Annotated in this window: 43 protein-coding genes and 1 tRNA gene (2 of these 44 cut by a window edge); 17 read left to right on the top strand and 27 right to left on the bottom strand. The window is 68.4% G+C overall.

All coding sequences use genetic code 11. The annotated features are described in order from the left end of the window. The 4 genes in view from KRH_RS06285 to KRH_RS06270 are tightly spaced (at most 58 nt apart) and all read right to left on the bottom strand, a layout consistent with a single transcriptional unit that may run on beyond the window. Window positions 1-404 carry the start of a cytochrome bc1 complex cytochrome b subunit gene (locus KRH_RS06285; RefSeq protein ID WP_012398351.1) on the bottom strand. It extends 1264 nt beyond the left edge of the window, so 404 of the gene's 1668 nt are visible here — the first part of the coding sequence; it begins with the start codon at window positions 402-404; its stop codon lies off the left edge, out of view. Then, the gene (locus KRH_RS06280; protein ID WP_012398350.1) at window positions 404-1510 is read right to left on the bottom strand and encodes a cytochrome bc1 complex Rieske iron-sulfur subunit; all 1107 of its coding nucleotides are present in this window, start codon (window positions 1508-1510) and stop codon (window positions 404-406) included. Before KRH_RS06280 ends, KRH_RS06285 begins: the two co-directional genes overlap by 1 nt. A gap of 58 nt (window positions 1511-1568) precedes the next feature. Then, entirely contained in the window at window positions 1569-2360 is a 792-nt protein-coding gene (locus KRH_RS06275) for a cytochrome bc1 complex diheme cytochrome c subunit (RefSeq protein ID WP_012398349.1), read from the bottom strand. A gap of 58 nt (window positions 2361-2418) precedes the next feature. Beyond that, complete coding sequence (locus tag KRH_RS06270) at window positions 2419-3057, bottom strand: aa3-type cytochrome oxidase subunit III (protein ID WP_012398348.1); 639 nt, start codon at window positions 3055-3057, stop codon at window positions 2419-2421. 178 nt (window positions 3058-3235) lie between these two features. Between KRH_RS06270 and trpD the strand changes: the two genes are divergently transcribed. Beyond that, a complete protein-coding gene (trpD, locus tag KRH_RS06265) occupies window positions 3236-4291 on the top strand; it encodes an anthranilate phosphoribosyltransferase (RefSeq protein WP_012398347.1) in 1056 nt (351 codons plus the stop codon). Between the two features lie 288 nt (window positions 4292-4579). On the opposite strand, the gene KRH_RS06260 is transcribed toward trpD, so the two are convergent. From KRH_RS06260 to KRH_RS06245, 4 genes are all read right to left on the bottom strand, one after another. After that, entirely contained in the window at window positions 4580-4861 is a 282-nt protein-coding gene (locus KRH_RS06260; RefSeq protein WP_041297362.1) for an Lrp/AsnC family transcriptional regulator, read from the bottom strand. A 106-nt stretch (window positions 4862-4967) separates the two neighbouring features. Beyond that, window positions 4968-5429, bottom strand: a complete 462-nt coding sequence (locus KRH_RS06255; protein ID WP_081431598.1) for a DUF3054 domain-containing protein — start codon at window positions 5427-5429, stop codon at window positions 4968-4970. A gap of 121 nt (window positions 5430-5550) precedes the next feature. Beyond that, window positions 5551-5919 (bottom strand): YciI family protein, encoded by a 369-nt coding sequence (locus KRH_RS06250; RefSeq protein ID WP_012398344.1) that lies wholly within the window; start codon window positions 5917-5919, stop codon window positions 5551-5553. Between the two features lie 647 nt (window positions 5920-6566). Next, entirely contained in the window at window positions 6567-7694 is a 1128-nt protein-coding gene (locus KRH_RS06245) for an ABC transporter permease (protein WP_012398343.1), read from the bottom strand. 88 nt (window positions 7695-7782) lie between these two features. Here KRH_RS06245 and KRH_RS06240 point away from each other — a divergent pair, with 88 nt between their 5' ends. Further along, window positions 7783-8430 (top strand): TetR/AcrR family transcriptional regulator, encoded by a 648-nt coding sequence (locus KRH_RS06240; protein ID WP_226905939.1) that lies wholly within the window; start codon window positions 7783-7785, stop codon window positions 8428-8430. Window positions 8431-8610: 180 nt separating this feature from the next. Here the strand turns inward: KRH_RS06240 and glgA are convergent, their stop codons facing one another. Beyond that, window positions 8611-9804: a glycogen synthase gene (glgA, locus tag KRH_RS06235; RefSeq protein ID WP_012398341.1), complete on the bottom strand. Its 1194-nt coding sequence runs from the start codon at window positions 9802-9804 to the stop codon at window positions 8611-8613. A 340-nt stretch (window positions 9805-10144) separates the two neighbouring features. On the opposite strand from glgA, the gene glgC reads away from it, so the two are divergent. From glgC to KRH_RS06215, 4 genes are all read left to right on the top strand, one after another. Next, complete coding sequence (gene glgC / locus KRH_RS06230) at window positions 10145-11389, top strand: glucose-1-phosphate adenylyltransferase (RefSeq protein ID WP_012398340.1); 1245 nt, start codon at window positions 10145-10147, stop codon at window positions 11387-11389. Window positions 11390-11689: 300 nt separating this feature from the next. Beyond that, the gene (gene pepN / locus KRH_RS06225; RefSeq protein WP_012398339.1) at window positions 11690-14308 is read left to right on the top strand and encodes an aminopeptidase N; all 2619 of its coding nucleotides are present in this window, start codon (window positions 11690-11692) and stop codon (window positions 14306-14308) included. 114 nt (window positions 14309-14422) lie between these two features. Beyond that, window positions 14423-15664 carry a hypothetical protein gene (locus tag KRH_RS06220; RefSeq protein WP_012398338.1) on the top strand — a complete coding sequence of 414 codons (1242 nt, stop codon included), beginning with the start codon at window positions 14423-14425 and terminating at the stop codon, window positions 15662-15664. A gap of 17 nt (window positions 15665-15681) precedes the next feature. Further along, complete coding sequence (locus KRH_RS06215; protein WP_012398337.1) at window positions 15682-17379, top strand: ABC1 kinase family protein; 1698 nt, start codon at window positions 15682-15684, stop codon at window positions 17377-17379. 65 nt (window positions 17380-17444) lie between these two features. Here the strand turns inward: KRH_RS06215 and KRH_RS06210 are convergent, their stop codons facing one another. After that, complete coding sequence (locus KRH_RS06210) at window positions 17445-18212, bottom strand: hypothetical protein (protein WP_012398336.1); 768 nt, start codon at window positions 18210-18212, stop codon at window positions 17445-17447. A gap of 329 nt (window positions 18213-18541) precedes the next feature. Here KRH_RS06210 and wecB point away from each other — a divergent pair, with 329 nt between their 5' ends. From wecB to KRH_RS12260, 7 genes are all read left to right on the top strand, one after another. Continuing rightward, the gene (gene wecB, locus KRH_RS06205) at window positions 18542-19699 is read left to right on the top strand and encodes a non-hydrolyzing UDP-N-acetylglucosamine 2-epimerase (RefSeq protein WP_012398335.1); all 1158 of its coding nucleotides are present in this window, start codon (window positions 18542-18544) and stop codon (window positions 19697-19699) included. A gap of 29 nt (window positions 19700-19728) precedes the next feature. Next, window positions 19729-21078 carry a UDP-glucose dehydrogenase family protein gene (locus KRH_RS06200; RefSeq protein ID WP_012398334.1) on the top strand — a complete coding sequence of 450 codons (1350 nt, stop codon included), beginning with the start codon at window positions 19729-19731 and terminating at the stop codon, window positions 21076-21078. Window positions 21079-21182: 104 nt separating this feature from the next. After that, entirely contained in the window at window positions 21183-23168 is a 1986-nt protein-coding gene (locus KRH_RS06195) for a hypothetical protein (RefSeq protein ID WP_105590518.1), read from the top strand. Between the two features lie 94 nt (window positions 23169-23262). Continuing rightward, entirely contained in the window at window positions 23263-25734 is a 2472-nt protein-coding gene (locus tag KRH_RS06190; RefSeq protein ID WP_012398332.1) for a glycosyltransferase, read from the top strand. Beyond that, a complete protein-coding gene (locus tag KRH_RS06185) occupies window positions 25727-27157 on the top strand; it encodes a polysaccharide pyruvyl transferase family protein (RefSeq protein ID WP_012398331.1) in 1431 nt (476 codons plus the stop codon). Before KRH_RS06190 ends, KRH_RS06185 begins: the two co-directional genes overlap by 8 nt. A 509-nt stretch (window positions 27158-27666) precedes the next feature. After that, window positions 27667-29580 carry a hypothetical protein gene (locus tag KRH_RS06180; RefSeq protein ID WP_041297360.1) on the top strand — a complete coding sequence of 638 codons (1914 nt, stop codon included), beginning with the start codon at window positions 27667-27669 and terminating at the stop codon, window positions 29578-29580. An 82-nt stretch (window positions 29581-29662) separates the two neighbouring features. After that, window positions 29663-31039: a hypothetical protein gene (locus KRH_RS12260; RefSeq protein WP_012398329.1), complete on the top strand. Its 1377-nt coding sequence runs from the start codon at window positions 29663-29665 to the stop codon at window positions 31037-31039. Window positions 31040-31113: 74 nt separating this feature from the next. On the opposite strand, the gene KRH_RS06175 is transcribed toward KRH_RS12260, so the two are convergent. The 9 genes from KRH_RS06175 to KRH_RS06135 all read right to left on the bottom strand — a co-directional run bounded on the left by KRH_RS06175 (window position 31114) and on the right by KRH_RS06135 (window position 45141). Further along, a complete protein-coding gene (locus KRH_RS06175; RefSeq protein WP_226905875.1) occupies window positions 31114-33828 on the bottom strand; it encodes a glycosyltransferase in 2715 nt (904 codons plus the stop codon). 592 nt (window positions 33829-34420) lie between these two features. Beyond that, entirely contained in the window at window positions 34421-35668 is a 1248-nt protein-coding gene (gene wecC / locus KRH_RS06170; RefSeq protein WP_012398326.1) for a UDP-N-acetyl-D-mannosamine dehydrogenase, read from the bottom strand. Window positions 35669-35750: 82 nt separating this feature from the next. After that, the gene (locus tag KRH_RS06165; RefSeq protein ID WP_012398325.1) at window positions 35751-37667 is read right to left on the bottom strand and encodes a glycosyltransferase family protein; all 1917 of its coding nucleotides are present in this window, start codon (window positions 37665-37667) and stop codon (window positions 35751-35753) included. Further along, window positions 37664-38668: an ABC transporter ATP-binding protein gene (locus tag KRH_RS06160; RefSeq protein WP_226905876.1), complete on the bottom strand. Its 1005-nt coding sequence runs from the start codon at window positions 38666-38668 to the stop codon at window positions 37664-37666. The genes KRH_RS06165 and KRH_RS06160 overlap by 4 nt, the downstream gene beginning before the upstream one ends. After that, the gene (locus KRH_RS06155) at window positions 38658-39590 is read right to left on the bottom strand and encodes an ABC transporter permease (protein ID WP_070105251.1); all 933 of its coding nucleotides are present in this window, start codon (window positions 39588-39590) and stop codon (window positions 38658-38660) included. Before KRH_RS06155 ends, KRH_RS06160 begins: the two co-directional genes overlap by 11 nt. Window positions 39591-39641: 51 nt before the next feature. Further along, entirely contained in the window at window positions 39642-41432 is a 1791-nt protein-coding gene (locus tag KRH_RS12880) for a glycosyltransferase (protein ID WP_012398321.1), read from the bottom strand. Beyond that, window positions 41429-42760 (bottom strand): glycosyltransferase family 4 protein, encoded by a 1332-nt coding sequence (locus tag KRH_RS06145; protein WP_226905878.1) that lies wholly within the window; start codon window positions 42758-42760, stop codon window positions 41429-41431. Before KRH_RS06145 ends, KRH_RS12880 begins: the two co-directional genes overlap by 4 nt. A gap of 153 nt (window positions 42761-42913) precedes the next feature. After that, window positions 42914-43942 (bottom strand): LCP family protein, encoded by a 1029-nt coding sequence (locus KRH_RS06140; protein WP_041297359.1) that lies wholly within the window; start codon window positions 43940-43942, stop codon window positions 42914-42916. A gap of 134 nt (window positions 43943-44076) precedes the next feature. Further along, window positions 44077-45141: a lipoate--protein ligase family protein gene (locus tag KRH_RS06135; RefSeq protein WP_012398318.1), complete on the bottom strand. Its 1065-nt coding sequence runs from the start codon at window positions 45139-45141 to the stop codon at window positions 44077-44079. A 261-nt stretch (window positions 45142-45402) separates the two neighbouring features. Here KRH_RS06135 and KRH_RS06130 point away from each other — a divergent pair, with 261 nt between their 5' ends. Together KRH_RS06130 and KRH_RS06125 are read left to right on the top strand one after the other, a co-directional pair. Next, a complete protein-coding gene (locus KRH_RS06130) occupies window positions 45403-45660 on the top strand; it encodes a type B 50S ribosomal protein L31 (protein ID WP_012398317.1) in 258 nt (85 codons plus the stop codon). 284 nt (window positions 45661-45944) lie between these two features. Beyond that, window positions 45945-47981, top strand: coding sequence for a S8 family serine peptidase (locus KRH_RS06125; RefSeq protein ID WP_070105250.1), 2037 nt, complete (start codon window positions 45945-45947; stop codon window positions 47979-47981). A gap of 190 nt (window positions 47982-48171) precedes the next feature. Here KRH_RS06125 and KRH_RS06120 read toward each other — a convergent pair whose 3' ends face one another. The 5 genes from KRH_RS06120 to KRH_RS06100 form a co-directional block, all read right to left on the bottom strand. Then, the gene (locus KRH_RS06120) at window positions 48172-48999 is read right to left on the bottom strand and encodes a TrmH family RNA methyltransferase (RefSeq protein ID WP_012398315.1); all 828 of its coding nucleotides are present in this window, start codon (window positions 48997-48999) and stop codon (window positions 48172-48174) included. 151 nt (window positions 49000-49150) lie between these two features. After that, window positions 49151-50071: a sulfite exporter TauE/SafE family protein gene (locus KRH_RS06115; protein WP_012398314.1), complete on the bottom strand. Its 921-nt coding sequence runs from the start codon at window positions 50069-50071 to the stop codon at window positions 49151-49153. A 9-nt stretch (window positions 50072-50080) separates the two neighbouring features. Further along, window positions 50081-50863, bottom strand: coding sequence for an ABC transporter ATP-binding protein (locus tag KRH_RS06110; protein WP_012398313.1), 783 nt, complete (start codon window positions 50861-50863; stop codon window positions 50081-50083). 78 nt (window positions 50864-50941) lie between these two features. Next, entirely contained in the window at window positions 50942-51871 is a 930-nt protein-coding gene (gene serB / locus KRH_RS06105; protein ID WP_041297358.1) for a phosphoserine phosphatase SerB, read from the bottom strand. Between the two features lie 150 nt (window positions 51872-52021). After that, on the bottom strand, window positions 52022-54211 hold the full coding sequence (locus KRH_RS06100) for an MMPL family transporter (protein ID WP_012398311.1): 2190 nt from the start codon (window positions 54209-54211) through the stop codon (window positions 52022-52024). 415 nt (window positions 54212-54626) lie between these two features. Here KRH_RS06100 and KRH_RS06095 point away from each other — a divergent pair, with 415 nt between their 5' ends. Continuing rightward, the gene (locus KRH_RS06095; protein WP_041297357.1) at window positions 54627-55400 is read left to right on the top strand and encodes an Ltp family lipoprotein; all 774 of its coding nucleotides are present in this window, start codon (window positions 54627-54629) and stop codon (window positions 55398-55400) included. A gap of 76 nt (window positions 55401-55476) precedes the next feature. On the opposite strand, the gene KRH_RS06090 is transcribed toward KRH_RS06095, so the two are convergent. From KRH_RS06090 to fabG, 3 genes are all read right to left on the bottom strand, one after another. Then, window positions 55477-55562 (bottom strand) — tRNA-Leu (locus tag KRH_RS06090). A gap of 186 nt (window positions 55563-55748) precedes the next feature. Further along, entirely contained in the window at window positions 55749-56504 is a 756-nt protein-coding gene (locus KRH_RS06085; RefSeq protein ID WP_041297356.1) for an SDR family oxidoreductase, read from the bottom strand. A 41-nt stretch (window positions 56505-56545) separates the two neighbouring features. Further along, window positions 56546-57271 (bottom strand): 3-oxoacyl-ACP reductase FabG, encoded by a 726-nt coding sequence (fabG, locus tag KRH_RS06080; protein WP_012398308.1) that lies wholly within the window; start codon window positions 57269-57271, stop codon window positions 56546-56548. 253 nt (window positions 57272-57524) lie between these two features. Here fabG and KRH_RS06075 point away from each other — a divergent pair, with 253 nt between their 5' ends. Continuing rightward, a protein-coding gene (locus tag KRH_RS06075; RefSeq protein WP_226905880.1) for a DUF3099 domain-containing protein crosses the window boundary here: on the top strand, window positions 57525-57671 show its start. It continues 237 nt past the right edge of the window; the window shows 147 of its 384 coding nt (coding positions 1-147); it begins with the start codon at window positions 57525-57527; its stop codon lies off the right edge, out of view.

Raw genomic sequence — 57671 nt, 5'->3', positions numbered from 1 at the left:
AAGAACACGCGCAGCATGTGCACGGACAGCGCCATCACGAACAGCAGTGCGGACCAGTGGTGCAGCTGGCGCAGGAAGAGCCCGCCGCGGATGTCGAAGGAGATGTTCAGGGTGGACGCGTACGCGCCGGACATCTCCACGCCCTGCATGGGGACGTAGTTGCCCTGGTACTCCATGGAGGTCATGGTCGGGTCGAACCACAGCGCCAGGAACGTGCCGGAGAGAAGCAGGATGATGAAGCTGTAGAGCGCCACCTCACCGAACATGAAGGACCAGTGGTCCGGGAAGACCTTGCGGCCGAACTCCTTGACGATCGACGAGCCGCCCACGCGGGTGTCCACGAAGTTGGCGATGCGACCGGTGCGGGTGGTGGGTCGGTATTCGAAGTCAGCTGTGGTGGACATCAGTTCGCCTCGTCCTGCATGTCTTTGACGGCGAAGCCACGCTGCGAGTAGGTCGGTCCAACAGGCTCGTGGAAGTCGCTACGGGCAACGAGGTAACCGTCGGAATCAACGGAAATGGGCAGCTGCGGGAGGGGCCGGGAGGCCGGCCCGAAGATGACCTCACACTCGTTGGTGAGGTCGAACGTGGACTGGTGGCACGGGCACAGCAGGTGGTGCGTGTGCTGCTCGTACAGCGCGATGGGGCAGCCGACGTGGGTGCAGACCTTGGAGTAGGCGAAGATGCCGTCCACGTTCCAGTCTTTGCGCTCCTCGGACACGTTGACCTTGTCCGGGTCCAGACGCATGAGCAGCACCACGGCCTTGGCCTTCTCGTTGAGGTAGCCGTCCTCGTGACTGACGCTCGTGAGGTTCTCCGGGATCACGTGGAACGCGGAGCCCAGGGTGACGTCCGAGGCCTTGATGGGGGTACCCGAGGGGTCGCGCACCAGGCGCACGCCCTCGTCCCACATGGAGTGGCGCAGCACCTTGAGGTCGGTGGGGCCGAGGTCCTTGAGCAGTCCCACGAAGGGGAGGGGCATGAGGACGGCGGCACCGATGAGGGTGTTGCGCAGCAGCGGGCGGCGCTTCACACCGGACTCGTCGTAGATGGTGTTGAGGATGCTCTGCGCCTCGGCGCGCTCATCCTCGGTGCGCAGGTCGTGACGCATCTCCACGATCTCGTGGTCGGGCATCAGCGTGCGGGCCCAGTGGACCACACCCACGCCGATGCCGAACATGCCCAGGGCGATGCCGAGACCGAGCAGGAGGTTCTGCAGCCGCAGCTGGGCGGTAGGCTCCGTGTTGACCGCGTCGTACAGCGGGCCGTCCACGCGGATGCCGAAGTACGCCACGAAGAAGATCACGGATCCGACAACGGAGAGCAGGAACAGCAGGACCACCTGGTGTTCGGCTCGCCTGGCCGCCTTGGGGTCTACGTCCGTCACGCGGGGACGGTGCGGTGGAAGCCCCGGATTGGGGAAGTGATCCAGGTCCGCTCCGTCCGAGGTGACAACCGCCCCGCTCTTGTGGGGAGTGCCGTCACGATGGTCGCCCATGTGGTCCCTCATTCTTCTCTTGGTGCTGTGAATAGTGTCTAGGGTGCCGGCCGGGGGCCGGCGGGTGCTCTCAGGCGGAGCGGGAGGTCAGCCAGACGGTGAAGCCGATGACCACGACCAGGCCGATGGTCCAGATGAACAGGCCCTCCGACACGGGGCCCAGCGATCCGAGGCTGAAGCCACCGACGGTGGTGTTGTTGTCGAGGGTCTTCAGGTAGGTGATGACGTCCCGCTTCTCCTCGGGGGTGATGTTCGCGTCGTTGAACACCGGCATGTTCTGGGGGCCGGTCTGCATGGCCTCGTAGATGTGCTTCTCGCTGACGCCCATCAGGGACGGAGCGAACTTGCCGCGGGTCAGGGCGCCGCCCTGGCCGGCCGCGTTGTGGCACATGGCACAGTTGGCCAGGAAGATCTTGGCGCCGTTGGCGGAGTTGCCCTCGGCGATGTCGAGGTCCTGCTCCTCGGGAACGGTGGGCCCGGCGCCGAGCGAGGCCACGTAGGCCGCGAGCTGGTCCGTCTGCTCCTCGTTGAACTGCTGCGGCTTCACCTGCGCCTGGGGGCCCTGCATCTGCATGGGCATGCGGCCGGTGCCGACCTGGAAGTCCACGGAGGAGGCGCCCACGCCGATGAGCGAGGGGCCGCTGCTGGTGCCCTGCGCCTGCATGCCGTGGCACGTGGAGCAGTTGGCCTGGAAGAGCTTCTGCCCCTCCTCGATGTCCTGGGCCGAGTAGGTGGTGGTCTCGGCCTTGGCTTCATTGGTGGTTGTGGCAACTGCGTAGAGTCCACCGGTCAGAAGCAAAGCCATGACCAGCAGCGCGAGGGCTGCCAGAGGATGGCGGCGCTTTTGTGAGAGTGCCTTCACGTCAAACGTTCCTTTTGCTCGGGTCTAGAACTGGGAGGGGCGGAGGGTCCTGCGGAGGCTACTTGATGAAGTAGACCAGGAAGAACAGGACGATCCAGACCACGTCGACGAAGTGCCAGTAGTAGGACACCACGATGGCCGAGGTGGCCTCGTAGTGACCGAAGCGCTTGGCGACGAAGGCGCGGCCCATGATGAAGAGGAATGCGATGAGACCGCCGGTCACGTGCAGGGCGTGGAAGCCGGTGGTGATGTAAAAGGCGGACCCGTACGCGCTGGCGGCGATGGTCACACCCTCGGACACCAGGGAGGCGTATTCGTAGACCTGGACGGACACGAAGACGGCGCCCATGAGGAAGGTCAGGGCAAACCACTCGGTCAGGCCCCACTTGGAGACCTGGAACAGCCCGCCGGTGCGGCGTGGCTGGAGACGCTCGGCCGCGAACACGCCGAACTGGCAGGTCACGGAGCTGAGCACCAGGATGAGCGTATTGACCGACGCCATGGGGACGTTGAGTATCTCGGTGTTCTCGGCCCACACCTCGGGAGAGGTGGCGCGGAGGGTGAAATACATGGCGAAGAGTCCGGCGAAGAACATCACCTCGGAGGACAACCACACGATGGTGCCCACGGAGGTGAGGTTGGGGCGAGTGATGCTCGCACCCACCGGTTTGGCTGGGGTATGAGTCGCAGTTGTCACAGAGACATTATGTCGCCAAAACTCCCGGTGGACCAACCACCTGGGCCTGCGCGGTGACCGTGTCGCGGGATCGGGCGTGCGGGTCCGGGCAGCGGCGGGGCTCGCACCGGGCGGAGGAGCGGCGCCGGGAGGCGCCGGAGCGACGTCGTGGTGGGGGCCGAAAGGTAGGATCGGGCCCGTGAACACCGAGACCTCCGCCCCCACGTCCTGCCACTGGCCCGACCTGCTCACGGCCCTGTCCCGCGGGGAGGACCTCACCCGGCAGCAGGCCTACTGGGCCATGGACACCATCATGGAGGGGGAGGTTCCGGACGCCGTGATCGCGGGGTTCCTCATGGCCCTGCGCACCAAGGGCGAGAGTGTGTCGGAGCTGAACGGCCTCGCGGACGCCATGGTGGCCCACGCCCGGCGCATCTCGATTCCCGGCCCGGCTCTGGACATCGTGGGCACGGGCGGGGACCGGCTCTCGAGCGTGAACATCTCCACGATGGCCGCCCTGGTCTGCGCCGGCGCGGGGGCGCGGGTGGTCAAGCACGGCAACCGGGCGTCATCGTCCAAGTCCGGTTCCGCGGACGTGCTCGAGGTCCTGGGCGTGCAGCTGGACATGCCGGTCGAGCGGGTGCAGCGGGCGGCAGGGGAGGTGGGCATCACGTTCCTCTTCGCACAGACCTTCCACCCCGCCATGCGTCACGTGGCGCCGGCGCGCAAGGCGCTCGGTGTGCCCACCGCCTTCAACTTCCTCGGTCCGATCACCAATCCTGCGCGGGTCTCGGCCTCCGCGATCGGTGTGGCCGACGCCGCACTGGCACCTCTCATGGCAGGTGTCTTCCAGCAGCGCGGTGACCGCGCGCTCGTGTTCCGAGGGGGAGACGGGCTCGACGAGCTCACCGTCACCGCGCCCTCCGCCGTGTGGGAGGTCCGGGACGGTCAGACCGCTCAGCACGAACTGGACCCGCTGGACCTGGGGATGCCGCGCGCCACGATCGCGGACCTGCGCGGCAAGGACGCCGCCTACAACGCCGACGTGGTGCGAGACGTGCTCGACGGCGCCGCCGGCCACATCCGCAACGCCGTCCTGCTCAACGCGGCGGCGGGTCTCGTGGCCGTGTCGGAGGACGCCGAGGGGCCGTTCGCGGAACGCTTCGCCGCTGCTGTGGACCGTGCCGCGGTGTCGATCGACTCCGGCGCCGCTCGGGACGTCCTGTCCCGCTGGGTGGAGTTCGCCGCTGCCTGAGGTGCGGGGCGCACTGCACCGACCCCGGTGCGGGTGTTCCCGCGCATCTTCTCTTCGGCCAGGCCCGCGCCACGACGACGCCGCCCGGCAGCCTTTCGAGGCGGCCGTCCCCGGTGACCATCGGGCCCGCCCTGCAGCTGAGTGACTGCTTCCGCTGCCCCTCGTGGCTGCCACCGAGGTGCCCTTGAGTGAGGTGCTCGTCACGGAGATGCCTAAGGGGTTCCGCGCGGCTGAGGCGCCGTGCCAGCGGGCGGACCGGGCCCGGTTCACGGCTGGGGGAGTGCGCCCTCAGTCGTCGATGCCGAGTGCGAACGCGGCGTCGAGGTCGTGGGTGCTGTAGGTGCGGAACGCGATGTTCGTGCTCGTGGACTCCACGCCGGGGACCTTGGAGAGCTCGTCCGCGATCACGTCCGCGAGCTGCTCGTGGCGCTCCACCCGCACGAGCGCGATGAGGTCCCACTCTCCGGTCACGGAGTAGACCTCGGAGACACCGCGGATGTCGGAGACTTCCTGGGCCACCTCCGGGATACGGTCCGAGGAGGTCTTGATCAGGACGATGGCGGTGAACATGGGGTTCCTTTCCACGGGGTGAGCCCAGCCTAGCCGTGCCGCGGTGCCCGGACGCCGGGGTGCACCGTGGGACGGCGTCGAGGTGCTGACCGGGCCGGGCGTGTGCTCACCGGCTGCGGATCCTCCGCACCCCGAGCAGCACCAGGCGGTAGCCGATGAGCAGCGCGCCCAGCACCACCAGGCTAACCAGGACGAACGGCAGGGCCGTGCCCTGGCCGGTGAGGGTGCGCAGCACCATGCCGCCGACCTCGGCGCACAGCCACACGGACAGCCCGGTGGGGATCACGGCGGCCGGATGACGCGTGCCACGGCACGCCAGCCACCCCACCAAGGCTCCCACGAGGAACGGCCAGGCCGTCATGAGTGCTCCGGCGACACCCTCCCCGTGGCTGGAACGGCCCAGGGCGGCGAACACGATCACCAACACGATGTCCACGGCCAGGTACAGGGGCCACCCGGTTCCGTCGGGGCTCCGGTGCACCACACCGGCCGTCTCGGGGCGGGCATGCGCGGCCGGGGGAGCGACCGGTGCTTCGTCGGGGGCGTGGTGGGGTGCTGGTGAATCCATACCACCAGTTTAGGGGACCCGAATTTCTCAAGTACGCAGTGAAAGTTGAATAAGAAAATTCAACCCTGACCTCGGAGTACGGGGATGGCTGCGCCGGGGGAGGAATGTAGCCTCGACGGCCTCACCCCTCCAGGAGACGCAGCTCCACGGGCCGGCCGCACGCGGAGGACGCGGTCCGTGCGTCGTCGAGGGCCTCGTCAGGGGTTTCGGCGCGGACGATCCAGAAACCGCCGAGGATCGGTCCGACGTCGGAGACCGTGCCGTGCGCGATCAACGGGTTCTCGGGGTGCTGTCCCGTGGCGTCAACGGTACGTGCCGCCTCGGGTGGTGTCAGGCCGCCCGCGTAGACGAGACGCCCCGAGGACTGGAGGTGCTCGTTGAACGCCGCCACGGCGGTCACGGCCCGCTCCATGTCAGCGGGAGAGCTGTAGACGGCTCCGGCGTCCTGGATACCGGGCTCGTGGTGGACGGCCAGCATGTAGTCGGTCATGGGTGGTCCTCTCGGGGTTCGTGTCACGGGTTCGTGTCCGGGCGTCGATGAAACGTGCGTCCCGGTGGACAGGGTGTGTCCACCATGCGGTACGCCGGTGGGGTGCGCCACAGTTCCGCATGCGCTGGCGGCGGGTCGCAGCCGCGAGGTACGTCGGCCCAGGAAGATGGTCAGCATCAGACGGTCAGAAGGGGTTGGCCTGCTCGCAAGCCCTGAAAGGGGTTCGCCCGACCGCTTTTCCCTGTCACTCGTTTGTACCAGTCGTACACGGAGGGGAGCCGTGGGCCCGGCGCCAGCCGCAGGGGCCCGTTGTTGGCGCGCGTCAACCGCACACGGTCTCCGGGACATGCGGATCTGCAATCGGCAATGCAGCGTCAGATCGACGGGCCTCACGCCATGGCCAGAGGATGTCCAGCATCCGGGGCATGTCCGCTGTTCTGCGGATTTCCGCTGAGCCGATAATGTACATTATGTAAACTAAATCGAGAGGAGCCAGGAGGAACCGCTGATGTGCGGCTCCCCCTGGCTCCTTCCGTGGGTGCGTCCGTTACCCGCTCGGTGCGGGCTGCGTGACGAACTCGACGAGCTCCGTGCCCTGTGCCAGCTGCCACCCGATCGGTGCGGGTCGGGTGCGCCCCCGGCGGCCCTCACTCCGTGGCCACCGGCGCGGGCTGCGTCTCCTCCTTGCCCGTGAGCGACGACTCGTTCTTGTGGTGGCCCAGGAACGTCAGCACGATCCCGAGTGCCACCCACCCGATGAGCGCCCACACCTGCGCGGCAATGTTCGCGTCCGGGAAGTACGAGAGGTCGCGCAGCAGCGCTCCGGACAGGCCGGGCACGAGCCACTGACCGACCTCGCCGAACGGCGGCAGGATGAACTCCTTCGGAGAGGTCAGCGCGGAGATGGGGATGCCGATGAACATGGTGAGGACGGCGCCCACGGCCAGCCCGGCGCGTCCGATGAGCGAGCTCAGCCCCACGATTACCGACGCCGTGGCGGCGATGCCCAGCCCGATGGCCGCCCAGTGGGCAAAAAAGTCTGCCTGCAGGATCCCGAACAGGCCCTGCAGGATGGCCGCCAGCACGAATCCGCCGATCACGCCGTACAGCCCCAGGGCCAGCAGGTGCTTGCGCACGCCCGTGACGAGCGTGGAGATGAGGATGCCGCCGATCATGCCGCCCATCGTCAGGGGAAGCCCGGCAATCGCCAGCCCGCTCCCCCGCGGATCGTCCTCGGACAGCGGGACCACGTCGGTGGTCTTCACGGTGGGCGGGGTGGCCGCCTGCTGCTGGGGCTGCTGACTCAGGGCCGCCATGCCGGCCAGCCCCTTGGCCAGGACGCCCTTGATCTTCTCGAGGGCCTGCGTGGTGCCCTCGATGACCTTCTGGTCGATGCCGCGCTGCATGGTGGTGGCCACGCCGCCCAGCATCTGCGAGACCACGGGGCTGGCCGCGCTGGCCGTGAGGATCTCGGGCTGGTCCCCCAGCACGATGCCCCCATACACCTCGCGGGTCCTGATGCCGTTGACCGCGTCCTCCCGGTGGGCCACGGGGTGCACGTCCAGCAGCTTGTCGGGCATCTTCGCGGTCACGGCGTCGATCTGCTCCTGCGTTCCCACGACGGCCACCGGCAGGTTCTCGGTCCTGGAGGTGGTCGTGGGCCACGCGAACGCGAGCAGCACGATGGAGACCACCGCCGTGGCGATCAGTGCCGCCTTGACGCTCTTGAGCCAGTCCGGGCGCTGCCGGGGCTCCGGAGTTCTGATGTGGGACACAACCCACCCCTTCCACAGAGAATGAATGTTCTTGGAAAGCCTGGACCCGCTCCGCTAAGCTGTCAAGAACGATCATTCGTTTTTGGAGGTGGACGTGCCCAAGGTCACGGAAGAGCACAGGGAGCAGATGCGGCGTCGGATCCAGGACGCCGCCCTGGTCTGCATCGGCCGCAAGGGGTTCTCGGCGGTGTCCATGGCGGACATCATTGCGGAGTCGGGCCTCTCGGCCGGTGCCGTGTACGTCTACTACCGCGGCAAGGACGACCTCTTCCTGGACGCGAGCCGCGGTGTGATGCGGGACCGGCTCGGGGCACTGAACCGGCTGCACACCCACAGCCCGCTCCCCCATCCGGCCCGCGCCATGGCCATGGTGGTCACGGACCTGCCCGAGGGTGCGACGTTCCCGGGCCTTCCCCTGCAGGTGTGGGGTGAGGCCGTGCGCCGCCCCGAGCTGCGGGCGGCCGTCCGCGCCATCCTGGCGGAGGCAGGCAGCCACCTGCGCCGCTACCTGAGCGCGTGGTTGCGCGCGGAGCACGGCATGGCGGAGGACGACGCCGATCGGCTGGCCGACCGTCTCCGTCCCGCATTCATCGGGCTGGTCCAGGGCTGCATGGTGCAGATGAGTCTGTCGGAGGACCCGGAGCAGACCCACGAGGCCTACGTGGCCGCGGTGGACTCCCTGCTCAGCGGTGTTCTGGCCCAGACGGGTCAGGACACCGGGCGCGCCAACGGCTGACCGGGCGGCGAGGCAGGACGCCGTGGCACGGCAGCCCGGGAGTGCCGAACCTGCCGCCGAGTGAAGAGTCTCCAGGGCTCCCCGCGGGATCCCGCGTGCCGGGCATGCGCGGACCCCGGGGCCCGGGGACAACGTGGTCCAAGGGCACCGGGGTCCGAGTCGAGAGGCGCGGGGTGGGCCTCAGAGCACCGAGCGGTAGACCTCCAGGGTCTGCTGGGCAATGGACTCCCACGAGAAGTGCTCCTCCACGCGGCGCCGCCCGGCCTCACCCATGCGGCGAGCGCGCTCGGGGTTGGAGACCATGTCCGTGAGGGCGGCGGCGAAGTCGTCCACGAACTTCTGGGGGTCCAGGGGGGTTCCGGTACCGTCGGTGACCTGCTCGATGGGAACCAGGGTTCCGGTCTCGCCGTCGTCGACGACCTCGGGGATGCCGCCGGTGGCAGAGGCCACGACAGCCGCCCCGCAGGCCATGGCCTCGAGGTTGACGATGCCCAGGGGCTCGTACACGGAGGGGCACGCGAAGGCGGTGGCGTGGGAGAGGATCTGGATGACCTCGCGGCGGGGCAGCATCTTCTCGATGAGCACCACGCCGTCCCGTTCGCTCCTGAGCTGCTCGATGAGGCCGTTGACCTCGGCGGCGAGCTCGGGGGTGTCGGCGGCTCCGGCGCACAGCACGAGCTGCACCTCGGGCGGCAGCTGCAGGGCGGCGCGCAGCAGGTAGGGCACACCCTTCTGCCGGGTCACCCGGCCCACGAACGCGACGGAGGGTCGGGCGGGGTCGATGCCGTACTCCTCGAGCACGTCGGTGGCCTCGTCCCGGTTCCACTGGGAGACGTCGATGCCGTTGTGCACGGTGCGCACGCGGTCGGGGTCCACGGCCGGGTAGCAGCGCAGGATGTCCTGGCGCATGCCCTCGGACACGGCGATGATCGCGGCGGCGGCCTCGTAGGAGGTCTTCTCCGCGAAGGAGGACACGCGGTACCCGCCGCCGAGCTGCTCGGCCTTCCACGGGCGCAGGGGCTCGAGGGAGTGGGCGGAGAGGACGTGCGGGATGTCGTACATCAGGGAGGACAGGTGCCCGCCCATGTTCGCGTACCACGTGTGCGAATGCACCAGGTCCGCCCCGGCGATGTCCTGGATCATGGTGAGGTCCACCCCGAGGGTCTGCACTGCGGCGTTGGCCTGGTCCAGGTCCGCGGGCACGGGGTAGGCGCGCACGTGGGCACCGTGGAAGTCCGGCTCCCGCGGTGCACCGAAGCAGCGCACGTTCAGGTCCACCAGCGGTGCGAGCACGCGGGAGAGCTCGGCCACGTGCACCCCCGCTCCCCCGTAGATGGCGGGCGGGAATTCTTTGCTCAGGATGTCTACTCGCACAGTGCGAGCGTACTGCACGGCTTCGTCCGCCCACAGGGGTGCCGGGCACGACGCCGCACGGTCGCCCCGGTCCTGTGCGCGCCGTGCCGTGCGCGCCCCGAGCAGGACACCCCCACCCCCATCCCCCCGCGGTCCGGTGCCGTGCGGTGCGTGCGGCGCCGGGCCCCCGCACGGGCGCGGCGTCGTCGTCGTCCCCACAGCGGAGGAGCGGGGGCGAAAAGTTGCCGCGAGTTCGGGTCACTGTTGTGTGGGCCCTGGAGCAGTGGGACACAATGACGGGACGACAAGTGGACGTCGTGGCCCGTGGGGCCGGGACGTCCCGCGAACTGGAGGGGTACGTATGTCACGACAGAAGAAGGTCCTTGCCATCGTGTTGGCCGGCGGCGAGGGCAAGCGTCTGATGCCGCTGACGGAGGACCGCGCCAAGCCGGCCGTGCCGTTCGCGGGCGGGTACCGGCTGATCGACTTCGCGTTGTCCAACCTGGTGAACTCGGGCTACCTGCAGATCGTGGTGCTGACCCAGTACAAGTCCCACTCCCTGGACCGGCACCTGTCCGAGACGTGGCGGCTGTCCACGCAGTTGGGCAACTACGTGACCTCGGTGCCCGCGCAGCAGCGCCGCGGCAAGGACTGGTTCCTGGGCTCGGCCAACGCGATCTACCAGTCCATGAACCTGATCGACGACGCCGATCCGGACATCGTGGTGGTCGTGGGCGCGGACCACGTGTACCGGATGGACTTCGCGGACATGGTGGAGAAGCACATCGAGTCCGGGGCGAAGGCCACGGTGGCCGGTGTGCGCCAGCCCATGGAGATGGTGAAGTCCTTCGGGGTGATCGAGACGGACCCGCAGGACCCTGCGAAGATCACGCGGTTCGTGGAGAAGCCGGACACCACCGCGCCCCTGCCGGACGATCCCCACTCGTTCCTGGCCTCGATGGGCAACTACGTGTTCGACCGGGACGCCCTGGTGGAGGCGTTGCGCACGGACAACGAGAAGGCGGACACCGACCACGACATGGGCGGGGACATCATGCCCTACTTCGCGGAGCGCGGTGAGGCCGTGGTGTACGACTTCACGCACAACGACGTCCCGGGCTCCACGGACCGGGACCGGCAGTACTGGCGGGACGTGGGCACGCTGGAGTCCTACTTCGACTCGCACATGGACCTGATCCGCCCGCTGCCGGTGTTCAACCTCTACAACTACGACTGGCCCATCTACACGCACCAGATCATGGCGCCGCCGGCCAGGACAGTGCGCGGGCCCAACGGCCAGGCGGGCGTGGCGTTCGACTCCATCGTCTCCCCCGGTGTGCTCATCACGGGCGGGCACGTGGGCTCCTCGGTGCTCTCCCCCAAGGTCAAGGTGGAGCACGACGCGCGGGTCACCGAGTCCGTGCTGATGCAGAACGTGCAGATCGGGGCCGGCGCCACGGTGCACCGCTGCATCCTGGACAAGAACGTGGTGGTCCCCCCGGGCACCACTGTGGGCCTGGACCGCGAGCAGGACCTCGCACGCGGGCTCACGGTCACCGAGTCCGGGCTCACCATCGCACCGAAGAACTACCGCTTCGAGCGGTAGGTCCCGGACCGCGGTTCGCGCCGGGTCCGCCCCCGGGGCCGGGGTGGCGCGGACCCGAGAAGGCACCACGACGGCGCACGGTCACCGTGCGCCGTCGTCGTCCCTTCCCGCGGGCGCGTGCGCCCCTGCACGTCCGGTACGCCGAGGAGGCCGCAGGGCGTCCCCACCCGTAGGCGCGTGCGCTCCGCCGCGCGGGGAAGCCCGGTGGCGTGGGGTCGCCCCGCACGGTGGGCACGCGGGCGAATCGCGGAGGTGCCCCGGGGTGACGGGCGACACGGGCCCGGTGCCTACACTGGGGACATGGGAGCCAGCCTGACCAGAGACGAAGCAGCCACGCGAGCCGAGCAGATCCGGGTGGAGGACTACCGGGTCACGGTGGACCTCTCGGGGGCGCAGGACCCCGCGAACACCACGTTCGGCTCGGAGGTCACGGTGCGCTTCACCGCCGAGGAGGGCGCGGAGACCTTCATCGACTTCATCCACGACTCCGTGACCGCCGTGGAGCTGAACGGCGAGGTCCTGGACGTGGACGACGTCGTGGACGGCTCCCGGATCCGGCTGCCGGAGCTCGAGGAGGCCAACGAGCTGCGCGTGCTCGGCCGGGCCCTGTACTCGCGTTCGGGCGAGGGCCTGCACCGGTACGTGGACCCCCAGGACGGGGAGGTCTACGTCTACACGCAGTACGAGCCGGCGGACTGCCGCCGGGTTTTTGCGGTCTTCGAGCAGCCGGACCTCAAGGCCGGCTTCACGTTCACGGTGATCACCCCGCCCGAGTGGCTCGCGGCGTCCAACGGCGAGGAGCTGGTCTCGAACCCCACGCGGGACTGCGACGTCCCCGGGGCCGTGAGCCACGAGTTCGCCCCCACGCAGCGGATCTCCTCGTACATCACCACCATCCTGGCCGGGCCCTACACCGCGGTCAGGGACGAGTGGCGGGGCACCGACCCCCACGGGGCCGCCGTGACCATCCCGCTGGCCCTCTACTGCCGACGGGCGCTCGCCGAGCACATGGACGCCGAGGAGCTGTTCACGCTCACCAAGCAGGGACTGGACTTCTTCCCGGAGCTCTTCGGCTTCGCGTACCCGTGGGGCAAGTACGAGCAGGCGTTCGTGCCCGAGTACAACCTGGGGGCCATGGAGAACCCCGGGATGGTCACTTTCACGGAGGACTACCTGTTCCCCTCGGGTGCCACGCGGGCGCAGCTGGCCGGGCGCGCCAACACGCTGATGCACGAGATGTCCCACATGTGGTTCGGGGACCTGGTCACGATGCGGTGGTGGGACGACCTCTGGCTCAAGGAGTCCTTCGCCGAGTTCATGGGTGCGTACGCGTGCGTGCACGCCACGCAGTACACGGACGCGTGGGTCACGTTCGCGCTGGCCCGCAAGGAGTGGGCGTACCGGCAGGACCAGCTGCGCACCACGCACCCCATCGTTGCGGACATCGTGGACCTCGACGCCGCGCGGCAGAACTTCGACGGCATCACGTACGCCAAGGGCGCGTCCGTGCTCAAGCAGCTCGTGGCGTTCGTGGGTGAGGACGCGTTCATGGACGCGTGCCGGGCCTACTTCCGCCGCTTCGCGTTCGGCAACACCACGCTGGACGACTTCCTGGCCGTGCTGGACGAGGCGTGCGAGCACGACGTCCGCGCGTGGGCGGACCTGTGGCTGCGCACCACGGGCGTCCCGGTGCTCACGGTGGCCGCCGGCGACGACGCCGCCCCCGCCTCCCTGACGCAGAGCGCCACTCCCCCGCGCCCGCACGTGCTCACGGTCGGTGCCTACGCCCGCACGGAGCGCGCGGACGGTTCGGGTCCCGTGAGGAACGTCGAGCGGATCGAGGTGCGGGTTCCGGCTGAGGACGGGCCGGTGGCGCTGCCGGGCCTCACCGGTGGGGCAGAGTCCGGCGCGGTGCTGCTGGCCAACGACACGGACCTGACCTACTGCCTGGCCCACCCGGACCCGGACTCGCTGTCGGGGCTGCTGGAGCTGGTGGCCGAGATCGAGGACCCGCTGGCCCGGGCCGTGGCGCACTCGCAGCTGTGGGCCGCGGTGCGGGACGGGCGGCTGTGCCCCCGCGAGTACGTGCTCATGGTCGCGCAGCGCTGCACCGGGGAGACCCACGCGGCCATCCTCACCACGGTGCTCGACCACGCCCGCCAGGCCCTGGGCCGCTTCGTGCCGGTCTCCCGCCGCACCACCGTGCGCAGGGCCCTGCTGGACGCGCTCGGGCAGTCGATGCTCGCGGCGCAGCCGGGCTCGGACGCCCAGCTGATCCTCGCGCGGGCGTTCGCCCGGGAGGCCGCGAGGGACGGCAAGTACGCCCTGCCCATCCAGCAGTGGCTCGGGGGCGAGCACACCGTGCCCGGCCTGGAGCTGACCCCGCAGCTGCGCTGGACCATGCTGACCGCGGTGACCGCCACCGGCCACAGCACCGTCTCGGAGCTCGAGGCGGAGCACGCGCAGGACCCCACGCGGGACGGGCACCTCGGCTACCTCGAGGCCGTCGCGGCCATGCGCTCGGACAGCTCCAAGCAGCGCGCGTGGGAGCGCATCGTGTCCGGGGAACTGTCCAACGACGAACTCAGCGCCACCGTGGAGGGCTTCCAGCTGGCGGCGCCCACCGTGCTGCGCCGCTACGAGGAGGACTACTTCGCGCAGCTGAGCTCGTGGTGGGACACCCACTCCATGGAGATCGCCACCCGGATGGTGCGCGGACTGTACCCGCGCGCGGTGGAGGCGGACGCGGCGTCGTCCTCCCCCGGGACCGACGCCCAGCAGAACCGTGTGGTGCGGGCCACCCGCGAGTGGCTCGAGAGCCACGAGGACGCCCCGGCCGCGCTGCGCCGCGTGGTCACCGAGCTGCTCGACGACGCCCAGCGGGCGGTGACGCTGCAGATCATGTGCCTGTCCCGGTGAGGTGCACCGGCCCATGTCCACACAGTGGATGAACGTCGATGCACACCGATCAACGGATAGCATGAGATCAGATGCGGCGGCGGAGCACCCGCCCGCTCGACAGCGAGGGAGACCATGACCGATTACGCGCTCAACGACCGAGGGTCCTTGGACGTCGTCACCGAGAACTTCTACGACACCGAGATCATGCGGGTGTTCGGGGGGCTCTCCGCGGGTCGCGCGCAGACCTGGACCGGCATGGCCGCGCTGGTCCCGGAACCGGACAACCCCTTCGACCCCCGCACCGTCTCCGTGCGGGTGGGCGAGAACAAGGTGGCCCACCTCAGCTCCGAGGACGCCCACCGCTACTCGCACCCGCTCTCCCGCGTGATCGCCTCCGGCTACACCCCCGTGGTGCCGCTGCACCTGGAGGCGGAGCTGCTGCGCCAGGACGGCGTGGCCGAGGTGGATGCGCGCGCCAGCATCGGGATCGCTCCCCCGGACCTGCTGTTCCCCCTGAACACCGCCCCGGCCCAGGCCGCCGTGCTGCCCCAGGGCTCCTCCATCAAGGTGCTGGACGAGCAGGACTTCGCGGAGTACCTGCACTCCATCGTGCCCGCCACCGGCGAGGGCCGCGTGATCCTCACGCTCGAGGTCAACAAGGTGCGAAACTCGCACGGCGTGACCGTGGACACCGTGGACGTGCTCTACGAGCGAAAGCAGGTGGGGCGGCTGTCCACGCAGATGTCCCAGCAGTTCATCCCGATCATCCACCACGCGTTCGAGCACGACCTGCTCACCGCCGTGTGGGGCACCATCCGCGGCTCCTCGTTCGAGGTGTCCATGACCCTGCAGGCCGCTCGCGCCTCTGAGGTCCCCGCCCAGTGGTTCACCGAGCTGCCCAACGACGTCCCCGAGCTGCTGCCCGAGGCCGACGAGTTCGAGGTTCCCCCGGCCTACGTGGCTGTGGAGTCCGACCACGGGCGCAACTCCAAGAAGTGGCGCCGCGGCTTCACCGCCGCCCATCCCGAGGCCGCCGCGGGCGGTCCCGCCGGAGCCCGCTCCCTGGCCGCCCGCTTCCGCGGGGACCCGGCCCGCACCTCGGAGCCCTCGCGCGCGGACGCTCCGACGGCCGACGACGACGCCGCGGCCGGTTCCCCGGACACCGCCCGGCCCGCGCGCAGCACCGGCGGTTCCACCGTCTCCAGTCTGGCCCGCGGCCTGCGGCCCGTGGTCAGCGCGCTGCTCGCGCTGACCGTGATTCTGGTGCTGCTGGGCATCGTGCTGCTGGGCGTGGAGCCGCTGGCCACCACGCTGATGATGATTGTGGCCGTGGCCACCGGATTCATGGCCGTCTACCTGCACCGAACCCTGTAAGGGGCGCCGCCACCGGTATGATTTCCCGCCGCGAACGGTTCCTCCAGATCATCGAGGTCCTCACCAAGCACGGCTTCGGCTTCGCCCTGGGCGGGCTCAAGCCCCAGTGGCGGGCCCCGCTGGCCCGGGTCAAGCTCATCGACCCGGGCACCGTGCACTCCCAGCCCGAGCACCTGCGCATGGCGCTCGAGGAGCTCGGACCCACGTTCGTGAAGCTCGGCCAGCTCGCCTCGACCCGCCCGGACCTGCTGCCCCCCGGCTACGCGGAAGAGCTGCTCAAGCTACAGGACCAGTCCCCGCCCATCCCCGTGGAGCAGATCCGGGCCATGATCGAGGCCGAGCCCGACTCCCAGGCCGAGGAGATCCTCACCCACATGGACCCGGACCCCGTCGCCACCGGGTCCATCGGCCAGGCCCACGCGGCCACGTTCCAGGGGCACCAGGTGATCGTGAAGGTCCGGCGCCCGGGCGTCACGGACGAGGTCAACCGGGACCTGGAGATCCTCCAGGACATGGCCAAGTGGGTCTCCCGATACTGGACCGCCGCCCAGGACTACGACCTCGAGGGCGTGGTGGAGGAGTTCAGCACCTCCCTGCGGAACGAGCTGGACTTCCTGCAGGAGGCCCGCAACTCCCAGCGCATGGCCGAGAACTTCATGGGCCACCCGCAGATCCACATCCCCGAGATCTACTGGGAGGCCACCACCTCCCGGGTGCTCACCATGGAGCGGATGTTCGGGGTCAAGATCAACGACTACCCAGCCCTCGAGGCGGAGGGCGTAGACCGGCACCTGCTGGCCAAGGAGGCCACGGACGCCATCTGCAAGATGGTCTTCGAGGACGGCTTCTTCCACGCGGACCCCCACCCCGGCAACCTGTTCGTGGAGCCGGACGGACGCATCGCCATCATCGACTTCGGCATGGTGGGCAACCTGACCGAGGAGTTCCGGGACCACCTGATCACCCTGCTGCTCGGGGTGGTCCAGGACAACCCCCGGCGGGCCGCCACCGGTCTGCTGGGGCTCACCGACAGCGGCCAGCACGACGTCTCCAAGCGGGAGATCGAGAAGGACGTGGCGGTCATGATGCGCCGCTACGCCAACAAGCCGCTCGAGGAGGTCCGGGTGGGGGCCCTGATGGCGGACCTGATCTCCGTGCTGCGCCACCACAAGCTGCAGCTGCCCCGCCAGTCCGCGCTGCTGCTGCGGATGCTCGTGACCGCGGAGTCCATGGGCACCGGGCTGGACCCGGGCTTCGACCTGGTCTCCGCCGTGCAGCCCTACGCGGAGCGGTTCATCATGCACCGGCTCTCCCCCGAGATGCTGCTCAACCGGCTGCGCTCCACGGTGGAGGACGCCGTGCAGATGGGCGTGGATGTGCCCGAGTACGTGCGGCGGCTGATCGTGGTGCTCGAACGCGGCGGTTTCGACGTCCACCTGCGCACGGACGAGCTCGACCCCCTGGTCAAGAGCGGCGCCAAGATCGGACACCACGTGGTGGCCGGCGGGGTGATCGCGGCCACCATCAACGGGACCGCGCACATCATCTCCTCGGACCCCGAGCGGTGGAAGAAGTACCACACCCCGCTGATCGTGGGTGGGATGTCCACGGTGGGGGTGCTCAGCGGCTACCTCGCGGTGTCCTCCAACGTGGAGCGGGTGCGCCACCTCGCGCGCGTGCTGCGCGGGAACCGCCAGAAGCGCACGGTGCGCTGAAGCTCAGACCCGGCCCCGCGGCGGCGTCGTCCCCGGCCGGTCCAGGCAGACCCGCCGAGCGGGGCTCACAGCTGCTCCCACATCGCCTGGGAGGTCGAGGAGGCGGGAGCCACGTCCCACTCGACGTTGCGCTCCAGGTCCGCCCGGGCCCGTGCCGCCTCCAGGGTCTCGCGCGTGATGTGCAGCGGGGCGCCGTCCGCGAACGCGCGAAGGTGCTGGTTGGCCGGCACGATGGTGCGGCGCATGTGCGCGACCCCCAGGATCCGCTTGGACAGCGTGCAGTAGGCGACCCCCGGCTGCTTCTGGTTGGCCAGGATCACCCGCATGACCTGCACGCTGTCCGGCTCCAGCAGCCGCTCCACGGAGGACGCCTCCATGGCGAGCACCACGCGCCCTTTGTCCATGATTTCGTAGTAGTCGTCGTAGCAGCCCGAGACGAAGCGCACCTCGGCGCTCGGGTGGCACGCGATGAAGCACGCGAGCTCCCCCTGGCTGATGAGCACGTCCGTGAAGCGGTCCAGCACGCCCACGGTGAGCAGGTGGCGCTTGAGCGCCGCTCGGCCGCGCAGCCTGTTCTGGCGCAGCGGGGTGGCGCGGATCTCGATCTCGAACGCGGAGGGGCCTATCTGCATCATGGTGAAGTCCTGGGTGTAACCCTTCAGGGCCTCGTGCTCGGCGCCGAGCACCTGGCGGGCCAGCATCTGCAGCCCCGTGAAGCTCTCCCGCATCTGCGCCTGCGGGAGGGGCAGCTGGTGCCCCTGCTCGTCGGTGTAGGTCACCAGGACCGGGATGGTGGCGCTGGACAGCGCCACTCCCGGGGTGTGCTGTGCCACGGAGCCTCTCCTCGAATTCGTCGACACGAGTAATTTCAGTTTTGCACAACCAAAAACTCGACCATGAATGCCGGAAAGAAATCTTTTCATGCCGCCGTTATTCTCCACATTTCCCACGACATTCAACCTGCATTCATATGCACACAGTGTAGGGCAGCTCCGTGAATGCACTGTGATGCGTCTCCCGCGATTCTGTACCCTCTAAGGGGGACATCAGCATGCTGTTGGTCCCATGTGATGACCCACACTTCCCCTAGACTGAGGACCTGTAGGGGACGAGCGCGCCGCCGAGCGGCGGAAGGCACCGTTCGACCACGGCCCAGCAAAGGATGTACTGCGTGTTCACGATCATGCCGATTTACGGCACCCGCCCGGAGGCCATCAAGATGGCCCCGATCGTCAAGGTTCTGCAGAGCAGCACGGACTTCGAGTGCGTGGTTACCGTGACCGGTCAGCACCGGGAGATGCTGGACCAGGTCAACGAGATCTTCGACATCACCCCGGACCACGACCTGAACATCATCCAGCCGCGCCAGACCCTCAACGGGGTGCTGACCCGCACGGTGGAGGGCCTGGACGCGATCTTCGCGCAGAACGCACCGGACGCTGTGGTGGTCCAGGGGGACACCACCACCTCCACCGCCGGCGCGATCGCCGCGTTCTACCGGGGGATCCCGGTGATCCACGCCGAGGCGGGGCTGCGGTCCTTCGACCTCTTCTCCCCCTTCCCGGAGGAGGCCAACCGCAAGATGACCTCCCAGATCACGTCCCTGCACCTGGCACCCACGAGCACCTCCAAGGAGAACCTGCTTCGTGAGGCCCTGTCGGAGCAGGACATCGTGGTCACGGGCAACACCGTGATCGACGCCCTGCTGCACACCGTGGAGCAGCAGCTGCCCTTCTCGGACCCGCAGCTCGAGGAGATCGCCTCCTCCGGTAAGCGCGTGCTGCTGGTGACCACGCACCGGCGGGAGAACCAGGGAGAGGCCATGCGCGGCGTCGGGCGCGCACTGGCCCGCATTGCGCGGGCCGAGCCGGAGCTCACGATTGTGCTGCCCGCTCACCGCAACCCCGTGGTGCGGGAGGCTGTACTGCCCGCCATCGAGGGCCTGCCCAACGTGGTGGTCACCGAGCCGCTGGCCTACGGGGAGTTCACCCGCATGCTCTCGGTGGCCCACGTGGTGCTCACGGACTCCGGTGGGGTCCAGGAGGAGGCGCCATCCCTGGGCAAGCCCGTGCTGGTGATGCGCGAGAACACCGAGCGCCCCGAGGCCGTGACGGCGGGGACCGTCAAGCTCATCGGCACGGATGAGGAGCGGATCGTCACCGAGGTGGACCGGCTGCTCAACGACGACGCCGCCTACCGCGAGATGGCCAACGCCGTGAACCCCTACGGGGACGGCCGCGCCGCGGAACGCACCCTGGCCGCGATCGAGCAGATGTTCGGCGTGGGGCAGCGGATCGCGGACTTCGATTCGCAGGCCTGAACCACAGACCTCCCCGGAAAGGAGATGCCATGCGCATGACGGTGATCGGCACGGGCTACCTGGGCGCCACGCACGCGGTGGCCATGGCCGAACTCGGGCACCAGGTGCTGGGGGTGGACGTGGACCAGCGCAAGATCGACATGCTGGCCGAGGGGCGGGTGCCCTTCCACGAGCCCGGCCTGCCGGAGCTGCTGCGCACGCACGTGGCCACCGGCGCGGTGCGTTTCACCACCTCCTACGAGGAGGCCGGGGCGTTCGGGGACGTCCACTTCATCGGGGTGGGCACGCCGCAGAAGCGCACCGGCCACGCCGCGGACATGACCTACGTGGACGCCGCGGTGGAGCAGATCGCGCGCGCCGCGGACCACGACTGCGTGATCGCGGGCAAGTCCACGGTGCCGGTCGGTTCCGCTGCCCGACTGCAGGAGGCGGCCCGGGCGACGTCGCGCCCCGGGGTGACCGTGGATCTCGCGTGGAACCCCGAGTTCCTGCGGGAGGGGCACGCGGTGGAGGACACCCTGCGCCCGGACCGCATGGTGCTGGGCGTGGAGCACGACGCCGCCGCCCGGCCCACCCCCGGCGCGCGGCGCGCCGAGGCCGCGCTGCGCGAGGCCTACGCGCAGCAGCTGGCCGCGGACACCCCGTTCATCGTGACGGACTACCAGACGGCGGAGCTGGTGAAGGTGGCGGCGAACAGCTTCCTGGCCACGAAGATCAGCTTCATCAACGCGCTGTCCGAGATCACGGAGACCGTGGGCGGGGACATCCGCACGCTCGCGGACGCCATCGGACTCGACGACCGGATCGGGCGGAAGTTCCTCAACGCCGGCGTGGGCTTCGGCGGCGGGTGCCTCCCCAAGGACATCCGCGCGCTGCGGGCTCGTGCCTCGGAGCTGGGCCTGGACCAGTCCCTGCGGTTCCTGGCCGAGGTGGACGACATCAACCTGCGCCGCCGAGAGCACACCGTGCAGCTCGCGGTGACCGAGTGCGGAGGCACCGTGAACGGGACGCAGGTCGCCGTGCTGGGTGCCGCGTTCAAGCCCGAGTCCGACGACGTCCGGGACTCCCCCGCCCTGGACATCGCCGCCCGCCTGCACTCCATGGGGGCTGACGTGCGCCTCTACGACCCCCAGGCCAACGCCAACGCCGCACAGCGCTACCCCCGCCTGGACTACGTGGACTCGCTCGACGCCGCCGTCTCCGGTGCGCAGGTGACGCTGTTGCTCACCGAGTGGCGGGAGTTCAGGGACATGGACCCCCGCCGTGTCGCCGGGCTCGTGGCGACGCCCACGATCGTCGACGGGCGGAACGTGCTGGACCCCGCAGCGTGGCGAGATGCGGGGTGGCGGTATCGGGCGTTGGGGCGGAAACCCGTATGATCAATCTCTGCGCAGACCCCCAATAGACATCGGACCCCCGAGAGACATTTCCGATGCCAAGCATCTGAAGCAATATTTCGTCCTTGCCCCCCGAAAGGATCCTTGTGGTCGCCCTCTACCCCTACCCCCGGGGCTTCGTCCTCCATGACACCCGCACAGATTCCGAGCTGTCAAGTGAGTGGCCGGTGGTGGAATTACCCGGCACAGTGTGGCGTTTCGCGCACGATCCAGAAGAACCAGTTGATCTGGGGGGTGTTCCGGAGGGTCGGGACTGGATACTCGTCTACGGGCTGTGCCTGTACTGCGGTTCCGACGACCGCGATCTCACCCCGGCCCAACGACTGGCCGAGGCGTCCGCGCGTGGTACAGGAGCATTCCTGGACGAACTCGATCTGATGGGGGGGCGGCACCTTGTCCTGAGACCGGGGCCCGACGGTCTAGAGCTGTATCAAGATGCCACGGGACTGCGCTCCGTGTACTTTTCCTCCGAAGCCGCGCTGATTGCCTCTCACGTACACCTGATCAACGACCTGGCCCCTCACGAGAAGCGCACTCCCGCCGAGGGTTGCAACGGGGCGTTATCCGGATGGGATCGCACGCCATTCCTGGGTATCGCCGCGCTCCTGCCAAATCATGTGCTCCATCCGGACGACTGGAGCCACCCCCGGTTCTTCCCCCGAACTTCCAACCGCTACCAGGATCTCACGCATCAGGAGCGGCTTGAGACCTTTCGCTCCCTGTGGGACCGGCAGATGGCCGAACTGACGGCACTGGGATCGCAGCTAGTGATGTCCCTCACCGGAGGGGCTGACAGTAGAACTTCCCTGGCGCTCTCCATGGATCACTTGGACGAGGTTGAGACGTTCACGTACACCGTGGCACAGGCCGGCAACTCCACATGGTCCAAGTCCATGGATCTCGATCGCCAACTCGTCGAGCAGCTCAAAGAATTTGTGCCGATGCGTCACAGGTACTTCATTTTCGGGCAGCAGTCGCACCCGGAGAAGGAGCTCATTACCCAGCTGCTCAGCAAGAACACCCACGGAAGCCACGGCAAGTGGTTGGTCTCGCACTACGCGACAGCTTTCCCTGCAGGGAACGTCATTCATCTGAGGGGGAACAACTACGAAATCGGGCGGGCATACTGGGGGTCGGAAACCAGCAGCGACACCATGGCGGACCTGCAGAAGCTCTACCTGCGTCGGACCAAGAAAGACAGCAATGCCGTTCCCCTCGCTGCACGTCAAGCCGACTTCCGGCGGGGTTTCAGTGAATGGCAATACGACACGGAGAAGTACGGCTACCACCTCTTCGATCTGTTCTACTGGGAGGTCCGGTGCGGGCGCTGGCTCACTGAGATCCTTAATGAAACCGACATAGCCTTCAACACGTGTGTACCCTTGAACTGCAGGGCAATAATAGAGATCTCTCTGGCATACTCGCGGGTCGACCGGAAGAGCGGATTTTTCTTCGCGGAGCTCATCAACGCCGCCCACCCGGTGCTGAACTTCCCGGGTAAAAACGACGTGCGCAACCTCTACGAACAGCAGAGAGATACCATGGCCGCTCAGGCCCAGGCCCCTACCCCTAGCCTCGCTCCCGAAGAGACCGCGGCTGGGCTCGAGCCTCATCTTCAGATAGTCACCAGCAACGGTCAACTACGGTACCTCCCCAACACCGCCAGAGAGCTCTGGGTGCCTGCACGCGAATTCTTGGAGGGGACGGTGTGCTCCCGGACCTTCCAAGCAGCCCCGGGTCCGTGCGACCTTCTTTTCACTCTCGACGCGCCCTACATGTATTCGAAAGCAACGGGCACCTGGAGCTACCGCTTGCTCGTTGACGATAAGCCGTGCCTCGAATGGGACGGCCCCTCACGTCGACGACCGGTGCATGTCGCAGTGGCGGGTCTGCGACCCGAGCACCGCGTGTCCATTCAGGCAGTCGTACACAGAGATCGCCACCAGGGATCTTCCTGGGAGGCCGCATCCCGGGCCACGGTCTTAGACGCCGCGTTCATCAGAACGGTGGGCACGCACGAAGCGACCGAACCCGCTGTGGTCTGCGACATCCCGGCCGCGCGGGTGTCGTGATGGTGGTGCTGAGCCGCCTCGGCAGATGCCTCCCACCAAACGGCCACCACGCTGGATGGATCGTGCAGACGCGTCGCGAAAACGGAGGAATAAGATGACTGTGACCGACGCATTGGTGCAGACGATCATTGACATCACGAGGGGCCAGGCACCGCGTGAGGAAAGCCCCCGGCGTCCCTGGGCGGCTCAACTTTCCAACGCGCTGCGTCCCCACGCCGAAGAACGTTTGGTGACGCGGATGCTCACGAAAATCGCGGTGGCGTCAGAGGTGCCTGCCAACGCACGGTTCGTGACCGACGTGCTGAGAAGCACGAACGATTTAGACCTGGCACGCATCTTCGCGGAGACGGCGGAGGCGGACGCTCACCGGCCTTGGCAGCAACGGAGAATCTCCGCCCTCAAGACTCGCAAGCCTTCCACGCTGACTTTTGGACCACGGACGTGTCACACCGTGTACCTCGACCACGGCGGTGCACACGGTGACGGGGAACCTCCCTTGCCGGTCGAATCGTGGTTTCGAACGTGGTTGCCGAGCCTTGGGGAGTCCCCGGTCGGCTTGCTCCCGGACCCCCTGGTCGTGAACTGCGCGTCTGAGTTCCGCCGTGAGGACCTATCAGAGCTGCTGCTGCTGCTGTCCTGTCTGCCAGTCGCACCGGTGCTGACCTTCGACACCGAGGAGACGGTTGCCCAGACCGGGGCGGTTCTCCGGAAGACAGATCTGCCCTGGGGCTGGACGTACCAGCCGATAGTCGTAACGGTAAGGCAGACGCGTGACTGCTTGTGCCCCGTGGACGTTGTCGGGGAGACAGGCATGGAGGATGCGTCCGCGGTTCCTCCGATGTTCCTGAGCGCGGATGAACTGCACGGCGTTGCGCTTGCAGCCAGCTGCGTGTGGCTGGTGGATGCGTTGGCGTTGTCGGAGCGCGTGAATTTCCTGATGCAGGCGCTGACCAGAGAGGCGGGCCGCCTCCTTCCACGTTCCGGACGAAGCCGACTATTCGTGGCTCTCGTGAGCCGCCGACATACACCTGCAACCAGGGCCTGCGTTTCCCAGGCCCTGGCGGGGGCGCTCCAGGACAACGGGTACTTCGATGAGGCGCTGGGCCTCCTGGAATCCGTGCCACCGGAGGCGGCAAATCGACGCTACGTCCCGGAGATGGTCCGGGCTCTCTACGGCGTAGCCGATTTCCAACGTCTGGCGGAAGGCAACTGGGAAGAAGCGGAATCATCCCCAGAGGCCAAACAACTACACGAGGGGCGGGCCGCGTGGGAACTGCTCCGACAACTGGACAGCTGCGAACCGACACTCGAACCACCAAAGCCCGACGCCACGCTGGGAAAAGTTGTGTCCATACTCCACGCAAGTCAGCCGGTGCAGAACGGCGGATACGCCAATCGGGCCCACCAGCTCCTCAGCGGAATGGTTGAGCAGGGGCTGGAGGTAGTAGCCTTCACCCGCCCTGGCTTCCCAGAGCCGGACAACGACCTTGATCCCGGTGAAACAGCCCCAGCTGCACACGATGGTGTGGACTATCGCCGCATCGGCGTCGGGCGAGCACGGAAGCGGGGCGAATACCAGTACATGCTGGAGAGTCTGCAGTGGTACCGGCAAATGCTCCAGGCGGAAAAACCTTCAGTCGTGCATCTGCGGTCAACGTACGTCTCCGCATTGCCCGGCCTCATCGCGGCCCGTGGTTTGGGCATCCCAGCCGTTTACGAAGTCTCCGGCATGTGGGAGCTGGTCTACGCCGCTGCGGAGTCTCCTCGAATGGAAGGCAGGCGCGCTCGGACAATTGTCCTGGAGGACGCCGTTCTCCGTCATGCAGATGCTGTGACCACTCTGACGGAAGCCATGGCTCGTATTGTCACCGAACGCGCCGGAGTGATCACTCCACCGACAGTCTTGCCTAACGCGGTCAATCCCGAACGATTTGCTCCAGCCCCTCGAGACGACACGGTGATCGCCGAACTGGGGTGGCCCACGGACCTGCCCGTTGTGGGGTATGCGGGAAGCTTCGTCGACTACGAGGGCTTGGACATTCTGGTCGATGCTCTGGCCATGCTTCGTGATCGCGGAGTCGCTTTCCGGGCACTGCTTATCGGGGACGGGGCGACCCACTCGTCTGTCGTATTCCGGGCGCAAGAAAAAAACCTCACTGACTGGGTGCACTTCACTGGACGGGTGCCGCACCATGAAGTGGACCGCTACTACAGGGCCATAGATATGTGCGCCTATCCCCGCCGGCTGACTCCTGCCACTGCAGCGGTTTCACCGCTCAAACCGTTTGAAGCGATGGCGGCGAAGAAAACTGTACTGGTTTCCGATGTCCCGCCTCTCGCGGAAATCGCCGGGGACCAGGAACGAGCCGTGATCTTCACCCACGACGACGCCTTGTCACTCTCCGAGGCCTTGGAGCGCGCCATTCGAGATCCTGCTGCATCGGAACAGCGGAGAACAAGCGCTCGCGCCTGGGTGGAGCGCGAGCGTAGCTGGAACGCCGTTGTCAGCAGCCTCAAGCATGTACTCGAGGAGACCGCCAGGAAAGGAAACAACAGCCATGGGTGACGTTGTCATCTTCTACGGGCACGCGGCATCGAACTGGGGGGACCTGGCCATCAACTCTGGGGTAGTCCAGCTACTGGAATGCGCCGGCCGTCCCGCCTCGGAGATCCGCGCCGTGCGGATGCGTCCCTCGGACCGTTACGACCGCCTCTCGCGTGAGAGTCTTGACGGCGCGCAAACCACAGACATGTATTTTCCGTCAACGGGGGGTGATCTTACTCGCGAATTGATGCAGTTGAGCGAGTACTTTGAGAGCCCCGATGATTTCGTGCGAAAGTATCGGCTGAAAGCAGCAGACCTTGTTGTCCTGAACGCAGGAGAACATCTCTTCGAGTCCTCGACCGGTGAGAACTTACGGGACCTGCTGTGGCGCATCTTGCCCCTGATCAGCGCCAACCGCGCTGCAACTCCCCTGGTGGTCATGCCCTCGACCCTGGGCCCGTTTCGTAGCAACCTCGGTCACCAGCTCACGAGAGTCCTCGCCAGGCTTCCAGTCGCTTTCGCCTTCCGCGAGAGCAGCTCGAAAGACCTCATGCGGTCCACGGACCTCTCGACGAAGCCCGTTCTACTTGACCCGGGGTTTTTCGCGAAAGGTCTGAACCCACGTGCTAGCTCCCCCACGACCCCCACGACCATTGGGCTCGTGTTCCGGCTGGAGGACTATGGTCTGCGTGCTGGTTCGAAGCGCAGCGCCTACATGCAGGCCAAGAGCCGATCCAACGAGTTCAGAGACTCGACAGGGCTCAGGGTCTTCGGTTCCATCGCCGAGCACCACCTCAATGAGGGTCGAGCGATCCGGCTGCTGGTCCAGACCCAGGCTGATCGAGAAATCACGGTGGCGCTGTACAACGCCCTCCGTGAACGGCATCCAGACGGGAACATCCAGCTCCGAGATCCTGAGACGTTCCAGGAGTACCTCGACGAAATTAGGTCTCTCGACCTGCTGATAACCTCACGGTTCCACGCTGTCATCCTGGCAGAAGCTCAACGAGTGCCCTGTGTCGGGATCTACTCCGAGAGCCACGGGCACAAGATGCCCGGGTTGTTCAACCTGCTCGGATACCCCGAGGGCGCGGTGCGCATGGATGAACGCTACGCACAGCGCGTCAGCGAGGACGTCATGATGGCAACCGACGCCAGCTGGGGGGACCGCGGTCCACGGTGGGAGAGGATTCAGGAGCTCAAGGACCTCACCAGGTCGTGGTTCTATGAGGCGCTGGGGGCCGCCCGTACCGGGCCAGTTGACACGTCCAGGCTCCAGATCGCAGCTCTGGCTGGCCTCAACCGTGTCGTGTCGGAGAACGTCCGTCGGCAGGACCTCACAGCCATAGAGTCGTCGCTCTCCAAAATCCAGGATGCGCTACGTGGACTAGGAGACCACGAATCCTCTGTTCACCCGTCAGATGTGGTTAGCCAGGGTGACTGACAGCATGCGGTCGCTGAGCGGGACAAGGTACCAAGACTTCAAGAAACTTCGTGACGACTACCGGAACAATCGGCAGGCCCGCATTCCCCGGCCACTGATTTCGGTTACCGTTGATGCGCACGGGGACCCACTGCGCCGACACTCCTCCCTGAGGGAGCCGTTGGACCTTTTGTGGGTGCCAACGGACCTTCAGCGCCCAGGGGTTACGGACCGGTTCCAGCGCAAAGCCATGAGCCACGCGCTGTCGGCGCGATTTGTGCTTTCCTTCCCCCAAAGTGCCCGAGACCTGCCAGTGACTCTCTGCGCGGGCATCGAGGACAGCACGGAAAAAGAAATATCCGCACGAATCTGCAACCCAATAGAAGTCATAAACCTCCCAGAAGTTCCCCGTGGGGCCAAGTACTGGGTGGGTCTGAGAGTTGACGCTCCGATTCCCGATGGCCGCTGGAAGGATGTACGGGCCCTCGTCCTGTCTGCGGCCACGCAAAAAAGAGAAGACGGGGGTCCCCATGAGTGACTACGAGCTGTACCCACGCGGTTTCGTCTACCATCCGGCAGTTGAGCGTGGGATTCCCGACCTTCCCGCTCCGCAATTCCAGCGGATGCAACTGCCAGGTGGCTCACTCCTCGACGTCCACGAGTGGGCAGACCGGGATCTTGCCGTCACGGGCGAGGACTGGGCCGCTGTCGTGGGGGTCGGCCTGCTCTACAACCCGGAACTCGGCAGGGCGACCACCGAGGGCCTGGCAAGCACACTGCTGGCGGCTGCGGTGAAGGCAAAGGGTTTTTCGCTTGTGGAACGAGCGCTGTACGACATGGGGGGTCGGTACGCTGTGCTCATCCACGCCGGTGGCAGCACACGTGTGTACCACGACGCCCATGGAAACCGTACTGTGTACTGGCGGCTGGACCGCGGCGTGGTGGCCTCCCACTACGACATCCTCGCTCGAATGGCCACAGGGACACCGGACACCCATCCCTTGGCCCGCCTGAGGCTGGGAGGCAGGTGGGAACACACAGATGATGAGAACATCCGTGCCCTGTTGCCCAACCACTTCCTAGACCTGGAGAGTCGTACCGCCACGCGGTTCTTTCCGCAACATGAAAACCCGTTCAAGAGCTGGACAGCCGAGCAGCGCTCGGCAGAAATTCGCAGGGTGTGGCGGGCGCAGTTGGACGCTGTTCTGAAGCTGAGTCGGCCGAACATAATGTCCGTGACCGCCGGGACCGATTCGCGACTGCTCATGTCCTTCGTCAAGGGACACGAGCACGAATTTGAGGCTTTCACCTACGGACCAAAGGATGTGACACCAGGACGAGGCAGGTTCAATGACATCCTCCGCCGCGACATCGTACGATCTTCCGACCTGGCGGCAGCCGCCGGGCTGAGGCACAGGATTCTGTACTTCGATACCCGTAAATCCAAGACGCTGGACAAGGGCGTTCTGGACCGGAACTCGATCCACAAGCACGGCAGATGGCTTCTTCCTCTCTACCTTGAAAATTTCACGAATCCACGTGCCCTCTTCTACAGAGGCAACCTAGTGGAGACGGCCCGGGGTCACAACTACGTGGCGCCTGGCGCCGATTGGCACCCGATCGTCGAGGCGCTTCTGCTGGATCGCGCCCGCGGACACCTCTCTGCCGAGGACCTGGAAATGTGCCGCGTTGCCACCCGGGAGGAAATGGCGCGTCTCGAATCCGACCGCCTACCACCCGATTACCGGCCGGAGGACATGGCCTACTGGGAGGTCCGCATGGGGCGCTTCATGAGTGAAGTGAGCAACGAAACGGATGTCGCCTTCGACGTGTGGATGCCTGTCAATCACCGTCGCATACTCGATCTCTTCATGGCCTACCCTCTTCACGATCGATATGACGAGGCCGCGATCTTCCAGGTAATTGACCAGGAGAATCCGGTACTCAACTCTTTTGATCTCAACGACCAGCCATCCATGACGCGCCGAGCAGAGCTTTTCGCAGAGGAAGCTCAGCTACTCCAGGATGCCACGGGACGGCAGCCAAACCGCGCCTTCTACCGCAGCCCGGACGGAACGACCCACCCAGTAAATGCAAGTGGTTCAGGACTTGCATTTACCGAAGCGACCTTCGTGAAAGACGGTGAAGTGGGTTTCGGCTGGGAATTCCAGCTGGACCGGGGCTCCGCACGCATCGTCGTGCACAGTCCATGGAAGAACGCTCGCGCTACGGGGCACATGGAGCTCCATGTGGGCTCGGGAGCTAGAACGGTACATTGCCAGGACCTTGCGCTGTCCGCTCTGCCGTCGGTGGTCGACGTAGCCCATCTGCGGCGCGGTGACGAGGTGTGGGTCAAGATCAGAGCGCTGAAGACCATGAGTGCCGAGTCCTGGCACCGGGCTTCCCACACGGAGGTCGTCGCTTACAGTGAACAACGCGTCTGAGCTGCACCAGATGACGACACCAGCGGCGCCGATCAATGACCGGTCCCAGAGCAGTGCTCGTGACCCTACCAGGATGGTGTAGATGGACATCGAAATCGACCGGGAGCGTGCTCGGCTGACGCCCTCCGAGGGATGGGTTGTCTGCAATTCACCTGGTTCGGATGTGTTCCTCTCCCCCGATTCCTTCGTAACCGGTTCTGTGTCGGCGCGCAGTCTCGCTCCTGTCCCGGCCCCGGGAAACGTGTATTTCACAGTTCGTACCAAATACGCGCACCCCGCCTCCGTGGGCACATGGGTGTACAGGATTTCCGTCGACAACGTGGTGAAAGCTCGGTGGGACGGTGGTGCCCACAAGAGACCGGTGCGGGTGAGTATCAAAGGATTGCGTGCTGGCTCAGTTGTGCGTCTCGAAGTCGCCGCCCTCCGTGACAAGCCCGGACTCGCTTCATGGTCAGAGGCAACCCGCGCAAGCATTTGCGAGGTGCAGTTCGAGGAAACGGAAGCGACCAGATGCGGTGTGGTGGTGGGTATCGACCCCTCAGATCGCACCTACCTGCCCGACACCGCCAACTCTGTGTTCGTACTTGACGCGGCGGAGATCGCGACCTGGCCTGCTCACCGGTTGGAAGCAGACACACCTCAACGGCTCGACGTCGTGACTGACCGCGGTGTGCTGCCACTTCTCGTGGTACGCCGCCCGGGGGCTGCGCGAACGGTGATTCTCAGCAATGGGGCCGTCGACCTCGAGAGGTCGGGTGGAGAACCCGTGTTCCAGCGCTCCTCATGGCACACCGAGATTCAGGGCCACTTGATCTACGTCTGCGATCCCGGGACGGTTGGCCCAGGGGCCCTCCCCCTTGCATGGGGCCAGATTTCCGCACGCCACTGGGTCGTCCCGGACATGGCGGCTGTAGTGCGCGCGGTGAGTAGACGGCTCGGGGTCGTGAGTGGCGCCGGCCGACTCTACTACGGGTCTTCGGCAGGAGGGTTCCTCTCACTTGGCATGGCCGCCTCTGACAACGGGTGCAGAGTAATCATCAACAACGCGCAGTTCGACTGGACCCGGTGGATGGCGGGAGGTGTCAACGCACTTCGGGCGGCAAGGTTCGACAACGCACTGCCCGCTACCATAAGGTCCCGCAACCCACGGCGTACCAACATCTTGAACAATCTCGCATCGGGACGCGGACCCCGTACCGTGGACTACCTTGTGAACCTCGATTCCAACCACGACAGAGAAGTCGACGCCCGTATCATGGGCCAGTTCATGCTCAACCACCCCGAATTCAGGGACATGGTTCGCGCGATCGCTTACCGGGATCCCGTCGCTGGCCACAACCCTCTCCCCAAAAATCTCACACTCCCTTGGCTGCACTCACCGACTCGGGTACCGCCCCAGTCCATTGACACGCGGTTCGATGAAGCCCCAGAAAATACGGGGATACAAGGCCTATGGTGACGCACAACAGACCCGGGCGGCAGGGCTATGGTGTCGCTGCGGCCTCCGTGCGGTCGGCGAGAAGCAGGAAACCGTTACGCGGTTTGTCGCATGCGGACCTGCAACGGTGAGTCCGGCAGGTCAGGATCGGCGGGTTCCAGGGTGACGCCGTAGATCGCACACAGTGCATCTAGGTACTCTCGCGCTTCTGGTTTGTCCTCCTGCGACACAAACTGATTGAACTTGGCCACAAGCCACCCTCGGAAGAACGGATCTGCTCGCAAAGTAGAGTAAGTCTCCAGCAACCCCGCGGACTCCAGCCACGTCTTGCGGTATTCCTCCAAAACGAGGTATTTTTTATAGAATCCCGGGCCCACCGTATTGATCATGGAGTTCGACACCGCGCCATAATAGACATGAATGGGCCGCCGAACCGTGGCAATACGCCGCGCGCCGTAGAGCATCTGCTGGAACGCCAGCGAATCCTGGCCCAGGGCGCCTACGGGTTGGTACAGCCCGATGGATCGAAGCCATTCCGTGTCCGCCACCAGTGCCTGAATACTCATGGGCTGGAACTTGATGCGTTCCAACGCGTCGTCCGGTACCTGGAGCCCGCCCGTCGGGTCCGCGGGCAGATGTTGCTCAAGGAGCTTGGTGTTGGAAACGTACCGGCGCGTGGCCGCGAGCTTCACCATGTCGCCGATCGCGAACTGAACGCGAAGACTGCCCACGGTATCCAGCAGCGTTCGATACCCGTCGTTGAGCGCCTCGTTATCGGGGTCGAGATACGTGATGTAGGGAGCAGATGCGAGCTTGAGACCTTCATTGCGGGGTCTGGATGCGCTCCCAGATCCGCCTGTTTCAAAAAGATGGGTACGCACGTTGGGGTGGCGGGCATCGAGTTCTCGAACGGTTTGCACCGTTTCGCGGTCCGTCGAGCCGTCGTCGATGAGGAGAATCTCCATCTCGTCGAAAATTGTGGACCGCTCCAGTGAGCGGAAGCATTTGGACACAAGATGTTTACCGTTGTTGAAGACGGGTACCACAACGGAAAGTCGAGGCGGCTTGTGGGTGGACAGGCTAATGCTCTCGGCAGATCTGCGGCCCGCTCCGAACGGCGCGGTGCTGTATGTCCGTCCTGCTGCCCGGCCGGTGGTGAGCCAGGTCTCGAGCACTCCCCCCGCCGCGTCGGTGCGCAATGCCGCCCTCGCGCTACTGAGAGCGCCATCGACGATTTCGTGGTCATCGCGGCTGGTAATGCGACCGTCCACCTCCTCCCCGTTCTTCGCGGCGATGTCCACGTCTGCGAATCTGAAAACGTTCAGGAGATCCCGCACATGGGTAGCACTATATTCATGTGTGTTCGACACGGGCACGATGACGTCGTAGTCGGCAACTCGTGAGCGGACTTCGTGGGGGGCGAGAACGGCCGTGTGGACCGTCTGTGACGCGGCCACCTTGGCTGCCTCGCCCACCAGCGTGTCGGGTTCTGGAACTACAGCAACTCGTTCGCTGAGCGTTCTCGTAGGCGCTCCCACAGCTAGCAGCATCTCCCGCATGCGCTGCCACGCCGTGTCGTGCTCCCACACCCGGCGAAGACCGTCGTTTTGCGCGCGGTAGAGCCGGTCTCCCGCCATGTTGTCGAGGATGAGCGGAATCTCTTCCGACCGGTCGACCAACTGAACCTCGGGATAGAGGTCGTTCACTGCCAACGAGTAGTTGGAGAGGACGAAAGATCCCATGGCCTGCAGCTCGACTACACGGTTGGCGTACATCGTGGCCGAATCGGGCACCGAGTTCAGATTGATCTGAACGTCCACTGCACGCTGCAGCTTCATGAGTTCCAGGTGCCCGACACCTGGGCCCACATGGTCCATGTACTCCCGGGGGTAGAAGTAATTTGGATCGCCCAGGGCCGCATTGCGGTCAATGATCAAGAGATCCCGACCGGCATCCAGAACCCCATCGAAAATTCGTCGAGCCGCTTTCTGCCTGGCAGCGTACTTATGCGACAGCCAGGAACCCGCGAAAAGGACTTCCGGCGCGCGGTGGCGTCGAGAGCCAATCGGTGTGTGAATCAGAGGGTTTACTCCGAAGGTGAGGGAGTCAACGGACTGCGCCCTAGGGCAGGCCGCCGCGTAGTCACTGATCTTCTCTCTGGCGGACGTAAACACGGCGTCTGCTTCCGTTGCGAGCGACCGGAACCGTCCGTAGTTCGGCGGATCTTCCTTCGAGTAAAACACCACGGGGACCCCGTGGGACCGGAAGGCCGGGATGACCTCTGAGCGCAGCAGGCCCGCAGGGGCGAAGATGCTGTGCCACTCGTCGAAACGACCACGCCATGTGGAGGTGACAATCAGTACATCGACATCGCGAGCGAGGTCCCGAAAATTGTCGGGAGTCACGTAACTGACGCGGGCGGCTCCCTCGTAAGTCTCGTAGAGAAATGTGTCTGCAACCATGGCCACCCGGGCAGGATGCGGTGTAAGGACTCGAGTCCCGGCCGTGCTCGGAAGATCGTTCACGGCAGCGAGAAGGTCTTCCACCTGCGCGCGTCGCTGATTGCCTCCGAGCCACTGCCGATACTGCTCGGGCGAAAGCACAGGCTGCAACCGATCTGACCGGTTGTTCTGAACCTGCCGTTGGAAGGCTCTCGAGCTGTACCAGTGCTTGTCTGCGCGTGCCTGTTTCTCCTCGCTTCGGAGCTGAGCTATGCGAGCCTTGACATTCACGCGCCTCTTGGAAATCTCATCCGCATTCATCGCCATGACCGCAACTTCGTCCGTGCGCCCCACAGCTTGCGCTGCCATCTGACCATTCGAGTGCCCCTTAGCTTCTCCAGATCGGCGGTCAGCTGTCGCGATCGATCACGTTCTTTCCGTAGCTCCGCCTCCAGCCACCAGATCTTCTTGAGGCGGGAGTTGTCCAGATCTTTCATTGCTCGGTCCCGGGACTCGAGGGCCCCGAAAAAGGCGAGTTCCTTCTTGTAGCTTGCCACCAATTCGGCGGACAGCTTGGCAATGGTCGCCGACTGTTCTATCAAGCTGGCAGTTATGGCCGCCGTCGCGCCCTCAGGAGGGACACTGACGGTGTTGCCGGTAGGGAGTCCAGGCATGTGATGTCTCTTCTGTGGTTGACCGGTGGGTGGATTCGTGAATTCTTCTGCGGGGAGCGCGTCCTAGCTGCCCGCCCCAGCCCAGTCCCAACGACATTCGCGGGATAACCGTGATCCGGCGCTCATGAGGGATCGGGGGCCGTCTCTGGAGCCGTGGAACGGCCACTCTTCGCCGTGGTCATGAATCGACTTCCCGCGTTACTCCGAACCCCGGCCGGAGCATGGTTCCGAACCCGTCCGTGAAGGTCTTGCCAGGCGGGAACGCACATCACGAGCTTCTGCCGCTCTCACCGCCACAGCCCCTTCGTGTCTACCACGGCCTTGCCCTTGAGCGCGGTGGCCGGCAGGGTCTTGAACTCGTCGTGGTCCACGAGCAGCAGGATCACGTCCGCGCGCTCGATGGCGTCCTGGTAGTCCGCGAACTCCACGTTGGTCAGGCCCTGCAGGCCCTTGGGCAGCTCGGAGACGTTAGGCTCCACCGCCAGGACCGTCGCGTGGCTCACGTGCTCGGCCAGGTCCTTGGTGATGTTCATGGCCGGGGATTCACGCAGGTCGTCGATGTTGGCCTTGAACGCGAGGCCCAGGGCTGCGATCACCGGGGACTCCACGTGGGAGCAGGCCTCCTCCACCTTGGAGATGACCCACTTCGGCTTCCCGTCGTTGACCTCGCGGGCGGTGCGGATCAGGCGTGAGTTCTCCCGGTCCGCGGCCACGATGAACCACGGGTCCACCGCGATGCAGTGCCCGCCCACGCCGGGGCCCGGCTGCAAGATGTTCACGCGCGGGTGGTGGTTGGCCAGCTCGATGAGCTCCCACACGTCGATACCCAACGTGTCCGCGATCAGGGACAGCTCGTTCGCGAATGCGATGTTCACGTCCCGGAATGAGTTCTCCGTGAGCTTGGACAACTCCGCCGTGACGTCGTCCGTGGCGAGCAGTTCACCCTGGCAGAAAGACGCATAGACCTCCTTGGCGCGGCGCGCGGCCTCGGGGGTGCTGCCGCCGATGATGCGGTCGTTGGAGATCAGCTCCTCGAGCGCCTTGCCCGGCAGGATGCGCTCGGGGCAGTAGGCGAAGTGCACCACGGGCTTGCCGTCCTCCCCGCCCAGGGAGAGGTCCGGGCGCAGCTCCATGACCTTGGCCGCGAGCTTCTGGGTGGTGCGCGGCGGGGAGGTGGACTCCAGGATCACGGTCTCGTCGCCACGCAGCTGCGGGGCGATCGACTCCGCCGCGGACATGATGTAGGACAGGTCGCCCTCGTAGTTCTCCTTGAACGGCGTGGGCACGGCGATCACGAACGCGTCCCCGTGCTGCATCTCGGTGGTGGCGGTGAGCTGGCCGCTGTCCACGGCCTTCTTCAGCTGCTCCTCCAGCCCGGGCTCCACGATGGTCACCTCACCGCGCTGGATGCGCTCCACCGCGGAGGCGTTGACGTCCACTCCGTGGACCCGCACACCGTGGTTCGCCATCACCACGGCGGTGGGAAGACCGATGTAGCCCAGCCCCACGAACACGACTTCCAACGACTCACTCATGTGTGCACCTCACGCGTTCGACGGCCCGCCCAGGACGGCCGCCTTGGTTTTTTCCATTGCAAATACCTGGTTCCTCCCAGGATCATACCGTCACGTGGGCCCGGCCGTCCCCGAAAAGGACCACGTCCCCGGTAGCCAGCGCGGCGGCGTCGGACACCTGCCACGTGTGGCCGTGCGTGCCCCGGAACTGGAGGAAGTTGAAGCGGTCCGCGGAGTAGATGGTGTACCCCGCCTCGCGCACGGCGGCGAGGAAGGACGTGTCCTCCCCCGTGCTGCGCCGCTGGAAGGGGATCTGGTGGAAGACCTCCCGGCGGCCGGTGATGGTGGGCCCCATGACGAAGTCCGTGTACCGGTGCTCGCGATGGGGGAAGCGCAGCAGCGTGGCGTCCTGGGACTCCACCCGCATGTAGTGGGCCTGCTTGCCCACCACGTCCGCGTCCGCGTAGGACAGGGCGTCCAGCAGGTCCGCGAGGTAGCGCGGGGCGTAGTAGTCGTCGTCGTCCATCTTGGACAGCACGTCCCCGGTGGCGTGCTCCACCGCCAGGTTGAGGCACTCCCCCAGCGTGAGCGAGGCGTCCGCGGCCACGGTGGTCACCTGCAGCGGACACGCTCGCACGGCCTTGGCCACGGTGGGGGTCGCGGGGTCGAAGCCGTGGGCCACGAGCACCACGTCCAGGTCCACGTCCTGCTGGGCGGCGATCCCCTGCAGCGCCTGGGCCACGCGCTGCGGGCGGTTGGTGCACAGCAGGGCGGTGACGGTGGGACGCACCCGGGCACGGGCCAGGTGCGGGGCCGCGAGTTCCAGGACCGTCTCCACCCGGTGGGTGTAGGTGTGCCTGGACCAGATCTCCCGCTGCGCCCGGTGCACCGTGCGGTCCGCGAGCTCGGGGCTGCGCACGAGCGCGCGGACCACGTCAGCGGCGTGCTCCCGGTCGGAGACGACGCTGAGCTGGTCCTGCGTGAAGAAGCGGCGCACCGCCTCGGACGGTGTGGACACCACCGCCGTGCCGCACGCGGTGATCTCGAAGATCCGCCGCGCGCACATGGACGGCGAGTCCACCACCGAGTTCACGTTGAGGAACACCCGGTAGGCGCGGTACGCGGTGAGCATCTGCTCGTAGTCCAGGGACCCCACCACGTGGGCGTCCAGCGGCGCGGGGAACTGGTAGCGCTCGTCGTGGCCGAGGTACCGGGAGAAGATCTCCAGCCCCGTGGCCAGCTTGGGCGACACGTCGTGCGCGCCGCCGAGCAGCAGGTCCATCTGCGCGCGGCGCTCCGGGAACTTGTGGGCGAAGTACATGCCCCCGAACGCCACGTCCCGGGTGTGGAACCCGGTGCCGGGGCGTACCGGATTGTGCACGGCCGGCTGCGCGGCGAACGGCAGCACCCCCACACGCTCGTGGCCGAGGTCCCGGTGGTAGTGCGGCACCCTGTCCACGTCCGTGGTGAGCACGACGTCGAACAGCCGCGCGCACTCCAGGAAGTCCTCGTAGTGCGGCGGGTCCTCCTTGTTCCAGAACACGGTGGGAATCCCCTGCTCGCGGCAGTGGGCCACGAGATCCCTCACGGGCTGCTTGACACCGGAGGTGCCCGTCAACTGGTACTGCCACTCGTCGTGGTTGCCGTGCCACGCGGACTCCACGAACAGCAGGTCCACGGGGTGGGCGGCCAGCTCCGCGCGCCAGTTCGTCCGCGTGAGCTCCACCTGGTTCCACTCGTACTGCAGCGCCCGCAGGGAGAAGTCGTCCAGGATCACCGCGGCCGTCACGTCCTCGCGCACGGGGCCGCGCTCGGGCCACACCTGCGGCGTGAAGGACACCGTGGCCCTGCCCGGTTTCCCCGGGGCCGTCACCTCGGGGGCAGGGTTGACGACGGCGCTCGCGGCCGTCCCGGACGGCAGTGCCGCCCGCCGTCGGTACGTCCGCCACTGGGCCACCCCGCCGTGGCGCAGGTGCCACAGCTGGGTCCGCAGCTGCCCCACGGGTCCCCGGGCGCTCACGCGTGCACCTCGCGCAGCTCGGTGCGCACCAGCTCGGTCATGAGCCGCTGCCTCATCCGTTGCGCAGCCCCGTTGTTCCCGGCCGCGAGCTCCTTCACGAACGCCTCGTACTCCCGTGTGACGAGCTCCGGGTCCCCGTCCATGACCAGGTCCCCCTGGTCCAGCCACACCACACGGGTGCACATCTGCCGCACCTCCGCCATGGAGTGGGACACGAACAGCACGCAGCCGGCCTGCTCCCGGATCTGCGCCATGCGCGCCTGGCCACGGTCCCGGAACTGGGCGTCCCCGGTGGACAGGGCCTCGTCCAGGATGAGGATGTGCGGGTCCGTGGCCGTGGCCACCGCGAACCGCAGCCGGGCCGCCATCCCGGAGGAGTAGGCCTTCATGGGCCAGTGGATGGCCTTGCCGAGGGCGGCGATCTCCACCAGCTCGGGCAGGATCTCGTCCACCCTCCGGGGGTCCATGCCCTGCGCGAGGCAGCCGAGCCGGATGTTCTTCTCCCCGGACAGCGCCGGCACCAGGGACACGTTGACCCCCAGCTTCACGGGGGTGCCGGTGGCGTGCACCCGCCCGGACGTCGGGTTCATCTGACCGGCCACCACGTTCATCAGCGTGGACTTGCCGGAGCCATTGCGCCCGATGAACCCCACGAACTCGCCCTGCTGCACCGCGAGCGTCACGTCCTTGAGAGCGCGGTTGCGCACCACGGGAGGCCGCCCCAGGGCTCGTCTGGCCCACCGCACGGGCGCGGCCACCGGGACCTCCTCGCCTCCCCCGGTGGAGGTCACGGTGTAGACCATGCTCACGCGGTCCACCACCACGGCGGGGCCGGGGCCCACAGCTTCGTTCGCATCCTGCCCGGCCCGGCCCGTCACGGCCCGGCTCCACGGCATCGGCGACGGTGCCCCCGCACGGCGACGGCCGCGTCGTCGTGGGCGGGCGGCGAGCTCCGCGGACGGGGCCGCGGCGTGGGCCGGTCGGGTGCTCTCAGCGTTCATCGGCGTAGCTCTCCTCGTTCCACCAGAAGACCAGGAATCCCACCTCCAGCAGGACCACGGCAGCGCCCCCGAGCACGGCCCACGAGGACCAGTGGGGCAGCTGTGCGCGCAGCACCAGGTCGCGGCTCATGGACAGCACCTGGTAGAGCGGGTTGGCGTGGAACAGCGCGAGCACCCGGGGGTCGTCCACGAAGCGCGAGGGGTCGTAGAAGATCCCCGACGCGTAGAGCCACAGCCGCATGGCGAACGAGAGCACGTTGGCGAGGTCGGGGATCCTGTGCACCGCGGGGGCCAGGAGCATTCCCAGACCCCAGTTGAACACGGTCTGCAGCGCGATCACGGGTAGCAGGAGCAGCCAGGTCCAGGAGACGGGCTCCAACGGAGGGACGATCAGCAGGAACACCAGGATCGCGGCCACGGCGTAGAGCTGGGTGAGGGCGTCGCGGACCACGATGGACAGGGTCAGCGCCGCACGCGGGAACATGAACCCTCGCACCAGGGCCTTGCCGGACGCCATGGACCGCGCCGCCGACACCACCGAGCGGGTGCTGTACGTGAACATGGTCAGGCCCAGCACGATGAACGCCACGAAGTTGTCGATGCCCTGCCCCGTGCGCAGCAGCAGCCCGAAGATCAGGTAGAACGTGAGCCCCAGCAGCACGGGGTTGAGCACGATCCACGCCTTGCCCAGCAGGGTGTGGTCCTGGCTCACGGCCAGGCGCACCCGGGCGTCGTACCAGATGAAGTGGCGCGATCCCCACAGGTCCCGGAGGTAGTCGCCCAGCGGGGGGCGCGCCCCCACCGCCTGCATGGTCGAGGGGTCGAAGTCCACCACGTGGCTCGGGCGCGGCTGCGTGCGGGGAGGGCCTCCGTCCTGCGGGGAGGCCCACGAGCCCGGCGTCGCGGCGGCACTGGTGGTCATGCGGAGTTCTCCTCGCGGGTGTGGGCCGTGTGGGGGATGGAATGAACCAGATCACAGTACCGCGCGTCCGCCTCGCGGGCCACGGCGTCCCAGGTGCGGTGCGTGCGTGCCCACTGCCGGCCCGCGCGGGCCAGCCGGGCGGCGTCGTCGGGGCGGGAGGCCAGACGACGCACGGCGGCCGCGAGCGCGGCGGGGTCCTCGGGGGGGTGTGAGTAAGCCGGTGTGCTCGTGGTGGACGGACTCGCGCAGCGCCGGGAGGTCGCTGGCGATCACGGTGGCGCCCGCGGCCATGGCCTCGACGGGTTTCAGGGGGGTGACGGTGCGTGTGACGGTGCGGTCCTTGCGGGGGATGAGGAAGATGTCGAGGGCCGCGGCGTGGACGGGGGCGTGGGCGCGGTCCACGCGGCCGGTGAAGGTGACGGTCGCGGTGAGGCCGAGGTCCCGGGCGAGGCGTTCGAGTGCGGGGCGGGCCACGCCGTCGCCGGTGATGCGCACGCGCAGGGCGGGCAGGGAGGGGGCGAGCAGCGCGGCGGCGCGCAGGAGGTCGTCGAGGCCCTCGTAGTCCACGAGGGAGCTGACGGTGCCGATGATCAGGTGGTGGGGGTCCAGTCCGAGTGCGGCGCGGGCGTCGTGGCGGGTAGGCACGGCGCGCAGGTAGTCGCGTCCCACGCCGTTGGGGGCGAGGTCCACGCGCGGGGGTGGGGCCTCGGGGCCGAGGGCCGCGGTGAGTGCGGTGATGCGCTCGGCCATGGCGGTTCCGAGGGTCACGGTGCGGTCCGCGGCGGCCACGGCCTGGGCCTCGCGGCGCTGGAATCGTTCGTAGCGGGCGGAGGCGAGGGCCTCGGGTCCGCGGGTCGCGGCCCAGGTGTCCGCGAGCAGACCGCGCACCTCGTAGACCCACGGGATCCCGATGGCCTCGGCCACGGCCCGCACGGCGAGCGCGTTGACGTGGTGGCTGGTGGTGTGCAGCACGGCGGGGCGGATCTGCAGGGCGAGGCGCAGCAGGGCCTCGGCGTGCTGCTGGACGCGTCCGGTGGCGGTGGGTGCCAGGTGGGCGGGGAGGATGCGGTGGTAGGGGATCCCGTCCACGGTGTCGGTGTGGTGAGCGAGGCTCCTGCCGACCTGCACGGGGTAGCCGGGGCGGGTGGCGGCGTGGACGTCCCAGCCGCGGTCCCGCAGGGCCGTGGCGCAGGAGTGGGTGCGCTGGGCGTAGCCGCTGCCGGTGTGGGGCAGGGAGTTGGTCACGGCGTAGAGGAGGGTGCGCTCGCGGGGCTGGTAGCCGGGGACGGGGTCCAGGTGGGGGGTGAAGTCCCCCAGCAGGTCCCGTTCGGCGCTCAGGCGCAGGTGGAGCGCGCGCTCGCCGCGGGTGGCGGTTCCGGCGTGCTCGGCGTGCCGCAGGGCCTCGACGGCGCCGTCCACGTCGCCGCGGTGCCAGGCGAGCCGGGCGCGGGTGGCGGCCGCGCCGCGGGATCCGCGGGGCAGCGGCTCCAGCAGGGTCTCGGCGAGACCGGGGTCCCCGGTGGCCAGGGCCACCTCCGCCGCTCTGCGCCGGGCCGCGGGGGGCCACGCCGCGGGCGCGTCGTGCAGCAGGGCGCGGGCGGCGTCGTCCCGGCCGAGCACGTGCAGGGCGGTCGCGCGTGCCGGGACCGCCCGCCCGCCCGGCAGCCGGGACACGAGGCGCGCGGCCGGGACCACCCAGCGGCGCGGCAGCCGGCGGGAGAGCTGCAGGCAGAACACCACGGGGTCCTCACCTACGTGGTGGACCACCGTGGCGGCGGTGAGCCACAGGTTCACGGCGATCTCCCGCGCGCGGCGGACGGTGGCCGGGGCCCGGCGCGTCACGCGGGGTCCTGGTGGGGGCGCCAGCTGCGGGAGACGGCTTGTGCGAATCGCGCGGTGCGCGGCAGCAGCCCCACCCCGCGGGCCCGTGAGTGCTCCCGCACGGTGGCGCGCAGGTGCTGGTCGTACTGCACCGCGAGGTCCGCGTAGTCCGCGTTGTGCGCCACCCACGCCCGTCCGGAGCCGGTGGTGAGCAGCCGCGAGCGGTCCCGGGCGAGCCGCGTCCACAGTGCGGCGATCGCGGCGGGGTCCGCCGGGACGATGTCCCCCTCCCCCGCCTCGGTGAGCACGTGGGCGGCCTCTCCCCGCACCACGGCCGTGATGTGACGGCCCACCGCGAGCACCTCGTAGGTCTTGGACGGGATGGTGTCCTCGAAGGACTTCCAGTCGTCGCGCAGGGAGATCACCACGGTGTCCGCCTCCCGGTAGCGGTCGAACACGTGCTCCCGGTACTCCGGGGGCAGGAAGCGCACGTCCGCCCCGAGGGTCACGGCCAGACGTTGCAGGGCGGGTTTCTGGCTGCCGTGACCCACCATGGTCAGTTCCACGGCGTCCCCCGCCAGGTGGGCCGCGCGGATCAGCCGGTCCAGGGACTGGGACTCGCCGTGGTTGCCCAGGTACAGCACGCGCAGCCGCTCCCGCCGCGGCGGTGGCGGGGGCAGCTGGGGCGTGCGCTCCAGCAGGATCCCGTTGCGCACCGTCACCACGTGGCGCACACCACGACGCCGCAGGGTCCGGGCGAAGCCCTGGGTCACCGTGACCACCAGGTCCGCACGGTTCTGCACGTGGACCACCGCCCAGTTGACCAGGGACCGGGAGCCGCCGCGCACCAGGGACGCGTCGTGGGCGAGGTTCGGCCACGCGTCTCGCATCTCCACGACCAGCGGGATCCCCTTCACCCGCGCCACCAGCAGAGCCGAGGCCAGCAGTGGCAGGGACGGTGCGGTGACCACCACCACGTCCTGGGGCCCCGTGAAGCACCCCAGCAGGGCCGAGCCCGCGGCGCTCACCAGCTGGTCCAGCAGCTTCCCCGCCCGGTGGTCACCCACGAACAGGTACGGGACACGGTGGATGCGCTCCCCCAGGAACCCAGGCTGGCGCCGCCACGGGCGCCCCCGCGTGCTCGCGGAGAAGTCCGGGCCGGGACCGTAGTGCGCCACGGGGCACACCACGGACACGCGCCAGCCCCGCTCCCTCAGGTGGCTGACCAGGGAGGACCACCGGCGCTGCGGCGGGGAGTGCTCGGGCCAGTAGGAACTGGTCAGGAGCAGGACGTTCAGCGGGGGTCCGGACGCGTCCTGGGCCTCTCGCATGGGGGCTGAGGTGTTCATGGGCCTCTCGCGTGGGGGGTCACGAGGTGGGAAGGAACGTGGGATGGGGGCAGAGCTGGAAGCAGGCGGGGCCGGGAGCGGACCTGAGGGCGGTTACCTGCGGGGGGGGGCGAGGACGGCGCCCGGGCGGTGTCCCACCCGGGCGCCGGTGCGTCACTGGCCCTGCGTGCCCACGGACTGCGCGTACTGGTCCAGGGTCCCGTCCGAGATGGCCTTGCCGATCTGCTTCATGGCATCCTGGTCCGCCACGATGATCGACTGCCCGTCCGCGGAGGTCCCCACACCCTTGTTGGGCACCGTGAACATGTGGATGTCGCCGCTGCCCAGACCCACGAGCTTGGGGGCCTGCTGCGCGATCCAGCCCGCGGTGAGACCGTCGCTGACCGTGAGGTACGGGGAGATCTGCTTGACCACCTGGTTCAGCTTCACCGGGTTCGTCAGGGTCCCCGCGCTCACCAGCTCGTTGAGCATGGCCTGCAGGTAGGCTCGCTGGTCGCGCACCCGCTGGTAGTCGCCGTCCTGGAACGCGTAGCGCTCGCGCACGAACGCGAGGGCCTGCTCTCCGTTCATCTTCTGGGGCCCGGCCTCGAAGTGCTGCCCGCCCTGCGCCGTGAAGGCGATGGGCACGTCCACCGTCACGCCGCCGAGGGCGTCGGTGAGCCCCTCGAAACCGGCGAAGTCCACCATGGCCACCTCGTCCACGCGGGTGTCGAAGTTCTCCTCGATGGTGCTCACCATCTTCGGCATGCCGCCCTGGTCCAGGGCCGCGTTGATCTTGGCCTCACCCACCCCGGGGATGTCGACCCACGTGTCACGCATGATCGACATCACGTACATCTGGCCCCCGTCCTCGGGGATGTGCAGCAGCATGATGGAGTCCGCACGGGAACCGGTGACGTCCGGGTCCTGGCCCTGGGGGCGCTTGTCCGAGCCCAGCAGCAGCACCGTGGTGCCGCTGTCCTCCTTGGAGCCTTTGGCCGGGCGGCTGGACTCCTCGGGGAACGCGGACTCCAGGTTGTTGGCGCCCTTCTCGAAGTTGCGCCCGATGTTCCACACGAACAGTCCCGCGGCCACCGCCACCACCAGGACCAGCCCGAGCAGCACCAGCAGGATGTTGCGGCCCGTGTGCCGCTTGCGGGGCGCAGGGCGCTCGTCGTTGATCTCGTACTCGTTCTGGGACACGTGGCACTCCGGGGCTGGGGGGATGTCGGATCGGGCGGCGCTCTCCGTGCGCCGGTCACTGCATGGTCCCACGAGCCCGACGCCGCCGGGCGGCACGCGGGCCGCAGATCCTCAGTTGCTTTCGCACATAGTACCTAGGGCACCCGGTGGATCCACTCGTGCGTGCCGAACTTCTCGTCGATGAGCTTCCAGGCCGCGGTGAGCTCGCCGTCCCGGACCGCCCCGGCCGTGGCGCCGTAGCGGTCGGTGAACGTGCGGCTCAGCGCGGCGATCACGTCCTGCCGGGCCATCCCGGTCTGGCGACGCAGCGGGTCCACCCGCTTCTTGGCGGAGCGGATGCCCTTGTCCGAGATCTTCTCCTGCCCGATCCGCAGCACGTCCGTCATCTTCTCCGCGTCGATGTCGTAGCTCATGGTCACGTGGTGGACCATCCCGCCGTTGGCGAAGCGCTTCTGCGCGGCGCCGCCGATCTTGCCCTGCGGCGTGGCGATGTCGTTGAGCGGCACGTAGAACGCCTCCACCCCGAGCTCCGCGAAGGCCTGCATGACCCACGCGTCCAGGAACGGGTAGGACTCCGCGAAGCTCATCCCGTCCACCAGGGTCTGCGGGAGGTAGAGGGAGTAGGTGATGCAGTTGCCGGCCTCCATGAACATGGCCCCTCCCCCGGACACGCGGCGGACCACCTGCACCCCGTGGCGCCGTGCACCCTCGGGGTCCACCTCGTTGCGCACCGACTGGAAGGAGCCGATCACCACGGCGGGCTCGTCCCAGTCCCAGAACCGCAGCGTGGGCGGGCGGTGCCCCGCGCCCACCTCCCGGGCCAGCACCTCGTCCAGGGCGAGGTTCTCCAGCGTGGGCCGCACGGTGGCGGGCACCACCTCCCACGCGTGGTCGCTCCACGTGGTGGCCCTGCCGAGGGCGCGCCGCACGGCGGTGACCACGGCGCGGGCGTCGAAGCCGAACAGCACGGCCCCTGCGGGCAGCGCGGCCTGGATCCGCTCGGTCATCTCCTGCGCGGAGGTGTCCTCGTGCAGCCCCGTGAGAGCCGCGTTGATGTCCGCGAGCGCCTCGTCGGGCTCGAGGAAGAAGTCCCCGTTGACGGAGACGTCCGTGAGCCGGTGGTCGGTGACCGTGAGGTCCGCGACCACCAGCTTCCCGCCCTGGACCTTGTACTCGCCGTGTGCGCGTGCGGTGGTCATGCCTCGACCCTTCCTGGTGGTGGGTTCCGGTCGCGTCCCGGGGTGCGTGGGCGGCGTCGTGCGCGCCCGGTGCGGGGTGCGGCCGAGTGTCCTCCCCCGATGGTAGGCCTGCCGCGGACCGGTGGCCGGGCGGTCCGTGTCCCGGATCGACCCGGGGGCGTGTTGCGCGTACCATAGTGGGTTGGTGTGCCCGCTCGGGCGCACCGCATCCGAGCAACGCCGTGCCTGGCAAAATCCAGGCACCGACAGAAGGTTGACACCATGAAGGCTGACATCCACCCGGACTACCACCCGGTTCTCTTCCGTGACCTCGCCTCCGGCAAGGTCATTCTGACTCGTTCCACCGCCACCTCCTCCAAGACGGAGACGTGGGAGGACGGCGACGAGTACCCGATCATCGAGGTCGAGATCTCCTCCGAGTCCCACCCGTTCTACACGGGCAAGCAGCGCATCATGGACTCCGCCGGCCGTGTGGAGCGCTTCAACCAGCGCTTCGCGAACTTCGGGAAGTCCAAGTAGTCCGGACTTCTCCCCTGACGCCCGGTCCACCCTTCGGTGGGCCGGGCGTCTTCACGTCCGGGCCCGTTCTCGCGCAGGTTCGCACTATTCCCGGGCGGTACTCCCGCGCCGGGCGCCCCCGTGGAGCCGCCCGTGCACGGCCCGTCACACTGCCCGGATGACGACACCTTGGCGCAGATCGTCACCCTTTCGTGATCTTCCCCCTAGGATGAGCCTGGCTCTTGTCCCCCCAGGCCCCGGCGCACCCCCCGATCCGTGCCGTGGCCACGAAAGGTTCCCCACCCATGGCGCTCCGTCGTACCCGCGTGCTCGCAGCACGCCCCCCTGCCCCTGTCCGCACCGCTTCCGCGTTCCGCACCTCACGGGACGACGCCGCCGCGGGCCCCTGGAACGCGCTGGGCGGCGTCGTGCGCCGGGCCACGCTGCCCCTGGCCGTGACGGCCGCACTGGTGCTCGCCGCGCAGCCGGCCGCCGCCGCACCGACGGCCCCGGCCCCCGAGACTCCGGCGAGCACCGTGCCCTCCGATCCCCCCACGGAGACGGACCGGGTGATCGTGAAGTTCAAGGACACCGCCGTGCCGGAGGCCACCAAAGAGAAGGTGGTGGGTGCCGCGGCCGAGCACGCGCTGACCCGCGCCCCGGAGGTCGCCGGACGGGTCAAGACCACGGCCGCGCAGGCGGACGTGATCAAGCTGGACCGTGAGCTCGACGAGCGGGAGCAGGAGAAGGTCCTCGCGAAGATTCAGGCCGATCCCGCCGTGGAGTACGCGGAGGCGGACCGCCTCGCGTCCACCTCCTGGGTGCCCAATGACACCTACACGAACTACCAGTGGACCCTGTGGCCCCAGCAGGGCGGTGTGAACTTCACCCAGGCGTGGGACCTCTCCCGCGGCAACGGCCAGACCATCGCCGTGCTGGACACCGGGATCACCTCCCACGGGGACCTCAACTCCAAGGTGGTCCCTGGCCGGGACTTCATCAACGACACCGCCCTGTCCCGTGACGGGGACCTGCGCGACGCCAACCCCCAGGACCAGGGCGACTGGAGCGCCGCCGGCGAGTGCTCCCCCGCCGCTCGCAACTCCTCGTGGCACGGCACCCACGTGGCGGGTCTCGCCGCGGGTGTGACCAACAACGGCAACGGCATCGTCGGGGCCGCCCCGGGCGCGAAGATCCAGCCGGTGCGCGTGCTGGGCAAGTGCACCAACGGGTGGGTCTCGGACATCGCCGACGCCGTCGCGTGGTCCGCCGGCGCACCGGTGGCGGGACAGCCCGCCAACCGCACCCCCGCCACGGTCATCAACCTCTCGCTGAACTACCCGGGCGAGTGCGGGACCACCATGCAGAACGCCATCAACGCCGCCGTGAACCGGCGGGTGCCCGTGGTGGTTGCAGCGGGCAACTCCGCGGTCAACGCGGGCGGAACCGCCCCCGCCAACTGTGCGAACACCATCGTGGTGGGCGCCTCGGACAACAACGGCAACACGGCCGGCTACTCGAACACGGGCGCCGTCGTCGACGTGCTGGCACCGGGCGGCACCAGCCAGTACCCGATGCTCTCCACCGTCAACGCGGGCACACGCGGACCCGCCGGGGCCACGTACGGGAACATGTACGGCACGTCCATGGCCACTCCCCTGGTCTCCGGCACCGTGGCGCTGATGAAGCAGCGGGACCCGGCCATCACCCCCGCGCGCGTGGAGCAGATCCTCAAGTCCACCGCCAGCGGGCGCCTGGGGTCCCTGAACCTCAACCCGGCGGCCGCGGTGCGTGCCGTGGCTCCCACCGACCAGGCTCAGGCCTCCTACACGGTCTCGGGCGGGATCGGCACCACGTGGCGCGCCACCGGGGGCGCGGCCAAGTGGGGCAACCCCGTGATGAACGAGGCCAACGCCGCGAACGGCGGGCGATACCAGGAGTTCGTGAAGAACGGGCGGAAGGTAACCATCTACTGGTCCAGCGCCACGGGCGCGAACGTCGTGGAGAACTCCACGGTGATCGGCAAGAAGTTCATCGCGGCCGGTCGTGAGCGCGGCTACGGTTTCCCGTCCTCCGGCGAGGCTCGTGTGAACGGCGGTTCCTACCAGATGTACCGCAAGGGCAGTTCGGTGACCAAGACCCTGTGGAGCGCCCGCTCCGGTGCCCACGCGGTGAAGGAGACCGGGGGGATCGGCGACGCCTGGAAGCGGGCCGGACTCGAGCGCGGCTGGGGCTGGCCCACCACGGACGAGTACACGAGCAACGGCGAGGTGCGCCAGCAGTTCTCCAACGGCGTCATCGCCCACTGGACCGCCAAGCGCGGGGTGTGGACCACGCGCTGACGGCCCTCGCGCCACCTCGCCGCTGACACGCCGACGGGCGGTTTCCCACCAGGGGAGCCGCCCGTCGTCGTCTGTGAAACCGTGCCCGGTGGGCGCCCCTCGCACCGCGTGCCCGTCGCCGGGCCCTGGGGAGCCCTCACCGGGCTCGAGCGCGACGACGCCGCCCTGTACGGACCGCGGCTCAGCGGCCTCAGCGCGGCCGCGTCTCCCAGAACGCCACCGCACTCGCCGCCGCCACGTTGAGCGAGTCCACCCCGTGGCTCATGGGGATGATCACGTGCCGGTCCGCGTGGTGCAGGGTGGCCGCCCCCAGCCCCTGGCCCTCGGTGCCGAGGATCAGTGCGAGCTTCTCCGGTGCCTCGGCCGCCAGGGCGTCCACGGTCACGGCGTCGTCGCTCAGGGCGAGTGCGGCGGTGAGGAACCCGGCGTCCTTGACGCGCTGCAGGTCCGCGGTCCAGTGCTCCAGGCGCACCCACGGAACCTGGAAGACCGTGCCCATGGACACCCGCACCGCGCGCCGGTACAGAGGGTCCGCGCAGCGCGGGGTGACCAGCACGGCGTCGACGTCCAGGGCCGCGGCCGAGCGGAAGATGGCGCCCACGTTCGTGTGGTCCACGATGTCCTCCAGGATGGCCACGCGCCGCGCCGAGGCCAGCACCGACTCCAGGGGCAGCGGCTCGGGCCGGTGCATGGCCGCCATGGCGCCCCGGTGCAGGTGGAAGCCGGTGATCTGCTCCAGCACCTCGTCCGCGCCCACGTACACGGGCACGTCGTATGCCTCCAGCACGTCACGGAGGCCGTCCAACCATTTCTCGGCCATGAAGAAGGACCGAGGCCGGTGCCCGGCGTCGAGCGCGCGGCGCAGCACCTTGGAGGACTCCGCGAGGTACAGCCCGCGCTCGGGCTCCAGCTTCCGGCGCAAGGACACGTCCGTGAGGCTCGTGTAGTCGGCTACGCGGGGATCGGCGGGATCGCTCAGTTCCACGATGCGCTCGGACAGGGGTGCGGGTGAGGTCACGGGACTTCCTGGGTCGTCGGGATGGGAATTCGTTGTGGTGCGTGCCGGGCGTGCACCGGGCCGGCGCGCGGGATCCGGGAGGGCCGCGGACGGGCCAGCGCGGCGCGATCTGGGCGCGCGCACGTGCTCGTACGCTCGCCGGAGGCTCTCGTCAGAGCAGCTTGGACACCATGTTCGCCAGTGCCACCAGCCCCAGGACCACGATCACGCTGCGCAGCACCACCGGGGACATCCGCTTGCCGATCTTCGCCCCCAGCCACGAGCCCACGGTGGAGCTCACGGCGATGAGCAGCACGACCCACCAGTTGATGCGCTCGAACGCGAGCAGCACATAGGAGACGGCGGCCACGATGTTCACCGCGGCCACGAGCGCGTTCTTCACGGCGTTCGCGGACTGCAGCGGAGCCAGCAGGAACACCCCCAGGATGCCCACGAGCAGCACGCCCTGCGCCGCCACGAAGTACCCGCCATAGATCCCGGCCAGGAACACGAGCACGTACAGGATCGCGGGCTGCCGCGCGCCGTCGGGCTGCACGGACGACGACGCCGTGCCCCCCTCGGCGGGGACAGCGGCGTCGTGCCCCGATGCGCCCTGAGAGGCACCCGGGGTGCTCGCCTGGCGCTCCTTGCGGGCACGCACCACGGCCTGCAGCCGCGGCTGGAACACCACGAACAGCAGGGCCACCACGATCAGCGCGGGCGCGACGACCTCGAAGACCTCTTCGGGCAGGTGCAGCAGCAGCACGGCACCGATCACCCCGCCGGCCACCGAGCACGGCAGCAGCTTGAGCAGGGTGCGCCTGAGCCCGCGCAGCTCGCTGCGGTAGCTCCAGGCGCCGGTCAGGTTGCCCGCGATCAGCCCCATCGCGTTGGACATGGACGCCGTGACCGGGGGAACCCCCATGGTCACGAGCACGGGGAACGTCACGAGGGTTCCCGAGCCCACGATGGTGTTGATGGTCCCGGCCCACAGCCCGGCCACCAGGATGAGCAGCACCTGCCACCACTCGAAGCCCACGGCGCCCCCGGCGCCGAGCAACTGGGTGGGAAGGGCTGCGCTGAGGTGCATCATGCGGGCGGCTCAGCGCGCGAACGCGGCGTAGCGGTGGCCCACCCTGACGAGCTTCAGGGCCATGTCGAACGTCTCGGAGAGGTTCTTCTGGGTCATCACCTGCCCCACGGGCCCCGCGGCCACGATCCGACCCTCGCGCAGCAGCAGCGCGTGCGTGAAGCCGTCCGGGACCTCCTCCAGGTGGTGGGTGACCATGACCATGGCCGGGGCGGCCTCGTCCCGGGCGAGCTCGTCCAGGCGCTGCACGAGCTTCTCACGGCCCCCCACGTCCAGACCGGCGGCCGGTTCGTCCAGCAGCAGCAGCTCGGGGTCCGTCATCAGCGCACGCGCGATCAGCACCCGCTTGCGCTCCCCCTCGGACAGAGTCCCGTAGCGGCGCTCCCGCAAGGGGGCCAGGCCCCACGCGTCCAGCAGCTCCTCGGCGCGCGCCGCGTCGGCGGCGTCGTACTCCTCCCGCCACCGCCCGGTCACGCCGTACGCCGCGGTGAGCACCACGTCCGCCACGGACTCCGCGTGCGGGATCTGCCCGGCCAGCGGCGCGGAGCTGACACCGATGCGCGGACGCAGCTCGAACACGTCCACCGCCCCGAGGATCTCGTCCAGGATGTCGACCATCCCGCGGGTGGGGTGCAGCCGTGCCGCGGCAATGGACAGCAGGGTGGACTTGCCCGCGCCGTTGGGGCCCAGGATCACCCAGCGCTCGCCGTCCTGCACGGTCCAGTCCACGGAATCCAGCAGGGTCTTCTCACCGCGGACCACGGTGACGTCCACCAATTCAAGAACTGCACTCATGACGGCAACTCTAGTGCCCGGGGCCCGCCGCTCCGCAGTCCGGCGCACCGGCGGCGGCCTCCCGGAGCGGGACGCGGTTCACAGGTCCAGGAAGAACCGCAGGGCGTCCAGGTTGGGCAGGCTCAGCTGGGTGTCCGCCACGGCACGCAGCGCGGGCTTCGCCCGGTACGCCACGGACAGTCCCGCGGTGCGGGCCATCGGGACGTCGTTGGCGCCGTCCCCGACCACCATGACGTCCTCGGGGGCCACTCCCAGCTCCTGCGCCCACTCGACGACGAGGCGGGCCTTGGCGGCGCCGTCCACCACGGGGCCCGTCACTCGGCCCGTGAGCACGCCGTCCTGGACCTCCAGGGTGTTCGCGGCGTGGCGCGTGAGCTCGAGGGTTTCCGCCAGCGGGGCGAGCACCTGCTCGAATCCGCCGGAGACGGCGGCCACCGCGTGACCCTCCTTGAGCAGGGTGCGCACGAGCACCTGCGCGCCCGGGGACAGCCGCACGGCGGCGGCGACGTCGCCGATCACCTCCGCGGGCAGCCCCGCCAGCACGGCCACGCGCTCGCGCAGGGACTGCTCGAAGTCGATCTCCCCGCGCATGGCCCGCCCGGTGACCTCCGCGACCTCGGCCTCGCGGCCGGCGTGGGCCGCGAGCAGCTCGATAACCTCTTGGCGCACGAGCGTGGAGTCCACGTCCAGCACCACGAGCTTGCGGCGCTCGTGGTGCATCCAGCGGCGCTCGACGACGTCGAGGTCCACCCCGGGCACCAGTTGCTCCTGCGGGTCCGGCTGCAGTGCGCGGCGCAGAGCGGGGACGTCCTCGACCTCGGCGGGGATGCTCAGGGCGTTGTAGCCCTCCACGTCCGCGGCCTGGTCGTCCGAGGCGGTGCCGGTGACGCGCACCCAGGTGGGCGAGTCCACGGGGATCCCGGCCCGCTGCACGGCGTCCACGACGGCGCGCGTGGCTTCCTCGTCCGGTGAGACGGAAAGGGCGACGACGGCACAGTTCTGGGGCATGGCCGCAGTGTATCGGCCACGCGGTGGGGCGCACAAAGCCCGCGGGCCCCCGCCGCCGGTCGTCGCAGGGTGCGCGGCGCGCGGGACCGGTATGCCTGCTCACCGCTCGGGTGTGTGCCACGACCGGGGCCCGGCCCGGGCGCGGATCCGCTACGCCCGGTGCCGGCCGGGGGTGCCCACGCGCGAGGGCCACCACGAACGGGGCCCGACGTCCAGCACCAGGGCGGGCACCAGCAGCGAGCGCACCACGATGGTGTCCAGCAGCACGCCGATGGTCACGATCACCGCCAGCTGCACGAGGAACAGGATGGGCAGCACGGCCAGGGCCGCGAAGGTGGCCGCGAGCACGATGCCCGCGGAGGTGATGACCCCGCCGGTGGTGATGAGCCCCGCGAGCACGCCCGCGCGGTGCCCGGCGCCGAGCACTTCCTCGCGCACGCGGCTCATGAGGAAGATGTTGTAGTCGATGCCCAGCGCCACCAGGAACACGAAGCCGAACAGGGGCACGGTGGGGTCCGCCTGGTTGAGGTCCAGCAGCTCGAACACGAGGGTGGATACTCCCAGCGCCGCCAGGAAGGACAGCACCGTGGTGGCGATCAGCAGCACGGGCATCAGCACGCTGCGCAGCAGGACCATGAGCACCAGCAGGATCACCACCAGGATCACGGGGATGATCACCGCACGGTCCCGCTCGGAGGCGGCGATGGTGTCCACCTGCACGGCGGAGGTGCCGCCCACGGCGGCCTCCGGGGTGATCTCGGCCAGCTCCCCGCGCAGCCGCTGCACCGCGGCCTGGGCCTGCTCGGAGTCCGAGGCGGAGGTGAGGGTGGCCTGGATCAGCACGTCCCCGCGGCTCACGGTGGGCTCGACCCCCGCGAACGGCCCGGCCTGCGGAGCGGGGTACGGGAGGGTCCCACTCGGGGAGTCGCGCGCGGTGAAGGCAACCGAGGCGACGTCGTCGTCCGCGGCGAGGTGCCGGGCCACGTCCTCGGCCTCTGAGCGGGCGGCGATGATGTACACCGGGTCCCCGGAGCCGCCCGGGAAGTGGCGCTCCAGCACGGCGGTGCCGTCCCGGGCCTCGGACTGCCCCAGCACGAACTCGGACTCGGGCACGCCGTCCGCGTCCAGCTGGGTGGCTCCGACCGCGGCCACTCCGAGCAGCAGGGTGCACACGAGCCACACCGCGCGCGACCTCCGGTCCACCAGCCGGGCCACGGCGGGCCACACGCCCCGGTGGGCGTAGGGGTCCATGGCCTGCGCGTGCGCCTCGGGGTGCTCGTCCACGCGCGGAGTCTTGGGCCACAGCGCCACGCGGCCGAAAACCGCGAGCAGGGCCGGCAGCAGGGTCAGCCCCGCGAGGATCGCGAAGACCACGCCGATGGCCGTGGCGGGACCCACCCCGCGGTTGGAGGAGAGGTCCGAGAGCAGCAGGCACAGCAGACCGGCGATCACGGTGGCCCCGGAGGCCAGCACGGCCGGGACGGTGCCCCGCCACGCGATCCGAGTGGCGGTCCAGCGGGACGAGGTGGTGTGCAGGGCCTCCCGGAACCGCGCGGTGTAGAGCAGCCCGTAGTCGGTGGCCGCGCCGATCACGATGATCGACATGATGCCCTGCGTCTGCCCGCTCAGGGCGATCACGCCGCGCTCCGCCAGCAGGTACACCGCGAGGATCGCCCCGCACAGCGCCGCCACGCTCGTGAGCAGCACCAGCAGCGGGAGCAGGGGCGAGCGGTAGACGACCACCAGGATCACCAGCACCGCGAGCAGCGCGACTCCCAGCAGCAGCCCGTCGATGCCGGAGAACGCCTCGGAGAGGTCCGCCACGAGACCCGCGGGCCCGGTCACCGCCACGGCGAGGCCCTCCGGGGTGAGGTCCGTCAGCTTCTCGCGCAGCCCGGCCACGGCGTCCCCGGTGTCCGCGGCGGAGTCCAGGAGCACGACCACCTCCACGGCCCGTCCGTCCTCGGACGGGATGGGCGGCGAGACCTCCAGCACGTCGGCGGCACCCGCCAGCTCGCGGGTGCCGGTGCGGATCCGGTCCAGCTGGGACGCCGTGATCTCGGACTGTGACTCCATCACCACGATGGCGGGGATCCCATCCGTGTCGCGGAACTCCCCCAGCCGGTCCTGCACCTGCGTGGCCTGGGAATCCACGGGCAGGAAGTCCGCCTGCGAGTTGGACGTGACGTCCGAGAGCTTCCCGAACGTGGGCCCGCCCACGCCCATGACGCCGAACCACACGAGCACGAGCACCACGGGGGTCAGCCAGCGCAGCCACCCGGGTACACCGGTGCCGCCGCGCAGACGGCCCCTGTCGCGATCCGACGAGGTGCGAGTCATCGGGCCAGCGGCACGGCCCCCGCCCGCGTTCTGCGGGCCCTCAGCACTCTCCCGCGCGGTCGCGCCCTCCGGTACGGTCGGCGGGACTCCCCTCAGCCGGCTGCTCACCTTGGGGGATGGCTCGGGGTTGCTCGGCATGTCTCACCTGGGGTCTCGAAGCGAGGGCGACCGTCCGCGCCCTGCGCTGCGGCCCTGATGACGACGCCGCTGCACTGCACGCCGCGGGTCACTGACCCTCATGCTACGGGTCCGGCCGCGCCCTGCCCAGGTGCCCGGGCCCCGGCCGCGGGGCGGCACGTGTAGGCCGTAGTGGGGGCATCCACGGGGGCGTCCGGATGTCACTATGTATGAAAGCAAATACATGCTCATACATTTGATATGCCGTCTCGGCACATCCCTCACCGAAAGGCCCGCCTTGGCTCAGCGACCCTCCCCCGTTCTCCTGCTCTCCGGCGGCACCGTGGCTCTCGCACTGCTGTCCGGGTGCGGATCCACCACGTCCTCCGTGGCACCCGCTCCGACGCAGAGCTCCGCCGCGTCCAGCTCCTCGACCGAGACGGTCACTGCGCCGTCGTCCGACGCGGCCCAGACCGTCGAGGCCGCCGAGACGCCGGCCGATGAGAGCACCTCGTACGTGGCGGTCGCGGAGAGTTCCGCCCCCGAACCGCCCGCACCGAGCCCGGCCAAGGACACGACCGGTTCGCGTTCCCCGAGCGGTGACGACGCGGAATCCGGCGCGAGCAGCAGCACGGGCAAGGGCGGCGTGTCGCAGCACAGCGCCACCCGCAAGGCGTCCGAGTACCTCGCGTTCACGGCATTCTCCCGCAGCGGTCTGATCGAGCAGCTGCAGTTCGAGGGCTTCACCGCCCAGGAGGCCACGGCCGCCGTGGACAGCCTCTCCACCAACTACGACGAGCAGGCCGCCAAGAAGGCCGAGGACTACCTCCGCACGTCCGCGTTCTCCCGCAGCGGTCTGATCGAGCAGCTGCAGTTCGAGGGCTTCACCACCGAGCAGGCCACCTACGGCGTGGACACCACCAGCCCGGACTACATGGCGCAGGCGGCCAAGAAGGGCAAGCAGTACCTGGACATGTCCGGGTACTCGCGTGCGGCCCTGATCGACCAGCTCGTCTTCGAGGGCTTCACCCCGGAGCAGGCAGCGCACGGAGCCACCGCGAACGGGCTCTGAGACCGGGGACGCTCAGGCTGCGAGCCGGCAATGAGAAAACCCCGTCCGACCGATGGTCGAACGGGGTTCTTCTCTGTGCGCGAGGGGGGACTTGAACCCCCACCCTCTAATACGAGGACTAGCACCTCAAGCTAGCGCGTCTGCCTATTCCGCCACCCGCGCAGGTGTCCGGGCCGGTGGGGTTCGTGCGAACGAAACCCCGGTGGTCCTCGGCAACGACAGAAAACCTACCACAGTTCCCAGCACCGTTCGAACCGGGGCGGGCCCGGAACGCGAGGACGCCGCACGCGCGGTCCGCGTGCAGCGTCGTCCTCGGCGGGGCTTAGTTGGTGAGCGTGACGGTGCCGGTCACTGTCCCGCCTGGGAGAGGAAGTCCTCGGCCCCGCCCACGAGCTCCACGTGCCCGGACTCCACGTCCGCGGTGACCATCGCGGCGATCTCCTGGGCGAACTCGTTGACGGTGTAGAGCTTGCCGGCCGCAGCTCGCCGCTCGTCCAGGGCACCCGGGCGGGCACGGTTGAGCAGCGTGGCGGTCACGGTGCCCTCGATCATGTCCGCGGAGACCACCACGAAGCTCACGCCCTGCTGCGCCATCTCGGGAACCCTCGCCGTGAGGGTGTCCTCCCCCGCACGCTTGGAGCGGGCCACGGCGTCGTACTCGGGCATGGTCTCGACCTCGTTGATGAAGTGCGCCTGGTGGCTCGTGACGAACACCACGCGGCCACCCTCGGGCAGCAGGCCGAGGGCCTCGGTGAGGGTGTCGTTCTGCGCGTCGCGGTTGAGCTTCAGGGCGTAGTCCTCGCCGAGGTCCGTCTCCATGCCGCCGGAGGCGTTGAGCACCAGCACGTCCACGCCGCCGAATTCGTCCACCGCGGCGCGGAACAGACCGCTGCGGGACTCCGGGTCCGTGATGTCCGCCTGCACGGCGATGGCGCGGCCGCCGGCCTCGGTGATCTCCTTGACCACCTTGGTGGCGCGCGGGGCCTTCTGGCGGTAGTTGATCACCACATTGGCGCCCTGGCCCGCGAGGATCTTGGCGGTGTCCGCGCCCACCCCCCGCGAGGATCCGGTGATGATCACGGTCTTGCCGGCCACTGTGCTCATGCATTCTCTCCTTCGAAGGGGTGTCACGGGCGGGTGCGAGATCAGTGACCCACGCCCAGCCCGCCGTCTACGGGGATGATAGCGCCGGAGACGTAGGCGGCGTCCTCGGAGGCCAAGTACTTCACGGCACCGGCCACCTCCTGGACGTGGCCGAAGCGTGCGGCGGGGATCATCGAGAGGTAGTTCTCGGTGACGTCCTCGGGCAGCTCGTCCGTCATGGCGGTGTGGATGTAGCCGGGGGCCACCACGTTGGCCGTGACACCGCGGGAGCCCAGCTCACGGGTGATGGCACGCGCCATCCCTATCAGCCCGGCCTTGGACGCCGCGTAGTTCGCCTGCCCGGGGGCCCCGGTGTAGCCCACCACGGAGGAGATGAAGATCACGCGGCCGCGCTTGAGGCGCATGAAGCCCTTGGTGGCGCGTTGCACCACGCGGAAAGCACCGGTGAGGTTGGTGTCCACGACGTCCTGGAAGTCCGCCTCTTTCATGCGCACCAGCAGGGCGTCCTTGGTGATCCCCGCGTTGGCCACGAGCACCTCCACGGGACCGAACGTCGCCTCGACCTCCTTGAACGCCGCGTCCACGGAGGCGGAGTCGGTGACGTCCGCCTTCACGGTGTGGGCACCCTCGGGGCCGTCGTCACCGGAGCGGGACGTGACCACCACGTTGTCCCCGGCCGCCACGAACGTCTCCGCGATGGCGCGGCCGATGCCGCGGTTGCCGCCCGTGACGAGCACGGTGCGGGCGGCGGGGGGATTCTCTGACATGGTGAAACCTTCCGTGGAGGTGTGGAGGCGGCGGGGCACCGCGTCCGGGGGATCGGGAACGTCACAGCATCCTAACCGCCCCCTGACCTGGTGGGCTCCCCCCACTTGGGGTGCCACCGCAACGGTGCGACAATGGTCAGCACGCTCACAGCCAGTGGTGAAAGCGTTGCCCGCGGGCTCAGCGCGCAGGACACTCAGCGGAGGACCGGTTCCCATCACACGTTCGCAGCATCAGACGCACGGTTCCACCGAGGTGCACTCCATCACCTCGGCGGTGGATCCGCACACCACGGACATGACCCGCCGCATGAAGGTCTACGCGGTGCAGATGGGTCTGCGCGTGCTGTGCATCATCGGGGTGGTCCTGATCGACAATCTCGTGGCCCGGATCCTGCTGATC

The organism is Kocuria rhizophila DC2201, assembly GCF_000010285.1.
Taxonomy (GTDB): domain Bacteria; phylum Actinomycetota; class Actinomycetes; order Actinomycetales; family Micrococcaceae; genus Kocuria; species Kocuria rhizophila_A.
Note: the sequence above shows the minus strand (reverse complement) of the source record. Positions and strands in the feature narration are given on the sequence as shown.

Excerpts from the sequence above, each read along its gene's own strand:
- KRH_RS06280 (WP_012398350.1), bottom strand. The coding sequence starts at position 1,510 with ATGAGGGACCACATGGGCGACCATCGTGACGGCACTCCCCACAAGAGC.
- KRH_RS06260 (WP_041297362.1), bottom strand. The coding sequence starts at position 4,861 with ATGTTCACCGCCATCGTCCTGATCAAGACCTCCTCGGACCGTATCCCG.
- KRH_RS06255 (WP_081431598.1), bottom strand. The coding sequence starts at position 5,429 with ATGGATTCACCAGCACCCCACCACGCCCCCGACGAAGCACCGGTCGCT.
- KRH_RS06250 (WP_012398344.1), bottom strand. The coding sequence starts at position 5,919 with ATGACCGACTACATGCTGGCCGTCCACCACGAGCCCGGTATCCAGGAC.
- glgC (WP_012398340.1), top strand. The coding sequence starts at position 10,145 with ATGTCACGACAGAAGAAGGTCCTTGCCATCGTGTTGGCCGGCGGCGAG.
- pepN (WP_012398339.1), top strand. The coding sequence starts at position 11,690 with ATGGGAGCCAGCCTGACCAGAGACGAAGCAGCCACGCGAGCCGAGCAG.
- KRH_RS06220 (WP_012398338.1), top strand. The coding sequence starts at position 14,423 with ATGACCGATTACGCGCTCAACGACCGAGGGTCCTTGGACGTCGTCACC.
- KRH_RS06215 (WP_012398337.1), top strand. The coding sequence starts at position 15,682 with ATGATTTCCCGCCGCGAACGGTTCCTCCAGATCATCGAGGTCCTCACC.
- wecB (WP_012398335.1), top strand. The coding sequence starts at position 18,542 with ATGTACTGCGTGTTCACGATCATGCCGATTTACGGCACCCGCCCGGAG.
- KRH_RS06200 (WP_012398334.1), top strand. The coding sequence starts at position 19,729 with ATGCGCATGACGGTGATCGGCACGGGCTACCTGGGCGCCACGCACGCG.
- KRH_RS06190 (WP_012398332.1), top strand. The coding sequence starts at position 23,263 with ATGACTGTGACCGACGCATTGGTGCAGACGATCATTGACATCACGAGG.
- KRH_RS06185 (WP_012398331.1), top strand. The coding sequence starts at position 25,727 with ATGGGTGACGTTGTCATCTTCTACGGGCACGCGGCATCGAACTGGGGG.
- KRH_RS06180 (WP_041297360.1), top strand. The coding sequence starts at position 27,667 with ATGAGTGACTACGAGCTGTACCCACGCGGTTTCGTCTACCATCCGGCA.
- KRH_RS12260 (WP_012398329.1), top strand. The coding sequence starts at position 29,663 with ATGGACATCGAAATCGACCGGGAGCGTGCTCGGCTGACGCCCTCCGAG.
- KRH_RS06175 (WP_226905875.1), bottom strand. The coding sequence starts at position 33,828 with ATGGCAGCGCAAGCTGTGGGGCGCACGGACGAAGTTGCGGTCATGGCG.
- wecC (WP_012398326.1), bottom strand. The coding sequence starts at position 35,668 with ATGAGTGAGTCGTTGGAAGTCGTGTTCGTGGGGCTGGGCTACATCGGT.
- KRH_RS06160 (WP_226905876.1), bottom strand. The coding sequence starts at position 38,668 with ATGAACGCTGAGAGCACCCGACCGGCCCACGCCGCGGCCCCGTCCGCG.
- KRH_RS06155 (WP_070105251.1), bottom strand. The coding sequence starts at position 39,590 with ATGACCACCAGTGCCGCCGCGACGCCGGGCTCGTGGGCCTCCCCGCAG.
- KRH_RS06145 (WP_226905878.1), bottom strand. The coding sequence starts at position 42,760 with ATGAACACCTCAGCCCCCATGCGAGAGGCCCAGGACGCGTCCGGACCC.
- KRH_RS06135 (WP_012398318.1), bottom strand. The coding sequence starts at position 45,141 with ATGACCACCGCACGCGCACACGGCGAGTACAAGGTCCAGGGCGGGAAG.
- KRH_RS06130 (WP_012398317.1), top strand. The coding sequence starts at position 45,403 with ATGAAGGCTGACATCCACCCGGACTACCACCCGGTTCTCTTCCGTGAC.
- KRH_RS06125 (WP_070105250.1), top strand. The coding sequence starts at position 45,945 with ATGGCGCTCCGTCGTACCCGCGTGCTCGCAGCACGCCCCCCTGCCCCT.
- KRH_RS06115 (WP_012398314.1), bottom strand. The coding sequence starts at position 50,071 with ATGATGCACCTCAGCGCAGCCCTTCCCACCCAGTTGCTCGGCGCCGGG.
- KRH_RS06110 (WP_012398313.1), bottom strand. The coding sequence starts at position 50,863 with ATGAGTGCAGTTCTTGAATTGGTGGACGTCACCGTGGTCCGCGGTGAG.
- serB (WP_041297358.1), bottom strand. The coding sequence starts at position 51,871 with ATGCCCCAGAACTGTGCCGTCGTCGCCCTTTCCGTCTCACCGGACGAG.
- KRH_RS06100 (WP_012398311.1), bottom strand. The coding sequence starts at position 54,211 with ATGACTCGCACCTCGTCGGATCGCGACAGGGGCCGTCTGCGCGGCGGC.
- KRH_RS06085 (WP_041297356.1), bottom strand. The coding sequence starts at position 56,504 with ATGAGCACAGTGGCCGGCAAGACCGTGATCATCACCGGATCCTCGCGG.
- fabG (WP_012398308.1), bottom strand. The coding sequence starts at position 57,271 with ATGTCAGAGAATCCCCCCGCCGCCCGCACCGTGCTCGTCACGGGCGGC.